Annotated in this window: 49 protein-coding genes, 1 tRNA gene and 1 pseudogene; 18 read left to right on the top strand and 33 right to left on the bottom strand. The window is 47.3% G+C overall.

What is annotated here, in order from left to right:
• Positions 1-238: 238 nt before the first annotated feature.
• The 3 genes from MZO40_RS15135 to MZO40_RS15125 all read right to left on the bottom strand — a co-directional run bounded on the left by MZO40_RS15135 (position 239) and on the right by MZO40_RS15125 (position 3,873).
• A complete protein-coding gene (locus MZO40_RS15135) occupies positions 239-1,393 on the bottom strand; it encodes an MFS transporter (RefSeq protein ID WP_162936985.1) in 1,155 nt (384 codons plus the stop codon).
• Positions 1,393-1,824: a MarR family winged helix-turn-helix transcriptional regulator gene (locus MZO40_RS15130; RefSeq protein ID WP_050339061.1), complete on the bottom strand. Its 432-nt coding sequence runs from the start codon at positions 1,822-1,824 to the stop codon at positions 1,393-1,395. The genes MZO40_RS15135 and MZO40_RS15130 overlap by 1 nt, the downstream gene beginning before the upstream one ends.
• Before the next feature lie 1,167 nt (positions 1,825-2,991).
• Positions 2,992-3,873, bottom strand: a complete 882-nt coding sequence (locus tag MZO40_RS15125) for a sulfite exporter TauE/SafE family protein (protein ID WP_003637954.1) — start codon at positions 3,871-3,873, stop codon at positions 2,992-2,994.
• A 262-nt stretch (positions 3,874-4,135) separates the two neighbouring features.
• On the opposite strand from MZO40_RS15125, the gene MZO40_RS15120 reads away from it, so the two are divergent.
• Together MZO40_RS15120 and MZO40_RS15115 are read left to right on the top strand one after the other, a co-directional pair.
• Entirely contained in the window at positions 4,136-4,579 is a 444-nt protein-coding gene (locus MZO40_RS15120) for a MarR family winged helix-turn-helix transcriptional regulator (protein ID WP_105961964.1), read from the top strand.
• Positions 4,580-4,846: 267 nt separating this feature from the next.
• The gene (locus MZO40_RS15115) at positions 4,847-6,178 is read left to right on the top strand and encodes an APC family permease (RefSeq protein ID WP_088769936.1); all 1,332 of its coding nucleotides are present in this window, start codon (positions 4,847-4,849) and stop codon (positions 6,176-6,178) included.
• A gap of 232 nt (positions 6,179-6,410) precedes the next feature.
• Here MZO40_RS15115 and MZO40_RS15110 read toward each other — a convergent pair whose 3' ends face one another.
• From MZO40_RS15110 to MZO40_RS15095, 4 genes are read right to left on the bottom strand one after another with little or no spacing between them, the layout of a single operon-like run.
• On the bottom strand, positions 6,411-7,064 hold the full coding sequence (locus MZO40_RS15110) for an amino acid ABC transporter permease (protein ID WP_003637951.1): 654 nt from the start codon (positions 7,062-7,064) through the stop codon (positions 6,411-6,413).
• A 16-nt stretch (positions 7,065-7,080) separates the two neighbouring features.
• Positions 7,081-7,722, bottom strand: coding sequence for an amino acid ABC transporter permease (locus MZO40_RS15105; RefSeq protein WP_003637950.1), 642 nt, complete (start codon positions 7,720-7,722; stop codon positions 7,081-7,083).
• Complete coding sequence (locus tag MZO40_RS15100) at positions 7,722-8,558, bottom strand: transporter substrate-binding domain-containing protein (protein ID WP_050339068.1); 837 nt, start codon at positions 8,556-8,558, stop codon at positions 7,722-7,724. Before MZO40_RS15100 ends, MZO40_RS15105 begins: the two co-directional genes overlap by 1 nt.
• 20 nt (positions 8,559-8,578) lie before the next feature.
• A complete protein-coding gene (locus tag MZO40_RS15095) occupies positions 8,579-9,319 on the bottom strand; it encodes an amino acid ABC transporter ATP-binding protein (protein ID WP_105961963.1) in 741 nt (246 codons plus the stop codon).
• A gap of 511 nt (positions 9,320-9,830) precedes the next feature.
• Here MZO40_RS15095 and MZO40_RS15090 point away from each other — a divergent pair.
• Positions 9,831-10,082, top strand: coding sequence for a hypothetical protein (locus tag MZO40_RS15090; RefSeq protein WP_088769937.1), 252 nt, complete (start codon positions 9,831-9,833; stop codon positions 10,080-10,082).
• Positions 10,083-10,326: 244 nt separating this feature from the next.
• Here MZO40_RS15090 and MZO40_RS15085 read toward each other — a convergent pair whose 3' ends face one another.
• Positions 10,327-11,319: a D-2-hydroxyacid dehydrogenase gene (locus MZO40_RS15085; RefSeq protein WP_105961962.1), complete on the bottom strand. Its 993-nt coding sequence runs from the start codon at positions 11,317-11,319 to the stop codon at positions 10,327-10,329.
• Positions 11,320-11,321: 2 nt separating this feature from the next.
• Positions 11,322-12,515 (bottom strand): aminotransferase class I/II-fold pyridoxal phosphate-dependent enzyme, encoded by a 1,194-nt coding sequence (locus MZO40_RS15080; protein WP_082230269.1) that lies wholly within the window; start codon positions 12,513-12,515, stop codon positions 11,322-11,324.
• A 46-nt stretch (positions 12,516-12,561) separates the two neighbouring features.
• On the opposite strand from MZO40_RS15080, the gene MZO40_RS15075 reads away from it, so the two are divergent.
• Positions 12,562-12,792, top strand: a complete 231-nt coding sequence (locus MZO40_RS15075; protein WP_252133385.1) for a hypothetical protein — start codon at positions 12,562-12,564, stop codon at positions 12,790-12,792.
• Between the two features lie 113 nt (positions 12,793-12,905).
• A complete protein-coding gene (locus MZO40_RS15070) occupies positions 12,906-13,550 on the top strand; it encodes an HAD family hydrolase (protein ID WP_225083542.1) in 645 nt (214 codons plus the stop codon).
• A 923-nt stretch (positions 13,551-14,473) separates the two neighbouring features.
• On the opposite strand, the gene MZO40_RS15065 is transcribed toward MZO40_RS15070, so the two are convergent.
• The 4 genes from MZO40_RS15065 to MZO40_RS15050 form a co-directional block, all read right to left on the bottom strand.
• Positions 14,474-15,292 (bottom strand): DUF6681 family protein, encoded by an 819-nt coding sequence (locus tag MZO40_RS15065; protein ID WP_088769941.1) that lies wholly within the window; start codon positions 15,290-15,292, stop codon positions 14,474-14,476.
• Between the two features lie 3 nt (positions 15,293-15,295).
• Positions 15,296-15,817: a hypothetical protein gene (locus tag MZO40_RS15060; RefSeq protein ID WP_056952504.1), complete on the bottom strand. Its 522-nt coding sequence runs from the start codon at positions 15,815-15,817 to the stop codon at positions 15,296-15,298.
• Positions 15,818-15,957: 140 nt separating this feature from the next.
• Entirely contained in the window at positions 15,958-16,401 is a 444-nt protein-coding gene (locus tag MZO40_RS15055; protein ID WP_003637937.1) for a Fur family transcriptional regulator, read from the bottom strand.
• Positions 16,402-16,510: 109 nt separating this feature from the next.
• Positions 16,511-17,092 (bottom strand): guanylate kinase, encoded by a 582-nt coding sequence (locus tag MZO40_RS15050; RefSeq protein WP_050339075.1) that lies wholly within the window; start codon positions 17,090-17,092, stop codon positions 16,511-16,513.
• Positions 17,093-17,241: 149 nt separating this feature from the next.
• Here MZO40_RS15050 and MZO40_RS15045 point away from each other — a divergent pair, with 149 nt between their 5' ends.
• Complete coding sequence (locus MZO40_RS15045; RefSeq protein WP_003637935.1) at positions 17,242-17,391, top strand: hypothetical protein; 150 nt, start codon at positions 17,242-17,244, stop codon at positions 17,389-17,391.
• An 82-nt stretch (positions 17,392-17,473) separates the two neighbouring features.
• Here MZO40_RS15045 and MZO40_RS15040 read toward each other — a convergent pair whose 3' ends face one another.
• The 3 genes from MZO40_RS15040 to MZO40_RS15030 all read right to left on the bottom strand — a co-directional run bounded on the left by MZO40_RS15040 (position 17,474) and on the right by MZO40_RS15030 (position 19,577).
• Complete coding sequence (locus tag MZO40_RS15040; protein WP_021336720.1) at positions 17,474-17,890, bottom strand: bis(5'-nucleosyl)-tetraphosphatase; 417 nt, start codon at positions 17,888-17,890, stop codon at positions 17,474-17,476.
• Between the two features lie 53 nt (positions 17,891-17,943).
• A complete protein-coding gene (locus tag MZO40_RS15035) occupies positions 17,944-18,753 on the bottom strand; it encodes a pyridoxamine kinase (protein WP_225366783.1) in 810 nt (269 codons plus the stop codon).
• 353 nt (positions 18,754-19,106) lie between these two features.
• The gene (locus tag MZO40_RS15030; protein ID WP_105961960.1) at positions 19,107-19,577 is read right to left on the bottom strand and encodes an AP2 domain-containing protein; all 471 of its coding nucleotides are present in this window, start codon (positions 19,575-19,577) and stop codon (positions 19,107-19,109) included.
• A gap of 346 nt (positions 19,578-19,923) precedes the next feature.
• Here MZO40_RS15030 and MZO40_RS15025 point away from each other — a divergent pair, with 346 nt between their 5' ends.
• Complete coding sequence (locus tag MZO40_RS15025; protein ID WP_105961959.1) at positions 19,924-21,327, top strand: amino acid permease; 1,404 nt, start codon at positions 19,924-19,926, stop codon at positions 21,325-21,327.
• A gap of 214 nt (positions 21,328-21,541) precedes the next feature.
• Entirely contained in the window at positions 21,542-21,844 is a 303-nt protein-coding gene (locus MZO40_RS15020; RefSeq protein ID WP_021336718.1) for a hypothetical protein, read from the top strand.
• A gap of 193 nt (positions 21,845-22,037) precedes the next feature.
• On the opposite strand, the gene MZO40_RS15015 is transcribed toward MZO40_RS15020, so the two are convergent.
• Positions 22,038-22,445: an OsmC family protein gene (locus MZO40_RS15015; RefSeq protein ID WP_050339082.1), complete on the bottom strand. Its 408-nt coding sequence runs from the start codon at positions 22,443-22,445 to the stop codon at positions 22,038-22,040.
• Between the two features lie 133 nt (positions 22,446-22,578).
• Between MZO40_RS15015 and MZO40_RS15010 the strand changes: the two genes are divergently transcribed.
• On the top strand, positions 22,579-25,017 hold the full coding sequence (locus MZO40_RS15010; protein WP_105961958.1) for a Xaa-Pro dipeptidyl-peptidase: 2,439 nt from the start codon (positions 22,579-22,581) through the stop codon (positions 25,015-25,017).
• 308 nt (positions 25,018-25,325) lie between these two features.
• Here the strand turns inward: MZO40_RS15010 and MZO40_RS15005 are convergent, their stop codons facing one another.
• Positions 25,326-27,308 (bottom strand): acyltransferase family protein, encoded by a 1,983-nt coding sequence (locus tag MZO40_RS15005; RefSeq protein ID WP_252133384.1) that lies wholly within the window; start codon positions 27,306-27,308, stop codon positions 25,326-25,328.
• A 421-nt stretch (positions 27,309-27,729) separates the two neighbouring features.
• Positions 27,730-28,719 carry a biotin--[acetyl-CoA-carboxylase] ligase gene (locus tag MZO40_RS15000; protein WP_105961956.1) on the bottom strand — a complete coding sequence of 330 codons (990 nt, stop codon included), beginning with the start codon at positions 28,717-28,719 and terminating at the stop codon, positions 27,730-27,732.
• Between the two features lie 638 nt (positions 28,720-29,357).
• On the opposite strand from MZO40_RS15000, the gene MZO40_RS14995 reads away from it, so the two are divergent.
• A complete protein-coding gene (locus MZO40_RS14995; RefSeq protein ID WP_050339085.1) occupies positions 29,358-30,266 on the top strand; it encodes a proline-specific peptidase family protein in 909 nt (302 codons plus the stop codon).
• Positions 30,267-30,346: 80 nt separating this feature from the next.
• Here MZO40_RS14995 and MZO40_RS14990 read toward each other — a convergent pair whose 3' ends face one another.
• From MZO40_RS14990 to MZO40_RS14975, 4 genes are all read right to left on the bottom strand, one after another.
• Complete coding sequence (locus MZO40_RS14990) at positions 30,347-32,107, bottom strand: thiamine pyrophosphate-binding protein (RefSeq protein WP_105921927.1); 1,761 nt, start codon at positions 32,105-32,107, stop codon at positions 30,347-30,349.
• 383 nt (positions 32,108-32,490) lie between these two features.
• Positions 32,491-33,339 (bottom strand): FAD synthetase family protein, encoded by an 849-nt coding sequence (locus tag MZO40_RS14985; RefSeq protein WP_122217786.1) that lies wholly within the window; start codon positions 33,337-33,339, stop codon positions 32,491-32,493.
• Positions 33,340-33,462: 123 nt separating this feature from the next.
• Positions 33,463-35,202: a pyruvate oxidase gene (gene spxB, locus MZO40_RS14980; RefSeq protein ID WP_105961953.1), complete on the bottom strand. Its 1,740-nt coding sequence runs from the start codon at positions 35,200-35,202 to the stop codon at positions 33,463-33,465.
• A 1,669-nt stretch (positions 35,203-36,871) separates the two neighbouring features.
• Positions 36,872-38,179, bottom strand: a complete 1,308-nt coding sequence (locus MZO40_RS14975; RefSeq protein WP_050339088.1) for an NCS2 family permease — start codon at positions 38,177-38,179, stop codon at positions 36,872-36,874.
• Between the two features lie 289 nt (positions 38,180-38,468).
• Here MZO40_RS14975 and MZO40_RS14970 point away from each other — a divergent pair, with 289 nt between their 5' ends.
• Positions 38,469-38,630, top strand: coding sequence for a hypothetical protein (locus MZO40_RS14970; RefSeq protein ID WP_003637920.1), 162 nt, complete (start codon positions 38,469-38,471; stop codon positions 38,628-38,630).
• A 262-nt stretch (positions 38,631-38,892) separates the two neighbouring features.
• Here MZO40_RS14970 and MZO40_RS14965 read toward each other — a convergent pair whose 3' ends face one another.
• On the bottom strand, positions 38,893-39,366 hold the full coding sequence (locus MZO40_RS14965; RefSeq protein ID WP_050339291.1) for a MarR family winged helix-turn-helix transcriptional regulator: 474 nt from the start codon (positions 39,364-39,366) through the stop codon (positions 38,893-38,895).
• Between the two features lie 168 nt (positions 39,367-39,534).
• Here MZO40_RS14965 and MZO40_RS14960 point away from each other — a divergent pair, with 168 nt between their 5' ends.
• From MZO40_RS14960 to MZO40_RS14935, 6 genes are all read left to right on the top strand, one after another.
• Positions 39,535-40,344 (top strand): phosphorylcholine transferase LicD, encoded by an 810-nt coding sequence (locus MZO40_RS14960; protein ID WP_105961952.1) that lies wholly within the window; start codon positions 39,535-39,537, stop codon positions 40,342-40,344.
• A 1,257-nt stretch (positions 40,345-41,601) separates the two neighbouring features.
• Positions 41,602-43,131, top strand: a complete 1,530-nt coding sequence (locus tag MZO40_RS14955) for an HD domain-containing protein (protein WP_050339090.1) — start codon at positions 41,602-41,604, stop codon at positions 43,129-43,131.
• 1 nt (position 43,132) lies between these two features.
• Positions 43,133-45,289, top strand: a complete 2,157-nt coding sequence (locus MZO40_RS14950; RefSeq protein WP_050339091.1) for an RNA degradosome polyphosphate kinase — start codon at positions 43,133-43,135, stop codon at positions 45,287-45,289.
• 2 nt (positions 45,290-45,291) lie between these two features.
• Positions 45,292-46,245, top strand: a complete 954-nt coding sequence (gene ppx / locus MZO40_RS14945; RefSeq protein WP_003637915.1) for an exopolyphosphatase — start codon at positions 45,292-45,294, stop codon at positions 46,243-46,245.
• A 177-nt stretch (positions 46,246-46,422) separates the two neighbouring features.
• Positions 46,423-47,820, top strand: coding sequence for a DHA2 family efflux MFS transporter permease subunit (locus MZO40_RS14940; RefSeq protein ID WP_101873961.1), 1,398 nt, complete (start codon positions 46,423-46,425; stop codon positions 47,818-47,820).
• A 280-nt stretch (positions 47,821-48,100) separates the two neighbouring features.
• The gene (locus MZO40_RS14935; protein ID WP_105921932.1) at positions 48,101-48,613 is read left to right on the top strand and encodes a VanZ family protein; all 513 of its coding nucleotides are present in this window, start codon (positions 48,101-48,103) and stop codon (positions 48,611-48,613) included.
• Between the two features lie 140 nt (positions 48,614-48,753).
• Here the strand turns inward: MZO40_RS14935 and MZO40_RS14930 are convergent, their stop codons facing one another.
• From MZO40_RS14930 to MZO40_RS14915, 4 genes are all read right to left on the bottom strand, one after another.
• Positions 48,754-48,975, bottom strand: coding sequence for a hypothetical protein (locus MZO40_RS14930; protein WP_003637912.1), 222 nt, complete (start codon positions 48,973-48,975; stop codon positions 48,754-48,756).
• A 285-nt stretch (positions 48,976-49,260) separates the two neighbouring features.
• Positions 49,261-49,683 carry a Spx/MgsR family RNA polymerase-binding regulatory protein gene (locus MZO40_RS14925; protein ID WP_003637911.1) on the bottom strand — a complete coding sequence of 141 codons (423 nt, stop codon included), beginning with the start codon at positions 49,681-49,683 and terminating at the stop codon, positions 49,261-49,263.
• 230 nt (positions 49,684-49,913) lie between these two features.
• Positions 49,914-49,985: transfer RNA gene (locus MZO40_RS14920), tRNA-Asn, on the bottom strand.
• A gap of 96 nt (positions 49,986-50,081) precedes the next feature.
• Entirely contained in the window at positions 50,082-50,864 is a 783-nt protein-coding gene (locus tag MZO40_RS14915; RefSeq protein WP_105961951.1) for a hypothetical protein, read from the bottom strand.
• Between the two features lie 305 nt (positions 50,865-51,169).
• On the opposite strand from MZO40_RS14915, the gene glpK reads away from it, so the two are divergent.
• Positions 51,170-52,666 (top strand): glycerol kinase GlpK, encoded by a 1,497-nt coding sequence (glpK, locus tag MZO40_RS14910; RefSeq protein ID WP_003637909.1) that lies wholly within the window; start codon positions 51,170-51,172, stop codon positions 52,664-52,666.
• Positions 52,667-52,762: 96 nt separating this feature from the next.
• Here the strand turns inward: glpK and MZO40_RS14905 are convergent, their stop codons facing one another.
• The 5 genes and pseudogenes from MZO40_RS14905 to MZO40_RS14885 all read right to left on the bottom strand — a co-directional run.
• Positions 52,763-53,959 carry an MFS transporter gene (locus MZO40_RS14905; protein ID WP_105961950.1) on the bottom strand — a complete coding sequence of 399 codons (1,197 nt, stop codon included), beginning with the start codon at positions 53,957-53,959 and terminating at the stop codon, positions 52,763-52,765.
• Positions 53,960-54,412: 453 nt separating this feature from the next.
• Positions 54,413-55,165, bottom strand: a complete 753-nt coding sequence (locus tag MZO40_RS14900) for a nitroreductase family protein (RefSeq protein ID WP_105921934.1) — start codon at positions 55,163-55,165, stop codon at positions 54,413-54,415.
• Positions 55,166-55,366 (bottom strand): hypothetical protein, encoded by a 201-nt coding sequence (locus tag MZO40_RS14895; RefSeq protein WP_225367263.1) that lies wholly within the window; start codon positions 55,364-55,366, stop codon positions 55,166-55,168.
• A 489-nt stretch (positions 55,367-55,855) separates the two neighbouring features.
• Positions 55,856-56,164, bottom strand: a complete 309-nt coding sequence (locus MZO40_RS14890; protein ID WP_003637905.1) for a hypothetical protein — start codon at positions 56,162-56,164, stop codon at positions 55,856-55,858.
• 440 nt (positions 56,165-56,604) lie between these two features.
• Positions 56,605-56,702: pseudogene (locus tag MZO40_RS14885) on the bottom strand (IS5/IS1182 family transposase); the annotation flags it as partial.

Raw genomic sequence — 56,702 nt, 5'->3', positions numbered from 1 at the left:
AAAACTTTATTTATCGAATTCAAATTGAATTCAAAATCAAAATCGAAAAAAAGAACCCAATTCGTAAATGAATTGGATTCTAAATATAACTTCATCAACACCGGTTGACAGAGACCCCCTTTTTGTCATATTCAGCTTGCTCAAACGATTAGCGGACGTCCATCGTTTGAGTATTCATCAAGTTTCAATTCACATCTTCGTACCATTTTAACTCAAGGCATTTTAATTTACCGCCGTTTTAAGCCAACCCCCGCCGGCTCACAAGATAGACGATCACAATTAGCGGCAACGTCACCATCATGACCGGGTAGAACCAGGTCATCGACAGTACACTGGAAATCAGCCCACCAAAAATCGGTCCCAGTGACATCCCTAAGTCGACGCCAATGTAAAACGTACTGTTGGCCAAACCATGGTCGGCTTCTGGTACCAGCGTTAGCGCCTTGGCCTGACAGATTGAAAACATCAAGCCATAGCCGGCCGCTAAACCGGCCGCGCCCAACAAAAGCATCGCCCAGTTGGTCATATCCGTTAGGCCAATTAAGCCCAGCAGATTAAAAATCAGGCACAACCAGATGAACCGTTTAAATGGCACCCGGTCAAACCAGTCACGTAAGATCAGCCGCAAGACGAGTAAAATCACCGCGTAAACTGGGAAGAAGATCCCAGCGGCCACGTGAAAATGACGCGCGGCCACGTAGCTAACGATATAGGTCTGCGTTGCGAAGTATGGTAAAGAAAATAAGAGCAAAATCAGCGCAACTGGAATCACGCGCGGCTGGACGATGCGAAAGTGCCGTTGCTGTGCATCCGCCTTGGGCACCGCCACCGGTTCACCGTGGTCACCCACAAATTGAATCATGATCACCAGTAGTAAGCTACAACCGGCTGCTAGCCAGAAGACACTTTGATAACTGTAATGCTGATACAAAAACACACTGATTGCGGGCCCACAAGCCATGCCGAGGGCGTTTGCTAATCCATAAATCCCCATCCCTGAACCAATCCGGTCGGGTGGCAGTAGACTAGCCATCCAGGTCGCCATGCAGACGGAACAGAGGGTATAACCCAGACCATTCACGATTCGCAGTAGCATAATCAGGGTAACATTTGTCGTCAAACTGTAACCGAGACTAGCTAATAGTAACAGACAGCCCCCAATAAAGGTCAACCGGTACTTCGACACCCGGTCAGTCAGATTACCTGCCAGGGGCCGCAAAACTAAGGATGTGAGGTTGGTCAACCCAGCAATCACCCCCGCTAGCACCGAACTCGCCCCGATACCATGGGCAAATCCGGCAATCACCGGGTTGATCAACATCGGGCTCATTAGGAAGAAAAAACTCGCTACTAGGACTAACTTCACATCTGGCGTGTATAAACGCGTCTTCATCAATTCTCATCGCTCTCTAAATTTTGATTGACCTGTCGTAACAAATCTAAGAATAACTGTTGTTGCTGCTCATCGAGGTGCGCAAACATCTGCGCGCTCGTTTGCCAACCGTGTTGCCGTAACTGGGCGCGTTTGGCACGGCCGCTCGCCGTCACCACCACCTGCTTGGCCCGTGCGTCCGTGGGACTGACCACTAATTGGACGTAGCCGCGCGCCTGTAGCCGTTGGACAATCAAACGAGCCGTCTGGTGTGTGATACCCTGGCGCGTCTTAAACGCCGTCACCGTCTGCTTAGGATGATCGGTAAAAAAGACGAGCGCATCCGCCTGCTCAGTCGTTAATCCGACCGTTCTTAAATGTTGATTACGGCGGCGCGTAATCTGCCTGGCCAGCACTAGGACTTGCCTAGCCACCATTTCATCATGATTCATCCCATCACCATCCCTATCTTTTATACAGCTAGCTGTGTATAATGTCAAGATTACACGTGCTGTTAAACTGATAGGGTCAGAGGACTGTAAAACGTTACATCCCCATTATGTCAGCTGCGTTGGTCAGGTTCTATGATTAAATCATGCCAAGTATGGGGCTTACTGTTCGTCTGCCGGTGATCGTCCTAATCCGACTTCCGGGGCTGGCTGACAATTGCTGGAACGTAAGCCGACATCGATTTGAACTCACGCAGAAAATCACTGCGCAATTTCAAATACGAGTCTTATTCTAAGCCGGAAGAAGACCACTTCCAGCTAAGAATAATTTGGCTACTGAGCATTGTCAGCCAGCCCCTACAGTCGGGAAGCCGCTCGAATGGCGGATGAACAGCCACCTAACTAGGCACAATTGAGCACTGAACACTAGGTGACTGGCCCTTCAGTCAAACTTTTATTCGGTGTCGTTGATGCTTTATGACATTTGGGCACCCAGAAGATTACCTGAATATTCTTCATTCATCTCAATACCAATAATTTCAGCGGCACTAGTCTTGCAACTAGTCTGTAAAATTGCCTTCATTTAGAATTCAAAGCTTTACTATTTCAGATGATTATACAAGATTCTATCTGGCAAGTTCAGTGATGTTGACTGCCAAAATCCTAAAGCACGAGTAAGGAAGCTTATCTATCATCAGAAACCAGTCTGACAGTTGAACGTGAAAATGACCTTATGCCAAGGAACCAACGACTAACTAACGAAAAGTTGGGTCCGCACACATCTGCCTTTCGAATACCATCCCGGCTGGAAGGTATTCTGGGCAAGGCCCAGTGGTGAAATTTCACTTAGCAAGCGTCTTGTGCTTGGTTGGTGAAAGACCAGTATTTAAGACGTGGGTTTCCGGCTTAAATCTGTGTCCACCACGTTCCGGCCATTGCACAGAATGCCTGGAAGACGGAGTAGGACGCAGCATATAGCAGGTTTACGCTAACTCGCACTGTTTCCAGCGATCCTCAGCTGGCTGCTTTTGAACTTGATAATTGGTATGATTTGATCATTTTTATGCTAAACAATAATCAGCACAACGCGTAACCGAATCACATCATCAGCCCACAAAAAAAGTTGTTAGCTCATGGAACGCTTAACAACTTCGCTGCTATGATTCAAATTTAGGATAGCGCATTTTTCTGCCGTTGTGCCGTCTGCCAGAGTGAAAAGGCCGTCCAACAACTGACGAGCACGATTAGCCAACTGAGGGCTGTTAAAGAAAGTGACTTAACGAGCGTCGCCGCAACGACTACACCCAGAATGCCGCCTAAGATAATTCCAAACAACCCGCGGTAATCGACACGGTCATGCCGAATGAAATTAACTGACGAAATCGGCATTAATAATGCACAGGACAACATCATGATTGGAAAAGCCGCAATCGGTGTCAAACCTAAGAAGTACACCATGACCATGCAAGGTGCGTACAGACCGACTCCCGCTGACATTAACAGGCCTAAAATAAAGTTACCCACGATTCCGGCAATCAACTTCCAGCCCACCAGGCCAGTTGCTTGATTGGCGACCCCTAATAAACTAATCAAACCTAGTAGTTTGGCCGCCATTAACAACGCCGTCACAATCAAAGCGCCAGCCATGATCAATTGGACCCACCGTTGATTGAGCTTCGTCATAACTTCACTACCTACTAATGCTCCGATTGTCGCGGCCAGCACCAAACTGATCAGTGTGACCGGGTCGACGGTGACCGCCGTCACAAAGAAAAAGGCCTCAAAGGCGGTCGGAATCGCATGCATCGTATTTAAGGTTCCCGGCAATTGGCGTTCATCTTTTAAATAGTGACTGGCTTGAAAAATCGCCGTTGAGACCACAAAACTGCCGATCCCCAACGTATCCAAAAAATCAGTCACCGCGCCAATCACCATTCCAAAACCAAAGGAATGGTCAAAAATAGCAGCGCCTTGGCGTTTTGCACCGGCTAACAGTAAGCCAAATAACCCGATGCTGAAAATCGCCAACACTATCACAATTGCAATGACCATCAATCTAACCCCACTCTCTTACTTACTCGTAGCATTATACTGTATTTCACCCGTCGAACCAATTATTTTTATCGCAGTCGAGTCTGAAATGAATACACTAAGATTCGGCAAACGGTTACAATAACAATCCGCGACTAGCTTGCAGGACCCTGCAGCCCATATGTTATCGATTATATGCTATAATCCAGGCAATTAGATTGCATACAATCTGTTTTCAAGTTTTCTTATTCAACCAAAATTACAATAGAAAGGTGGTCATAATATGAACACAGCCCCCATTCGACCGCTTGACGAGCACATCTGCTTTTCGGCCTATACGACGGTTCATGCGATTCAACGTTTATACCAGCCAACCTTGGCCGAACATCATCTCACGTACCCGCAGTACCTAGTCTTAGTGGCACTCTATGCTGATCCGCCCAAGGCCGTTCCCGTCAAAAAACTGAGCGCCCAGCTCGACTTGAGTACGGGCACCCTTACGCCAATTTTAAAACGGATGACTAAGGCCGGTTTGATTGCACGTCAACGCAATCCACACGATGACCGTAGCGTGCTCATTACCTTAACGGAAGCCGGGGTCACGACGCGCAAAGTCTTGAACACCCTGCCTAACATTTTAACGGAACGCGGCGGACTGGACAAAGCTGAATGGCAACAGCTCCAGATGTTGATGAATAAGCTGATGCGTAACTTGACCGACCAATAAAACAGATAATATCTGTATATAAATAAGTTGCTGCATAAACCACTTATGGCACAATCAGCCTTGTCACCGCCACTCTGAATCTTCTGTAGCTCCAGGAAACCGACTAGATGGTTTTATCGAACTTTCCTATTACTAAATCGTTATTAGTTCGGATTTTGACGTTATCAGGCCCATGAAAGGGCGATATTTCGTTGTCAGCGTCGGTAATCTCTGGTATGCTAATTGCAATCATTTATAATTTGACTGCTCCAAGGAGGAATTCAGGTCATGCAGGAAACAAAACAAGAAACGACCTTGAACCGTTCACTCGGTTTTTGGTCGGCACTTTCACTCGTCGTGGGTACAGTTATTGGCTCAGGAATCTTCTTCAAACAGTCATCCGTTCTGGACAGCGCTGGTTCACCCAGTGCGGCGCTACTTGCTTGGCTGCTCGGTGGACTGATCACGTTGACGGCCGGCCTGACGATTGCCGAGGTTGGCGCGCAAATGCCGCACACTGGTGGCCTCTACGTCTACATGGAACAAATCTATGGCAAGCTCTGGGGCTTCCTTTCTGGCTGGATGCAGATTGCAGTCTACGGTCCCGCCATCATTGCCTCGATTGGCGCTTATCTAGGGATTCTGTTAGTCGGTTTCTTTAATTTGAGTTCTGGCTGGCAGGCGCCTCTTTCAATCGGTGTTATCGTTTTGATTGGGATTTTGAATATGTTCGAAAACCGCTGGGGCGCGGCCTTTCAAATTGCCACGACACTGGGTAAACTATTACCGATTGCGGCAATTATCATTTTCGGGCTGTTCTTCGGTAATCAAAACGCCTTTGGACAGTCCCTACATACGATCAGCCAATCAACCGGTAGTTTTGGGGTGGCGGTCCTCGCAACGTTATTCGCCTACGATGGTTGGATTCTAGTTGCCAACCTTGGCGGCGAGATCAAAAATCCCCAAAAGTTATTGCCCCAAGCCATTATTTTGGGCATCTCACTGGTGTTAATTGCCTACACCCTTGTAAGTTACGGTATCTTGCATTTTGTTCCAGCCGCCACAATCCACAAACTAGGGCAACAAACGACTTTGTACTTTGCTCAGGCGGCGTTTGGTACGATTGGTGGCCGGTTACTGAACATCGGGATCATTATTTCGATGGTCGGTTGCTTGAACGGAAAAATCATGACGTTCCCCCGTATTGTATATGCGATGGCGCACCAGAACCAGCTTCCATTCGCCAAGCAACTCAGCTTTTTGCACAAGAAGTCGCATGAACCAATTGTGGCCACCATTGCCATCTTAGTGTACGCCAGCATCATGATTCTGTTCTTTAATCCCGACCGGCTGTCAGACCTGTGCATCTTCACAGTGTACTGCTTCTACGTCGCGACGTTTGTGGGCGTCTTTCTCCTTCGCAAACGCAATCCAGCATCCGCGCGGCCATTCTCAACACCAGGATTTCCAGTAACACCGCTGATTGCCATCTTAGGCGCCCTGTTCGTGATTATTAGTGAGATTGGCTCTGACCTCTCCGGCGTGCTAATTTCACTAGTCATCGTCGCAATTGGCGTTCCGATTTATTATTGGAAACGGCGGCAGAATGCCACACGCTGATTGCGAGAAAACTTTAGTCTAAATTCAAATTAGAATAAGGCAGGATTGTAAAAACGAGCACTGACAGAATTAAATGTTCTGGCAGTGCTCGTTTTTCGTGACTATTTTGATTTATGGCGTTTTAATATTCGTCAGCAAATCATCGACCTAATTTGACCTCCAGAGCTTGCTGTTTCTGGCCTATAAAAACCGCACAAAAAAATCGCCCCACAACGGAACGATTTTTAACACCCTATGCCAACTTCTTGTCCAGCACCCGTGATAAGACGGAGAGTGCGTAACAGATGATGAAGTACATGACTGCGATCATCAAGAACATTGGTAAGATGTAGGCTGAATTTTGCCCGTAAATAATTTGTGCGTGGTTCAGTAATTCTGGTAACACGATGATGGTGGCCAGTGACGTATCCTTGATCAAGGAAATGAATTGGCTCACGATCGTTGGAATCGTCTTCTTGATGGCTTGTGGGAAGACGATATGCCACAACGCCTGTACGTAGCTCATCCCGTTGGCGCGGGCGCCTTCCATTTGGCCATAGTCCACCGCGAGGATCCCAGAACGAATGATTTCAGCTAACATGGCTGATTCGAAAATCGTCATCGCTAAGATTGCTGCGAAGATAATGCCGGGTTTGAAGCCCAGATGTGGCAGGCCAAAATAAGTAAAGAAGATGATCAAAATTAATGGTAAGTTCCGGATGATGTCGACGATAAAGCCGACCACCGCTGACAAGTACTTGATTTTAACGTAGCGGAGCACCCCTAAGACCGAGCCGATAATAAAACTGGCAATGATGGAAACGACGGACACTTCCACCGTGACCCAGAGTCCTTCGAGCAAGAACCGGATATTTATCCACGAATAAGCTTGAATAAAGTTTTGCATGAAACGTCGCCCCCTTCTAGTTAGCTAACTTCTTCTCGAGATGCCGCATGTAATAACTGAGCGGTAGCGTAATCACCAGGTAGAAGCACCCAACGACCACGTAACTGTTGATCGTATCTAGTGATAACGACGCAATCGAGTTCGCTTGATACATCAAATCAAACCCAGCCACGAAGGCTAACACTGACGAGTTCTTCACCAAGTTGATGAATTGGTTACCCAATGGTGGGATGATGATTTTGAAGGCTTGTGGCAACACGATTTTGCTCATTGCTTGCCAGTAGGTCATCCCATTGGCACGGGCCCCTTCCATCTGACCGGGGTCCACGGATTGAATCCCAGCCCGGACCGTTTCGGCGATGAAGGACGACGTATAAATCGTCAGCCCAATCGTCCCAGCGGTAAAACCGTCGATTTTGGCGACGTACATCGGAATAATCACGTAGAAGAACATCGCGATGACTAGCAATGGAATGTTCCGGAAAACTTCAATGTAGACCCGGCCGATGATGCGCATCGTGCGACTAGGCAAGACTTCGAAGATCGCGAACATCGTCCCGATAATCGTACTAAATATCAAAGCGATCACACTGGATAACAACGTATATCCGAGACCTTGAATCAGCTCTGACCAATAATGCGTTAGAATGTATCCCATTAGCGTGACGCCTCCTTATAGTCGAAGCCGGCCACGTTCCCAAACCACTTCTTCAAGATGCGGTTATACGTCCCGTCCGCTTCAATTTCTTTTAATGCTTTATTTAATTCCTTTTTCAATGGCGTTTGCCCTTTGTTAACGGCAATCCCGTAAGGTTCCTTCGTAAAGGTCCCGCCGACGACTTCGTAACCTGGGTTTTGAGCAGCCATCCCGTAAAGGATCCCGTTATCAGTCGTCAAGGCAACCCCTTGGCCTGATTTCAAGGCCGTCATTGCTTGTGCGTAGTCTGACAACTCTAGCACCTTGGCCTTAGGCGCCACTTTTTTGATGTTTTCAACGGAGTTTGCCCCCGTAACACCTAGAACCTTCGTGCCAGTTTTATTCAAATCTTTGACCGATTTAATCGAACTGCCCTTCTTCACCAGCAACGATTGCCCGGCATCAAAGTAGGAATCGGTAAAATCAACTTGTTTTTCCCGTTCAGGGGTGATGGTCATCGTGGCGATGATGGCATCGATATTCCCGTTTTTCAACAGCGGAATCCGCGTTTGACTCGTCACTTGCACAAACTTGGCCGTGGCGTCTTTACCCAACACCCGTTTTGTGAGGGCTCTAGCGATATCAGCGTCAAACCCCTTGATGGTGTTGTCCTTAACGTCCATCAACCCAAATAACTTCGTATCAGCTTTAACACCCCAAGTGATGGTCTTGCTAGCCTTATCATTAGTCAAAACGTCTTGTTTCGATAACGACTGCCGTGAACCGCAAGCGGTTAAGACCACCACTAGCACGGCGAGCATGCTGAGTGCGCCAATTAGTCGTTTTAGCTTCTTCATTCGTGGTCCTCCCCTACAAATTAGTGTGTAATAATTTTACTCAAGAATTGACGGGCCCGTTCATTGGTTGGTTGACCATCAAAGAATTTTTCCTTCGCATCGTCTTCCAGGATTTCGCCGTCAGCCATGAAAATAACCCGGTCCGCAACTTCACGGGCAAAGCCCATTTCATGCGTCACGACTAACATGGTCATACTGGAGTCTTCCGCGACACTCTTCATTACGTTCAACACATCATCAATCATTTCTGGGTCCAGCGCAGAGGTTGGTTCATCAAATAACAGGCACTTCGGCTTCATCGCGAGCGAACGCGCAATCGCGATTCGTTGTGACTGGCCCCCAGATAATTGACTTGGAAAACTGTTGGCTTTGTCAGCCAAGCCGACGCTATCTAGTAAGTCCATCGCCAGCTTTTTATTTTCCACTTCTGGCCGTTTTAAGACTAACCGCGGTGCAATCATAATATTTTCGAGCACCGTTTTATTGGCATATAGATTAAAGTGTTGGAAGACCATGCCGACATTTTTACGAATCTTGTTCATATCCGTCTTGCGGTCCGCCAAATCAAACCCATTGACTAACAACTGACCTGACTGGACTCGTTCCAAACCATTGACGGTTCGAATCAAGGTACTCTTGCCTGAGCCAGAAGGTCCGATCAAAACAACTTTTTCACCTTCATTAATCGTTAAATTGATATTTTTGAGGGCGTGAAAATCACCATAATACTTTTCGACGTCGTGAAATTCGATCATTGACATTGCAGTCACCTTCGCTTTCTCTATCAGCCTATTGACTGACGGTCTAGAATTATTGCATTAATTTATAAAGTTAAGAAATCCTTATTCTTCGTTAATGCTATTTAAATAGTTTAATACATAATTAGTAATTTTGTCAAAAAGGAGTCAAATATTGTTCGATATCAATAAAATAGTGAGAAAGTCATCCGCTGTTTTCAGTTAAATTAACTGAATCCATTTAGATATCTTGAACAATCTAGTCATAAGTTCGCCTATAATTCGTGTTTTATCAGCATTTTTCAGCCTTGTAATAAGAATTTATCAATACACTTAATAAAAATTTTATTATTCCGACCCGCTCATTAGGTCAATCATACCACTACCGCAGCCAACCAATGCTTCTCAGGCATAAATTTCATGATTTGACCGGTTAACAAACGACCTTAACGCTTCGTTAATCCTTTCGATAAGCTTTCTTTACTAATCCCTGCTAGACTCATTTCAATGACAATCATCGATAGGAGCTGATTAAATGTTAATTGACCAAGCCACCAACATGACCAATATTATCGCCGCTCAAATCATCAAGGTGTTTTATCCATTTGTCATCGCCAAAACGGAGACTGGCGAATACTTGAGCCTCAATTTATCGACCAACGAACAACGGGACCCACTCTTCTGGGATGAACTGCGCAGCATCTTACAAGCAAAACTCTGGGTGCCAATCGGTCGCCACTATCACCAGTTGCTCGACAACGGCTGGTTAGCGGTCGGCATCAGTTGACGATTAGTTGACGTTTAGCTGACCCTTCACCTGACATGGCTCTGGCAGGTATCCGACTGATTTCATCCGTTCAATTTGCACCCAAACTTAGCCCCATATAATTGAATCACACTTAAATTTAAATAGTCGCTTCAAGAATTTACCATTAAATTCCCGAAGCGACTATTTTTCAATCAATTAACACCATTATCAGCGTCTTACTCAACCGTCGCCGTGCCCACACCGCGTCTGGTTTCAAGTTTAGTTAAAAGGCATGTTCACTCGTGCCACCGTTCAGAATCGTCACGACGTCATCCAAACTAATCTCGACCATGTTTTTGACCGCCAGATTCGTGTAGAAGCCGACATGTGGCGTAATGATCACGTTCGGCATCTGCATGAGTTGCGCCACGTTGGTATCTTGCAATACTTCGCCCTGATGGTCTTGGTTGAACAACTCATTTTCACCTTCGACCGTATCCAGCGCACAGCCCGCGATTTCGCCTGCTTTTAAGGCTGCGACCAGGTCAGCCGTCACAATGACTGGCCCCCGTGAGGCGTTAATAATGTAGGCATCCGACTTCATGACTTTTAACGCCGCTGCGTCAATTAAACCTTGCGACGTTGGATTGAGGTCCACATGCAAGTCGACCACATCCGACTGCCGTAACAAGTCTTCCTTAGTATCGACGTAGGTCAAAACGTCGGTTAACTCAGGATGCCGTACGACATCGTAGGCAATCACCTTAGCGCCGAGACCGTGGAACAAGCGGGCTGCCGTCCCACCGATTCGACCAGCGCCAATAATGCCAACGGTTAACGACCGGATTTCACGTGCTTGCAACCCCGCCCACTGGAAGTTCTGTTGGCCGATACGTTGGTCAAACAGTTCCAAGTTCCGAATCAAACGCATCGTTTGTGCCACCGACATTTCAGCAACTGAATTCGGCGAATAAGCCGGTACGTTGGTGACCACTAACCCGGCAGCCTTGGCAGCGGGAATATCGATCGTATCGACCCCGGCCGTCCGACTGGTCAATTGTTTCAACCCAGCCGCAGCCAAATCCTGATACAAACTAGCATCGCCGCCAATTGGACTCCGTTGTTGAATGACGAGGCCATCGTAACCCTTGACCAAGCCTGCAGTATCCGGGTGGAATTCTAAGTCATTGGTATCGACCTGAATTTGGTGTGCTACAGCCCACGCTTGAATGGCATCCTGTTCGTCATCGCGAACACTATACATTAAAATTTTCATGATTACTTGGCCTCCTGTGCTTTGCTGGCAACGTATTGACTGATTCGTTCAACGGCCGTCTTCAAATCGGCCATGGATGCGGCATAACTGATGCGAACGTAGCCTTCACCACCAGGGCCAAATGAACTTCCGGGAATCAATGCGACGCGCGCCTCATGAGCTAATTCACGACAGAATGCCATACTGTCTTGTGGCAACCCGGCCGGAATCTTACTGAATAGGTAGAATGCCCCTTCTGGTTTGGCAGATTTGAAGCCCAGTTGATTTAACGCGTCGTACAAGTAATCGCGACGGGCCTGGTATTCGCGCTTCATTTGTTGCGCGTCATCGAGGCCATTTTTGAGTGCTTCCGTCGCGGCAGCTTGGGCATTGGTGGTCGTCGAAGTCACCGTGAATTGATGAATCTTTCCCAGTTGGGTCGTAATTGCCTTAGGCGCACACATGATGCCAATCCGCCAGCCGGTCATCGCGTGTGACTTTGAGACCCCGTTTAGTAAAATCGTCTGCTCTGGTAAGTAAGATGCAATCGATTCATGCCGCTCCCCATAGGTCAGTTCACTGTAGATTTCATCTGATAAAACGAAGATTGGTTGGTCCGCTAAGACAGCCGCCAACGCCTTCAAATCATCATGCCGATACGTCACACCAGTGGGGTTCGATGGGAAGTTCAAGACGACGGCTTTGGTCTTAGGATGGTCGTTGAGCGTCTGTTGTAATTGTTCTGGCGAGAGCACGAAGCCGTTCTTGGACGTATCCATAAATACCGGCGTGGCGCCCGCCAACTTCACGATGGCAATGTACAATGGGAAGATGGGCGTCGGAATCAAGACTTCATCGCCAGGATTCAAAATTGAACTTAACGCCGTGTAAATGCCGCCAGTCGCCCCCGCGGTAATAATCACTTCGCTTGCTGGGTCATAATGCACATCGTATTTTTTCGCTAAGAAGTCGGCTGCCGCAGTTCGTAACGCCATCGTCCCATTCGAAGGCGCATAGTGACTTTCATCGTTTTCGATACTCTTAATCGCGGCCTGCTTAACGTGTTCCGGTGTATTGAAATCTGGTTCACCGAGTGTTAAACGAACGATGCCGGGGATCGACGCGATCTCGGCGTTGAAGGCTAAAATATCAGACGGCTGAATCGCCGCGATTTCATGATTCATTTGTTGGACGAGTGTTTCTGCATTAATTGACATAGGGGTTCCTCCCGAATTTTAGTTAAGTTTAGTTGGTGGAAGCGGCTTGGATCAGAGCGAAAAAAGCGCACCCTCTGAAAATTCAAAGGGTGCGCGACAACGCAAATACAGAATTATTAGCCACCCTTGGAATTTTCAAACATCCATGGGCGCCGTTAAATCACAAAATACTTTTGGCAACCGCATCGATGCAAACATCGGATTCGTGTTTGCACCTAAGCAGCGGGCACAAACACTAGCGAAAATACCAAAAGTAAAAGCTAGTTCTAGATTTTAATGAATTTAACGGTAATGACATATCATTAGCTCCTCATCAATTGTTAATCTAACTATAATGGTTGTTGTCAGCACTGTCAAGGGTCAATTTGGTATACTGAGAGTAAATCCACTTTGGAAGGAACGATTATTATGACTTACCAGGCACTGATGTTTGATATTGACGGGACGTTAACGAATAGTCAACCAGCCTACACGACGGTGATGCGGGAAGTTTTGGCAACTTATGGCAAACCGTTCAGCGATGCGCAGGCCCAAAAGACTTTTCCGATGGCCGCTGAACAAGCCATGGCCGAGCTCGGTATTGCTGCCAGTGAATTCGACCATTTTCAGGCACAGTATGAAGATGTGATGGCGAGTCATTACGATGAAATCGACCTTTATCCAGGCATCACGACCTTATTCGAACGGCTACCTGCTGACTTGCGCCTCGGTATCGTGACCTCACAACGTCGCAATGAACTTGAAAGCGGCATGCGCAATTATCCGTTCATGATGCGGATGACCGTGACCATCAGTGCCGACGATACTGAACGGCGGAAACCCGACCCACAGCCATTGTTGACGGCACTCGGCATGGTCAACGTTGCGCCAGAAAACGCCCTCTTCATCGGCGATTCGCTGAGTGACGAACAAACGGCCCACGCTGCCAACGTTGACTTTGGTTTAGCTTCCTGGGGGATGGACCCGAATGCGGAACACGTGCATGTGGCGCACCGGTTTGAACAACCATTGGATATTTTGGAACTCTTTAAGTAATCGACGGTCAGTTAAAAATTCGTTATCCTGCTTAACTAAGACGAAACCGGTAGTTATCTGAATTCAGATAGCTACCGGTTTTTGCGCGCTTTTGAATACTTGTGATTTACTGCTTACATTGAAACGTGCTAAATGCCACAGTCAGCTCCGCTTAACCCTGTTCCGCTAATCATCCCAAAACCGGATGACCAGCCCGAGTTCTACCTAGATAGCCGAAACGTGGTTCTAAAGGCAGTTTGGGCCGCTTAACACTAAAAGGGCCATCATCCAAGCCCAGGATGATAGCCCTTTTACCTACCGCTCTCTATCTTTACAGTCGAAACGTGCTAAAAGCCACAGTCAGCTCCGCTTAACCCTGTTCCGCTAATCATCCAAAAACCGGATGACCAGCCGTTCTACCTAGATGGCCGAAACGTGGTTCTAAAGGCAGTTTGGGCCGCTTAACACTAAACGGGCCATCATCCAAACCCGGGATGATAGCCCTTTTACCTACCGCTCTCTATCTTTACAGTCGAAACGTGCTAAAAGCCACAGTCAGTTCCGCTTAACCCTGTTCCGCTAATCATCCCAAAACCGGATGACCAGCCGTTCTACCTAGATAGCCGAAACGTGGTTCTAAAGGCAGTTTGCTCCGCTTAACACTAAACGGGCCATCATCCAAGCCCAGGATGATAGCCCTTTTACCTACCGCTCTCTATCTTTACAGTCGAAACGTGCTAAAAGCCACAGCCAGCTCCGCTTAACCCTGTTCCGCTAATCATCCCAAAACCGGATGACCAGCCGTTCTACCTAGATAGCCGAAACGTGGTTCTAAAGGCAGTTTGCTCCGCTTAACACTAAACGGGCCATCATCCAAGCCCAGGATGATAGCCCGTTTACCGTTAATGCTCACAAACTAACCGCCTTTAGAACCACTCTTACTCTTACCCTTGCCTATCCTCATACGCCACCTGCGCCGTGACCTGGTAATCACCTGGCTGCTCAATGGCTGAGGTCCGACCTGCGATTTTGCTCATGCCGCCCGTGATCACTGTTGAAGCAAGATACAGCTTGTAGTCCTCATGGGCATCGTGGACATCCGTCAAGCCGACCTTCGTAATATGCCCGACCGGTGACTGGTCCATCTGGTTGATACCCGCATAGATGACCAAGCGATGGTTTTCCAATTTCAATTGTGAAAATGGAATCTGAATCCCCTGCCCAATCGCATATACCGGTTCGCCGGTTGCTTGGGCCTGCTGGATGACCGCATCATCACTCATGCCACCGTAATCCAACCGCACGATATTAGCCGCTTGCAACTGATCGACGATTTGATGCACATTTTCCTGTTCGGTATGCGACGTTTTGACCGTGGCCGGCAATAATTCCTGACCATCAAAAATCCCATTGGCCGGAATGTAGGGTTGTTGCTGGTTATTTTGCGCTTGCTGTTCAGCGGCCAACGCTTCCTTTGGTTTACCGCCTAACAATTTTTCAATTTTCGGTGATAAATCATACTTGGCTGTCTTATTAGTAAAGTAATAAATCACGTTTAACGTAATAAAGTAAATCAACGCCAAGAAGACTAACATGTAGAGGATACCGCGTAACCACGCACCGTTTTGCATCAAGCGGATGGCGACGTAGCCCAAATACAGGTTACCAGCGATACCAATGCCAATATAAATTTGATTTTTAATCTTAACATTGACGTTGACGTACCCCAACGCATGATTAATCATATCTAAAATACTAAACATTCACTATTCGCTCCCGTCGTCAGTAGTAGTCGTCGCTGACTGTGTGGTCGTCGAGCTGGACGTCGTCGTTGCACTTGATGAGGTCGTCGATGAACTATCATCATCGTCATCATCCGTCGTCGTGGCGGCACTGCTGCTACTGCTTGAAGCATCGTCGTCATCCGTCGTACTAGAACTTGTATCCGTCGTCGAACTCGACGTACTGCTGGTCTTGTCCGCGCTACTGCTGTTATCGTTGTCATCTGTATTGCTACTACTACTGCTACTTGAGTTGTTATCTTCATCATCCGTGGATGAATCCGAACTCGATTTGTCTTTGGATTTACTTTCATCGGAGCTATCATCAGCGGCCTTCTTCTTCGCACTGCTTGAAGTCGCTGACGAGCTTTTGACGACACTGCTGCTGGCCTTGGCACCATTCACAGTATGGGTGGTTTTATTAACGACCACGTTGGTTGCGCCGAGCGCTAAAACGATCGACACGATTGCAAATGGTGAAATAAATGGTGGTGTTCGATAAGCCATCGATGTCATTCCCTTCTGAGGCTTTCCTGTTATTCTTTCTAATCTATAATTAAACCATGCTCACGGGTAGAATGCACTAATTCCAACCCAAATTAATAAACTCTTTACCGCCAGCCGCCATAAAAAAAGCCGACCTTTCGTCAGCTATTCAACGCTTGTTTTTTCGTACAGTCCGCACACAACCCATAAATCTCGATTCGATGCCCGGTAATCGTGCAACCAGGCAGTTGCGCTTCGTATTCATCCAGCGGACAAGCCTCGAGTTCCGTGACCTTGCCACAGTTCGAGCACACAAAATGATGATGGTGCTGGTGCTTGAAGTCACACTGATACTTCACGAGCGTCTGGTTCGCCTGGGCTTTCAATTCGAGTAGGCCCAACGTTTCAAATTCCTTGATATTTCGATAAATGGTATTGTGGCTCATCCCTGAAAATAGCGTACGCATATGCTCATCGACTTCCGAGATGGCGACGTAATGGTCCTGATAGGTGACCAGATAATCTAAAAGTGCTTGCCGCTGCTTGGTAATCTTGAGTTGATTACGGCGTAAAATCGCGACGGCTTGTTCAATTGGTGTTTCCATTGCTTGTTGCCTCCTACCGACCAGGACTCGACTAAATCATAATCATTACTATTTAGTTTAGCATAGTCACCGGTAAAAGTGAATCTTGTTGCCCGGTGAATCCAACGAGCTAGTCCTTAGAAACGGCATTCGGCGCACCATACTCTGCCACTAGTTGGTCCAGTTGACGTTGTGTGGCCTGCCACTCATCATTGACCAACACGTGTGCGTGCCCGACTAACCCGGCTGGCAACGCTTGGTCCCGTAAATATTCCTCACTGGCGACCCGTTTTTGGATCCGGCTTGGTTGGTCACCACGCTTAGTCAACCGCTCAATCAGTGCTTCTTGGTCCGCAACTTCCAGGTAAATCACGACGGCTTGCTCACCTAACTCACGGGCATAAGTAATCGCGCCCGCGGTATCCAAGACGATACTAATTAATGGCGAGCGTTCCCAGGCGGCCGCTAAGCCTTCCCGTGAAGACCCGTATTGATTGCCACTGTATGTGACGTGTTCGAGGTAATGTTTGGTTGCAAAACTAGCCGGCGTTTCAAAGTAATAATCACGGCCACTCACTTCGCCTTCTCGCGGTGCCCGGGTGGTATGAGTGATAACTTGCGGAATCTGATACTGCGACCACAAGTAATGGCTGACCGTTGTCTTGCCACTCCCAGTCGGGCCAGTAATCACAAAGATGCGTTGCTTTGTCAAAGTAAATTAACCTCCATTTTTAGTCCATGTAAAGCTTTTCATTTGCGTTAGCTCGGTAAACCGAGTATAGTAACGAGATTGTAAGGTTCAAATAGATGATTCACGCATCTCGTAGCAAACCAACAATTTTCAGAAGGGAGTTTTGTCATATGCAATTTCAAAAAACGAATAGCTGGTTCAGCATTGTTTTAGATACGCAACGCCAAATGTTTGTTGCAACTGACAAACTTCATCCAGAATTGTTCGCTGAAGGCGTAACAATCGAAGATGCAGTTGCAAACTTAAAAACTCAGGCCTAAGCCACATCTAAAAAAAGTTGTTTAAAAATTACTGGTACCGTTTATGCGACGGCACCAGTAATTTTTTTACGCTCGTTCAGGCTTACAGGTGTTGTTCAATGTACGCATTCGCCTGGTCCAGCATTTTTTTCAAGTTATCGTAAGTCAGTCGTTCGCGGGCTGCGGCATAGTCAAACCAGCCAATCGCACTGATTTCAGCTTTTTGCCGCGTCACCACCACGCCACTCGGCACTTCACTGACAAATAGGGTCACTTGCTTCAAATTGCCGTTTGGTAAATCGTACTCCGTGTACGCTTTAAAATTCGTATCCAACGTCGCGTCAATCTGCGTCTCCTCACGAATTTCGCGTTTGGCTGTTTCCGCTAAAGTCTCGTTGCCTTCAACGTGCCCCTTAGGGAACCCCCAGAAATCACTGGTTGCGCTCTGCAATAATAAATAAGCGGGATGACCGTCTTTTTGCTGATAGACGACCGCGCCACTTGCTACTTCTGTACTCATGAAGTCGCACCTTCCTAATTATGAATTACGTCTTAGTATAACATGTTCCAGGCTCAATGAACGCTCAAAATTGCACGAAGCAGTTGGCCCAAGGCAATCCCTTGACGCTCATCTGTTCGTTGCTGCGCAATCGTTTCGGCGACTGCAAGATGCAACCACTGATTGGCCCGCTTCAAGGCAGCCGCTAAGTCGACGCCCTGCCCTAACAGTCCCGCAATCACCGCTGCGAGCGTGTCGCCGGTGCCATTATAGTGACCGGGTAACCGTGGCTGACCATAGAATTGAACCGTGCCGTGATCATCTAGCCACGCACAGCCGATCTCTTTACCCCGCTGGACATCCGTAATAACCGCATGTGCCCCGGGCTTTAGTTGCTGTTGTAGCGCTGGCAAGATGGCCGTTAAATCGGGATTTTCTTGATACGGCATCCCCGTCAACAACGCCGCTTCAGTCGTATTTGGTAAAATGACATCCGCGTGTTTGATCAAATCACGCATCGCGTCGACATACTGCTGATCAAAGCCCTGATACAGTTTGCCTAAGTCGCCTAAAACTGGGTCGACCACTAATAAGTCTAACGGTTGTTGGGCCAAATACTGCGTCACTAATTGACACAGTGGTACCGAGCCTAGATAGCCAATCAACGCCTGGTCAATCTTCAGTTCAGCCTGCGTCCAATGTTGAAAAACCCGTGGCAACCAATCTGCTAAGTCGACCACGGCTGGTGTCCCGTAACCACTTGTATGCGTTGATAATAAACTAGTCGGTAATGCCGCGACCTCGTATTGCATCGCCGTTAACACCGGTAAAGCCGCACTCAGCGAGATTCCCCCAACTGCTGATAAATCCTCGACAACTAACATCGTTGACACGGACGTCGCCTCCTTCTGATAAGTTGTTTAGTGCTTATTCTATCAGAACTCAACCACCCTGTAACCCGCCTGCACCGAATTGATTGGATTTCAAAGCAACCATGGGGTGAAACGCTCATCTTTGAAATTGCTCAGTGATTTTCTGCGTGAGTTCAAATCGATGTCGGCTGCGTTCCAGCGTTGTCAGCCGGCCCCGGAAGTCGGAGTATGACGAACAAACACTGACGCAACTCACCAATACGTCTACTTTTAATGATTCTGCATTTGACCAAACACGAAAAAGAGGCCCTTCCTCCGCGCCCCTCATTAGTCGGATGTTCTCCAGAACTGTACAAGCTAGTTATTTACTCCTGATGTAACAAATATTGTTGTTCAATTGCGTGCCGGGCCCGCACGGCATCTTCAAAATGGTCAAAGTGCTTGTTGAGGACATAGTGGCCCTTAAAGTAAAAGTGTGCGACCCACGAATGCGACTGCTTGTCGTAGCTCACGCCAACCACGCCACTCGTATTGCGCTTGGACTTCTTGAGTGAGCTCACATCCGTGTGATGGTCATGAATCTTCAAATTCCGTGGATCACCCATCCGTGACACGACTTCCGGATTATTGAAGATATTGCGCCGACTCTGTTCAGCTGCCAAGCAGCCACAACTCCGCGTCTTGCCGTGGCGCAAAACGTAAGAATCTACGACACAAGTGCGCCCACACGAACACTGACAAAACCATAAGGCATTGCCATTTTTCGCCCGTCCTGCCCGATACATCGCTGTTAACCGCCCAAAGTGTTGCCCGGTAATATCGATTGCCGCTGCCATTTTAATCCCACCATTCTTGAAATAAACGCTATTGATAACAATATTATAAGCTTTAGCGTATCGATTTAACAGTTTAACGTATTAACTTCGCTTAGATTTTGATAATTACTGGTCTTAACTGTATTTAGACAGTGTTTATCAACTAGCAACTATCCGTCATCGGCTAATTTTTCGCCATCATAACTTGGCCGTTCTGCAAAACCAGCGGAGCCTTCCTTAATTATTAAGAATAAAAAGTGTTAGTTCTAATTGACTTTTAATAATCAACCACGGTATCATATGAGCATGGCAAATTGTCGATAATGACAATCAACTGTTACAAATAACCAAAAAGGTGGTCCATGTTATGGGGATTTTCCAGCGCATCTTCCAAAAAGAAGATTTAGAGCGCTATTTACAAAAAGACAGTCATTTTGAACGCACCCTCTCAGCAGTCGACTTGATTGCGCTGGGTATCGGTGCCGTTATCGGGACTGGTATCTTTATTCTACCCGGGACAGTCGCCGCAACTAAGGCCGGTCCCGGCATCATTTTATCCTTCGTCCTAGCCGCCATCGTCTGTGCGGTGGCCGCAATGTGCTACGCCGAATTCGCTTCGGTGCTGCCGATTGCCGGTTCGGCTTACTCATACGGCAACATCGTCTACGGCGAAATGATTGGTTGGATCATCGGCTGGGCCCTCGTCCTAGAATACGTGCTCGCCGTCGCCACAGTGGCAGTCGGTTGGGCAGCATATTTCAATTCGTTCATTGCTGGCTTCGGACTCAAGTTGCCGAAAGCCATTACTGGTTCGTTTGACCCGGCTCACGGCACTTACATTAACGTCGTCGCAATTTTAATTGTTTGTTTGATTGCTTGGATCATTGACACCGGCTTAAAGACTTCGATTCGTTTGAACAATATTATCGTGGTCGTCAAACTCGCCATTATCGTGTTATTCCTATTGGTCGGTTCATTCTACGTCAAACCAAGCAACTGGACGCCGTTTGCACCATTTGGCGGCATGGGGATTCTAAAAGGAGCGGCGGTCGTCTTCTTCGCCTACCTGGGCTTTGACGCCGTTTCGTCATCCGCTGCCGAGGTCAAAAATGCCAAACGCAATATGCCGATTGGGATTATTGGAACGTTGGTGATTTGTACCGTTTTCTACATCTTAGTTTCAGGCGTGTTGACTGGGATGGTTTCGTACAAGCAACTCAACGTGGACGATGCCGTTGCCTTCGCATTGCAACTCGTTCATCAGAACTTTGTTGCCGGCATCATCTCGATTGGCGCCCTCGCCGGGATGTTCACCATGATGGTCACGATGATTTACAGTAGTTCACGACTACTCTATTCCATCGGCCGGGACGGCTTATTGCCCCAGTTTTTAGGTAAAATTGACAAACATCACGCGCCTAAAAACGCCATGTTGACTGTGACAATCGTCATTTCGATTCTCGGTGGTTTGATTCCACTCGACCAACTCGCTAACCTGGTTAACATCGGGACACTGATTGCGTTTGCGTTCGTTTCATTCGGTATCTTATTGCTCCGGCGCAATCCAAAGCTCAACCAGATCAAAGGATTCCGGGTGCCATTTTATCCGGTCTTACCAATTATCTCGGGGTTACTGTGTCTGTTCATGATGACCCAACTTTCAGCCGAAACTTGGCTCGCATCACTAGCCTGGTTCGTGCTCGGTCTACTCATCTACTTCGGTTACGGTATCCGTCATAGTCGTATGAATAAGGCGGACGACGAAACTTAAAGCATTGTGGCTCATCGAATTTCAACATACCGGAAACAGACCCAGCCAATGTAAAAACTGTCAGCCATTGATACTGACAAGATTAAACCGCTCGTTACAAGTCATCCCTGACTTTGAAACGAGCGGTTTTGCGTCTGCAGGCAATTTCAGCGTATCAATGACAACGGTTGCATTTTAAGGTATGATAGCGTTAATGATAAAGGAGCGTGATTCGATGTTGACACCTAAACTTATTCACGAGAATCTCCACGAACACCATACCCAGGTCCTACAGCTATTTAAACAGAATCCCTGGTTGATTCCAGTTACGACGGCGCTGCACATTGTCCCAGTTGCGATTGGCGTTCACGGCTTTTGGAAGTCGCGAGCACTAAGCAAACAGCTCAAAATCGAGCGTGAGAAGACCAAGCAGCTCGCCTTACAACAAGTTGACAAGGTTCAAACGACGATGGCGGACCACCATTGCCAAATGCCAGCCTTACACCACTTGATGATGAAGTTGCATTCACAGCACTAAGCTGAACATGGCTTGCACTGCGACCAATTCGGGTTGCGGCACAAGCCATGTTTTGTTTGATTGCTATTTTATTGTGACGATTGTGTGATTTTGACTAAGTACGTTGCTTTTACTAAGGTGTTGGTTGGACTGAATGTTGCTATTACTAATGTGCAGTTCTGACTAATAGATCGCTTTAACTCACGTCCTGCGCTTACTCGGCCAAATGGATGGTCACGTTAGCGGATGCCCCCACTAGTTTGGCGACTGGGCAACGGGTCTCCGCGATTTCGATCCAATGGTTGGCGGTCGCCGCATCCACCTCTGGAATCGTCACCGCTGCGTCCAAGAAGAATTGGTAGCCAAAACGGTCACGGGACATTTTGATCGTCGTCACGACTTTACTCTGGTGCGCTTGTCCGTGTTCTTTTTCGATGGCCTCTAAGGTCGCATTCAGACAAGTGCTCAACGCTAAACCAATCAGTTGTTCCGGATTAGTGCCGGCGACCGGTTTGAGTGGACTCGAAACTGATACTTGTAACCCGTCTGGCACATAGGCCTGCCCTTGGATGCCGTCTTCGTTCACTGCCTGGGTTTGATATAGAATTGGAAACTCTGCCATGTTGATCCCTCCATTAGATAATTCACTTTGCATTCAACCTACCACAACCTGACAAACTTGTCAGTAAGAAACCTTGGTTCTGACATAATTAGCGGTATAATATTGCTAATAATACTTAATGAGGAATTTACTTATGAAAAATAATCAATTTGCAATTGTGCCCACCGATTCGGAAGCAGCAATTGCCGAACTCAAAAAAATACACTTTATTACCCCTGAAATGACGGCGCTCACAACTGTGCCTGCCGTTTATCAAGCCTTGTTGGCGAAGAGCTTACCAGAAGTTCACACGGCTAGCGGCCTCAAACATAAATTCAACAATATCATGGCCACCAGTCAGCAGACCCTGACAGAATGGTTAGCTGACGCGACCATCGTCAATAATCAAGTTTTTTATAACGTCGGCCTGCAATTGCTCGGTTTTTTGCCGGGCCAAGACTTTGACTTAGCTGACCCATTGCTGGCAATGCGTGACATTCATTTACCAATGGTTGGTGACACCGCTTTTGACCGTGAATCACTTTATTACGCCTGGTATTTATTACTCAATACACGTGGCAACCATGGCCAAACATTAATTGAATCTTTAACGACCCGCGGTTACTTTGTGCCGTTCTATCAATTACCGAACGAACAAAAGCCCTTGTTTTTCAATGGTAAAGCCCAAGCCGTTTTTGATACCAATACCTTGATTCGTGAAGTGGTCTACGTTGAAGCACCACTCGATACGGACCACGACGGCCAGCGTGATTTACTCAAAGTCGAGATCTTACGCCCGGCCGAAACCGCCACTGGTCTAAAAGTGCCGGTACTTTACACGGCTAGTCCTTACAACCAAGGGATCAACGACCACGCTGGCGAAGCTCAAATGCACAACGTCGACGTGCCGTTAACCGCTAAGGAACCGGATGACAATACGTATGCCGATGTTGAATATCAACCTGAACACACATCACTACCCGCACCACGAACGCCTGAAAGCACGACTACGACCGCTGAAGAGACCTTTAGTCGTGAGAAGTCCTACACCCTCAACGACTACTTCTTAGCCCGCGGATTTGCCGTCGTGTATGCGGCTGGAATCGGATCAATTGATTCCGACGGCTTGGCCCCGACTGGTGACGTGGATGAAACCACCTCGACCGTGGCGATTATCGAATGGTTGACTGGCAAACGCCAAGCCTTCACCAATCGCGATGGTGACGTGGCGATTACCGCTTGGTGGTGCAATGGCAACGTCGCGATGACTGGCCGTTCATACCTCGGCACGCTCGCCACTGCGGCTGCCACTACCGGTGTTGAAGGCCTTAAGACGATTATTTCAGAAGCCGCCATTTCCAGCTGGTACGACTACTACCGCGATAACGGGCTCGTCGTTGCCCCCGATACTTTCCAAGGTGAAGATACCGATGTGTTAGCCGCCGAAGTCTTTTCTCGGAGCTTAAAAGCCGGTGACGCGCATCAAATCCAGGCCAAGTTTGACCAAAAACTTGCCGAACTGACTCGTGACCAGGACCGCGCGACTGGAAGCTACAACCGCTTCTGGGACGAACGGAACTATCTCAAAAATGTCGGCAATATCAAGGCAGACATCGTGATGGTCCACGGACTGAACGACTGGAACGTCAAACCGCGTAACGTGGCGAACCTCTGGGATAAACTCCAGCAGGTCCCCGTCACTAAAAAATTAATTCTGCATCAGGGCCAACATATTTATATCAATAATTTACAGTCACTTGATTTCACCGATATGATGAATTTATGGTTGAGTCATAAATTATATGATTTGGATAACCACGCCGATGCACTCCTGCCAAACGTCCTCGTTCAGGACAACACGGCCGCGCAGACTTGGCATGGCTACGACAACTGGTGGCAAGATACGACCGACGCACTTGACTTTAAGGTGCAATATAAGGAGCTGGTGCCCGCTGACCACACCGTCGACCAACGGGCTGCCCACTTTACAGATAAGTTGCCGGACAAGCTCTTTGACCACTACAAACATCATCTGGATGCTTGGCAACGTGACTTGTTGCAAGAAGATAAGTTGAATCCGCTCTATGACCACCGGTTGCTCTTCAAATCTTGGCAAGCCGAGGATGACCAGTTGCTAGTTGGCGTGCCACACATCGAAGGGTCCGTCGCTGTTAATCAAAACTTCGGGATGCTGAGCTTTATGCTGATCGACTTTGGCGCAGCACGGCGCTTGACCGTCAGCCCGCAAGTCTTGGAAGCGAAAGCACTGGACTTAGGCTACCACTGGCGCGAAGACGATTTGAAAGACTTCAAGCTAGCTGGCGAGACGCCTTTCAAGATGATTACGAAGGGTCACCTCAATCTACAAAACCGCCATCAACCATGGCATGCCGAGGCCATCCAACCCAACGTCTTCTATGATTTCGCGGTCGACCTTCAACCCCTGTTCCACCACCTACTCAAGGGTCACCAACTGGGGCTGGTCATTTACGCGACCGACATGAAGATGACGATTCGTGGTAACCAGGATCTCCAGTACTCACTGAATTTAAATGATATTCGTTTGCATGTGCCACTTAAGAAAACCCACTAATTAATGAAACGTCCCTTTCAGAATACGCACGGTATTCTGAAAGGGACGTTTTTCATGGCGCAAATTAACTAGCACAATGCGTCATCTGATTTTTCGATACGCTACGCCGCAAAATTGAGAGGTTCTGGAGCGATTACAGTCCCTGCAGTAGCAATAAATCTGCCACAGAAGAACTCATGACTTCAATTACATCGACAGCTATTTTGTTACCGAAAATAGAATATCTAGGCAAGTTGCCTATCAACTTCAAAAATTGTTACACCATTAAAAAAATCCAGCCCCCATCATGGTAGGCTGGATTTCTCAAACTAGTTATTATTAACTTCCGCAATCCGATTAGCAATCAAGTTCGTAAGCTGAACGTTACCAGTGTTATTTGGGTGAACGTTGTCAGCGGCAAACCAATCGCTGTGATTCAAAGCCCGCGCATGCCAATCAATGACGTGAACGTTTGGATGCTTCTTGGCCGTCTTTTCGATTTGTGCGTTAACCGCATTCTGCCAGCTTTGCGTTGGTACGTGCGCGGTGACCCAGAAGATCTGCCGGTCCTTACCAATCAGCTTAACGACCTGTTCGGCTTGATCGTTAGTAACCGTCCCATTCGTCCCGATGTTCAGCAAGACGTTGTGGGCAAGTTGACCTTGCGACTTCAATGAATTGACGATGCTAGGAACTTCCGTGACCTGGCGTCCGACCCGACCTTGAACAACGGTCCCAGGAATCACGTCCTGTAAGTCAGAGGAAACATCCAGGAGCACTGAATCCCCAATCGCTGTCAAATCAGTATCCGCCATTGCTAAAACGACTTGTGGCTTCAAACTGTATTCTTTTTCAACTTGCTTCTGCTTCGACGATAACTTGGCTTCAGCCTGCTTGGTTTCCATCTTCTCGGTGGCAACCTTCTTATGTGAAGCGGCCGCAGCCTGAGCTGCCTTTTGCCGTTTCAAAGCCGCTGCGTTCTTCTTATCCGCAGCCTTAGAATTAGCAGCAATCGTCTTCTGCAACTCAGTCTTCTTGTTAGCTTCAGCCTTGCTTGGTTGTTGGACGAAGCCAACTGCAGTAATCACGAACAAGGCGGTCGTCACAACTGTGATGGCGGTCGTCACGCGGTTGAACTTTGGCTTCCGGATAAAGTCGCGAAGATCAACTAACAAGCGACTGTAATCGTAGTGACGCATTGGGTTTTCGATAAAGCGATAACTCAATTCGGTCACGATCAAAATCAAAGCAACTTCAATCAAACTATTCAGCAACAAGTGATCGCCGATGTTTTTGACCTTGGTTTCGTAAAAAATCATCACTGGGAATTGATACAAGTAAATCCCATAACTCCGTTGACCAACGTACTTGAATAGCGGATTGGTCAGCACGCGGTTCAAGTGACTGGCCGGATGCGCAACCGTCGCCACTAAAATCGTGGATAAAATCGTGAAAATCAACATCCCGCCACGATACGTAAAGTCAGATTGACCAGACATCTGGAAAAACATCCAAATAATTGCAATTAACGAAGCCCCACCGACGATGTCTAAGGTCACCCGATTGATGTTCGCAATGTCAGCTGACAACTCACGTGAAGGCCAGATAAAGGCTAATCCGGAACCTAATAGGATGGCGAACATCCGCGTATCAGTACCGTAGTAAACCCGGTTCGTGTTCGCTGGGTCATACAACAGCGCCATCGTAATGGCTGAAATACCAGCTGCAATCATCATGAACCAAAAGACCCGGGAGCGTTTCTTGAAAATCACCATTAATACACCAATAATTAATGGCCAGAATAAATAATATTGTCCTTCGATCGATAGTGACCACAGGTGGGTAAATGGTGATTCGCCATTAAAACGATCAAAGTAACTTTGTCCGTGATTGATTTCAAACCAATTGTAGACGTAGACCAAGTTCGTCAGGACCGTCGCCCGAATATTCGTCAGTAACGACCGCTGAAACAAGGTAATATACGCCGTGGTCCCCAACAACATCGTGACAAACGCCGGATATAGCCGCCGCATCCGATGACCTAAAAAGCGCCAGATTCGAACATGGCCACGACTTAAAATATCTTGTAATAAAATATCAGTGATCAAGTAACCAGAAACAACGAAGAAGATGGGCACCCCTAAGTAGCCACCTTGCAACAATGCTGGCATTAAATGGTAAATAATCACCCCTAGCACTGCCAGTGTCCGAATGCCATCAAAACCCGTTATGTAGCGCCGTGGATTCATTCGGTGTCGGTTCATCCGACTCATTGTTCGGCTCATATTTACGCTCCGCAAATTTTCGTTCATATTTCGATTACCCCTTGAATTGTTTCTCAATGATTAACTTACCCAACTAGCGTCCCGGTACCTTTACTATAATATGTAAACGCCCGCAATGACCAGCATTAATTAAAATTCATTAATTATTTTTATTAACCACTTTATTTATTATGCTGGTTAAATGTATATAATCCCCAACTTAATTACACTATAACTAAAATTGACGTCAGTCCTTTACTTCATCCTTTGTCATTCCCATACTATCAACAATTTAAGGTTGGTACGTCTGACCGAGTACTGAATTTAACGGTAGTTAACCGTCTTGTCATAATCAGTCACTAACTACTACTATACAACAGTATGAAGCCGTAAAACATTGAATACAAAAATATTTTTAAATATTCTCCGCATTCGTTTGATCAATTTATTAATTAGTTTTACAAACCCGCTAACCGCGATAACCACCAGTCTGCAGGTTGACCTTGGTAATCTCGCCGGAAGTAAAGTGGCGGACCTGACCGCTAGTTAATTGCACCACTAGCGCCCCGCGGTCATCGATGTCGAGCACACGGCCCTGGTACGTTTGTTGCCCACTGGCTAACGTCACCGATTGACCAATCACCATCGACAGTCGGCGGTATTCAGCCATGAAATCACCACGCTGATAGGTCGGATAACTGGTAAAGAAACGATGTAGTAACACTTGAATGACCTGATTACGAGTGACATCCGTAGTGCCCGTGGTCACCGCCCCCGCCTTCGTCACTAGCTCATCCGGAAAAGCCGCAGTGGTTAGATTGATACCGATACCGATGACTACTGCATCCATTTGCCCGGTTTCTAAATCAGTCGTGCCCTCCGACAAAATACCGACAACTTTGTGTTGATTGACCAGCACATCATTGACCCACTTCAACGCAACCGGTACCTTGAACAATTGTTGCAAGGTCTGTGCGACAACGACAGCGGTGCTCGTCGTCAACAGCCCCGCATCAAAGGACGCTTGGTCGTTGATTGGCAAGCCGATACTCAGATAAATGCCGGTCTGACCCGGTGAATAAAATGACCGTCCAGACCGTCCGTACCCCGCCGTCTGCGTATCCGCAATGACGACGGTCGGAACAGTCACGACGCCTTGACTAATCAACCGTTTGACGTCTCGATTGGTCGAATCAACCGTTGAACGAACGATCAACTTAAATGGTGGCAGGTCGCGCAGGCCCTGTTCGATGACGGGCGCACTCAACTGATTAGACATCAGATACCGATAACCACGGTAATGCCGGCTTTCAATCTGATGTCCACTGAGCTGCAGTCGCTGAATGCATTTCCAGACTGCAGGTCGACTGATGGCGAGTTGCTGCGCGAGCCATTCACCGGAGCAATAGTCCGGGGCGGCTTGAATCAACAAGCGTAAAATGGTCTCTTGATTTGACATGTTGATCGCACTCATTTCTAATTAGTTAACCCATTATTTCATATCGGTTAACCAACTGCAATTGGTTCCTAAAAATGTAATATTACATTTTCCTACAATCATCAGTTTCCTTATTATCGCTGAAAATGTAACCGCTTGTCAAATCAATTGTACACAATTTTTGTGACGATTGCCGTGCAGTTACGGATTGTTGCGGGTATAAAAAATTTAATCAGCAACCTGCACTAGCCCACCGATTCCGGCTAGTCTACTTGCGAACGATTCAGCATTGATGTTGACTTGAGGGCCACGTCAACAATTCGACCTAAACGCTTTCTTTCGAGCACTTGAGTTCAAAATTGAATCCGTTTTCTTCTATTATATAACCTGCATTATGCTGGTTATAACTCTCAGTAATATTTACCCCTACTAGCGTCCCCGTTTACCCAACAGCAAGTTATCAGAAATGATCACTGGTCAACATCGCCGACTCAGCGAGACTCCCGAATTAACACCAACTCACAATTGCACTTCGTCACCACCAACGTAGCCGCTCCCACTTTCTACTGTCGGCCTAAATCCAACCGTCAACCGTTTTTGACCCTACTGACTTAACAGTGGTAAGATAACAATTAATATATAGGAAATTGGGTGATCATTTGAAGCAAGGAACAACAATCATCACGTTAGATAATGGCTACCATTTATGGACGAACACGCAGGGACAAGGCGATATTCAATTACTCTGCCTCCACGGTGGCCCTGGTGGCAATCACGAATACTGGGAAAACTTCGGTGAAGAGCTCTCAGACTTGGGCGTTCAAGTCTCGATGTACGACCAACTGGGCTCATGGTACTCCGACCAACCCGACTACTCCGATCCAGAAATCGCTAAGAAATACCTCACCTACGACTATTTCTTGGATGAAGTTGAAGAAGTCCGGCAAAAATTAGGTCTCGACAATTTCTACTTGATTGGGCAATCATGGGGTGGCGCACTCACGATGATGTACGCGTTGAAATATGGCCAACACTTAAAGGGTGCGATTATTTCAAGCATGGTCGACAACATCGAAGAATACGTCGTCAACGTCAACAAGTGTCGTGAAGAAGCCCTACCTGCTGATGCTGTCGCCTACATGAAGCAAAAAGAAGCGGAAGGCAACTGGGACGATCCACAATACCAGAAATACGTCGACGTTTTGAACGCCGGCTACGTTGATCGTAAGCAACCCGCTTCCATTCGGCACTTGATCAATACGACCGCGACCCCGGTCTACAACGCCTTTCAAGGTGACAATGAATTCGTCATCACCGGTAAATTAAAGGAATGGGATATTCGCGACCAGATTCACAACATCAAGGTGCCAACGCTATTGACCTTTGGTGAACACGAAACGATGCCACTTGCTTCAGCACGGCGGATGGCCCGTGACATTCCAAATTCACGGCTCGTCACCACGCCAAATGGTGGTCATCACCACATGATCGACAACGCGCCAGTCTACTTTGACCATTTGAAGCAGTTCATCCGCGACGTTGAAGATGGTAGTTTTAATCAGAAATAATTAATTTTATCACCACGATAAAAAGCCACGAACATTTTTAAATGCTCGTGGCTTTTGCCATCCTCGGCTTGTCCTCACGTTTACAGGTTATCGCCCTGCGCCCGTAGTAACGCGCCTAATGACGGTTGTTGCTCAATATCAATGTGGTTGGCCTTGGCGTATTCGTCGACCGCTTCTTGACCGTATAACTGTGGGTCCAGTGGCATATAAGCCGTGCCAATTGGGTCGTCGTTCTTGATAACGGCATTGACCACGATTGGTTTGCGATTGCCCTTAGCCTGCAGTTGTTTGATCTGGTCAAAGACGTCCTCGACTTCCTGATTATTTTGAACGGTGAAGCCGATACCACCTAAGCCGTCCGCGACCTTGGCCCAATCCGCATCGGTCAAATCAACGCCATACAAATGCTGCTTCGTGTCGACTTGTTCCCGATAGATAAAGCCGAACCGTTGATTACTGAAGATGACGTTGATGACCGGCAAACCGTAACGAGCTTCCGTAATAATATCTGGTGCGACCATTGCAAAACCACCGTCACCGGAGAAACTCCAAGCTTGACTATCAGGCACACTCAATGCACCAGCCATCCCTGCTGGTAGGCCAAAGCCCATCGTGGCAAATAGACCGGATAACGCAAACCGCTGCTCGTGGTCCATTGGCAAGCCCCGGACTGCCCATTCCGAGACGTTCCCGGTATCAACACCGTACGTATCCCGCGGACCGACCATCGTGGCGACCTTTTGCATGACTGCTTCAGGGGCCAGGCCATCGGATTCATCCGCAGCCCGTTGCTTGAGCCAGTCATCCCAGTTGCGCTTGTTTTGCCGATTGGTCGTCAACCAAGCCGTTTCGGGCAAGCTTTCGCCAGTGTCGATCATCGCTTGCAGATACGCCTTCGCGTCACTGATGACCGCGTAGTCGATTGGGACCATCTTACCAATATCAAACGAATTATTATTGACCTGAATAATCTTGATACCCTTAGGCCAGAAGCTCGCAAATGGAAATTCTGAACCGAGGAATAAAATCAGGTCAGCGTGTTGTAACGCTTCAAAGCCGGATTTGGAACCGAGCCGTCCGAACGTCCCAATCGCATTCGGATGATTCGTCGGAATAACCCCCGTTGCTGGGACCGTATTCATCACCGGCAGATTGAACTGTTCACTAAACTTGACCAGTTCCGCTTTCGCGCCCAACAGACCACGACCGGCGTAAACTAGCGGGTGTTTAGCCGCTTTCAAGAGCTTCATCGTTGCGGTAATGGCTTGCGGATCAACCCGTTGTTCAAATGTATCAGAGACCGTGTTCGGCGTTGAAACGGGTTCATAATCGATTTCTTCTGCTGAGAGATTTTCAGGAATAATAACCACAGCTGGGCCCTTTTGACGATAGGCTTCACGAATCGCCTGGTTGATGACGTATGGTAACTGAGCAGCCGTCGTGACCGTCCGATTGTATACTGCCACGTCACTAAACATCGGCGTTTCGTCCATTTCTTGGAAATAGTTCGTATTCATGGTCGCCTGTGGGACCTGACCAACTAATGCCAGGACGGGCACGTGATCCATCTTGGCGTCATACAGACCGTTGAATAGATGCGTGGCACCAGGACCAGCTGAGCCAAACGAGACCCCGATTTTGCCAGTAAACTTCGCATCCGCAGACGCAGCTAATGCGCCAACCTCTTCATGCCGCACTTGAATATAGTCAATGTGTGCCTTTTCAAGGTACAGGCCTTCCACCGTATGGTTGATCGAACCGCCGGGAATCCCGTAGATATGGTCAACGTTCCATGCTTCTAGCACCTTTACTAGCGCCTGTCCTGCAATCATCTTTGTCATTTTATCCCATCCCTTCAACATTTAAGCCAACTGATTTCATTGGTTTAATTTTCTTAACAAACGTATTATAAATCGCTTCCAAGTGGAAACGCAATTAATACGCTTACTTTTTGTAAGTAAATTTTTAAAGCTAAAAAAACTGGTTGGCAGTTTTGTGTGCACGACCAGTTTCTATCTAGAATGAGTTATTGTTCAATAAAGTGATTACAACGCCTATAAGCGCAGGGCAGATTTACGAGTGCGCCCCCGCAGCCACTAATTTGAATCGGTTCATCGTCAGTCTCTGCCGCGGCCGTTTAGTCATCAGGAGGACCATTTAAACGCTGTTCAGTAAAGTCTCTCTATCATAACAGCCAACCCCGCGTCGGTCTAGAAAGACACGTTTAGAGGAGCGACTGCTGACAAGCAGCCAGAGCTGGTGTCGTCATAGCAGCGACTTGTTGGCGCCACTGTAAGCTCACCGTCAAGTCAGTCATGACCGCTGGTAATTGATACGGCGAAATGATCTGGCCGTTTGGAGCGGTCGTTGAGACACGAATGACGACCTGTTGCCGGTGGTGGTCACCGACCAACCAACAGCGGTAATCCCCGCCACCTGGCAACTGTTGCTTGACGTTTTTAAATATCAATTCACGCGTCTGCGGGTTCAACGTCGCGGTCGTCTCGTAGTCATAGCCTAATAATTGATTGGCTTGTTCGAGTTGTCCCCGCGCAATCAAGCCCCGAATCCGAGTGGAACTGACTTTTAATCGTTGATTGGCTAAGCGGTCGACCGTGACCGTTTCAAAAGACCCCGCACCCAGTCGAGCCAGGTCCGTCATGCCGTTCACACCGCCCTGACCAAACGTGTAATCGAAGCCTGCAACGACCACTTGAGCATTCAGCCCAACCAAATACTGGTCGACAAAATCTGCCGGTGCTAATCCAGCAAACTGGCGATTGAAATCAGTCACGTATAGCCGGTCGACTTTTAGCGCTGCCATGTGCTTGATTTTTTGGTCGAGCGTATTCAGATAACGAAATGGTGACTGCGGCTGAAACAACTGTGAAGCGTGTCGGTTGAAGGTCATCACAGCTAGGGGCAAGTGCCGCTGAAGCGCAATTTTGCGCGCCGTTTGAATCACACGCTGATGTCCCTGATGCACGCCGTCAAAAAATCCTAACGCTAAAACTAGTGGCGGTTGCGCGGTCAAGTGTTGTACTTGTTGCTGATCGAGCTTGATTACCTGCATGCGTGTGTTCCTCCTCAAGGATGGCTTCAGTGTGGTCTCATCCGTTCAACGGTGACCCGTTTGATGCTATGTACCAAAAGAGCCGCGAAAGTCGCGTGCTCCTTTGTTTGTTCAATAACCGAATTAGTTCGTTTGTGCTTGTTTCAAGAAATAGCTGAATGGCTTCAAGTCTTGAGCATCGTACTTCTTGACGAATTCAGCAATCTTATCCTTATCTTGCCATGAATCGTCCAAGTACATGTGTTCCGTCGTAAATGGCATTGCGTGTGTTAACTTAACGTCAATTACGACTGGCTTGTCGGTCTTCTTGGCATCTTCAAGGGCTTGCTTGAATTCAGCCTTAGTCCGAACCGTGTAACCCACGGCACCATAGCCTTCACCGACTTTTGCCCAGTCAGTATCTGGCAAATCAACACCAGATAGTGGTTGATGGCTGTCGTCAGTTTGTTCAGCTTCGATAAAGCCTAACGTTTCGTTACTGAAGACCACGTTGATGACGTGTAAGTTGTACTTGACTTGAGCCAAGATTTCTTCTGATAACATCGCGAAAGCACCGTCACCACTCAAACTGTAGACATCACGGTCTGGATAGTTAACTTTGGCAGCTAAAGCAGCTGGTACCCCAAAGCCCATGGTTGCGTAGATCCCAGAAGTCGCCCACTTTTGGTCACCATGCATCCGAATCAAACGTTCGAAGTTAATGTTGACGTTACCAACATCAACGGCCCAAACGGCTTTGTCACTGGCTTCTTCATTTAAAACATCAAAGATTGGTTCTGCCCGGACTGGTGACTCGGTGCTGTCCTTCAAACCGTCCAACCAGTTATCCCAGTTTTGCTTGTCAGCAACCGCTGCGTTGTAGAATGCGGAGGCTTCCCGAGCTTCACCAGCGGCGTTGATGGCAGCTAATGACTTCTTAGCGTCCGCTTCGATGGCAACATCGGTGTGGTGACGCTTACCAAACTTTTCGCTATCGATATCGATTTGAATAACTTTAGCTTTCTTGTTAAACAGGAAGATACTGAATGGCACGTTGTTCCCAACCCAGAGAATCAAGTCGGTACTGAAACCAATTTCGGCCCCTGGCTTTGGTGCGACCCGACCAGTTGAACCTAAGTAAGCTGGATAGTCATCTTCAATAATGCCCTTAGCCAAAACGGAAGAAACTAGTGGCATCTTGAATTTTTCAGAAGCAGCCTTCAATTCTTCGGCCGCATCCTTGGCACCAATCCCAAAGTAAATCATTGGTGACTTGGCGTCCTTGATCAACTTAACTGCATCAGCCACTGATTCAGCCGTTGGTGCTGGGTAGTTGACCGTGTGCAAGTTAGCATTGGTTTCGAAGTTGTCTTCGATTTCAGCCCAACCTAAGTCCTTAGGAATTGTTAAAACAGCGACACCGTTGTGGGCGTATGCTTGACGAATCGCTTCATCAGTCAACATTGGTAAACTTTCAGCCGTCATTGCCGTCCGGTTCCAAACCGCAACGTCGTCAAAGATTGGTTCTTCATTCATTGCTTGGAAGAAGTCCATGTTCATCCGCTTAGTTGGGACTTGTGCGACGATGGCTAACATTGGAATGCCATCTTCCTTAGCATCGTACAACCCATTCAGTAAGTGGACAGCACCAGGGCCAGCGGATCCAAAGCAGACACCGATTTTACCTGTCAGTTTATAATCAGCGGAAGCGGCGATCGCACCAGCTTCTTCGTGACGTACTTGAATGTACTTCAACGTTTCACGTTGATTATAGATGGCATTCATCGTTGAATCGAATGAACCACCGGGCAAACCATAAATATGTTTAACGCCCCACTTCTGAATTACTCGTAATACGGCATCTGAACCACTAATTTTAGCCATTAGTAATGTCCTCCTCATGTATATATAAATTAATTATCAACTTAACGACTTTATTGTAATCACGAATCCCACAAATGTAAACGCTTTTATCAATAGATTTTATCTATCATTGTGAATTTTGCTAAACCTTCTATCGGTTTACAAGCGTTCACATCAAGGGTTCAGGCGTTTTTTTGAATTTTAGATAAATTCGCCCATTTTTTTGAATTTTTTTGATTCATCCGTTGAAATCTATCTATGATTCATGCTAGCGCCAATGATTTCGCTTACATTTATTTCAGTAACAATCCGTTTAAATTGCTATCGCTAATTCCTGATTGCATGACTGTAGTATAGTCGCCTCTTGCGTCCGTTAACTTGACGACCATCAAGTTTTAGGCAAGTTTTACGCGTTGTGCTAGGTAATTTGTCAGCCAGAATTGTCATGAATCATGGTTAAATCATGACAATTTCTAAGTTCAAGTGCTGCCAGCTGAGACCCGCTGGAAAAAGTGCGACTTAGCGTAAACTTGCTGTTGTGGAGACGTCCTACACCGGCTTACAGGCATTTCTGACAACGCTGGAACGTGGTGGACACAGATTTAAGCCGACGACCCACGTCTTAAATACTGGTCTTTCACTAACCAAGCACAAAACGCTTGCTAAGTGAAATTTCACCACTTAGCATTGTCAGAAACACCTTCCAGCCGGGATGGTATTCGAAAGGCAGACATGTGCGGACCCAACTTTTGATGGCATGGTCGTTGGTTCTTAGTAGACAGTCATTTTGACATTCAACGATCCGAATGGTTTCTAACGATTGCTCAGCTTTCTAAACCATAATTTAATAATTCGGACACACAGTTTCACTGAAATTATCAGAATTTCCTCTAGTCAACTGAGATAGCAAAGTCTCGAATTCTAAACGAAGGTCATTTTATCTACAAATTTCAACACTAGTTAACATTGAAATTTGTAATCTTGCGATGGGCGAATAATATTCAGATAATCTTCTCAGTAATTAATTGCTATCAGTCACCATTCGTACCGAATAAGCCTCAGCCTGAAGGACCAGTTACTTAATATTCAGTGGTCAATTGTACCCAGATAGGTGGCCGTTCATCTGCCATTCGAGTGGGTTCCCGACTGGAGGGGCTGGCTGACAATGCTCAAGGGCGAAGTTCTTCTTGTCCGGGTGGTCTTCCCGGGCTAGAAGAAGACTCGTATTTGAAATTGCGCAGTGGGGTTCTGCGTGAGTTCAAATCGATGTCCGCCCTGTTCCAGCGTTGTCAGCCAGCCCCGGAGGTCGGACTAAGGCGCGCATCGGCTGACGAACAGGACGCCAACTTGTCATGATTTAACCATCTTTAAGGCTAAAGAATAACTAGCACAACGCGCAAGTTTTGATTTTTTGCGCTTAACTACTTTGATTTTTCAGGTCGCATGTTACTTCATGATTACATGCATGCCATTGTGTTAACCTACTGTTCATCGGCTAATTTACATCCTCGTCCATCAAAAGACTGGTACACATATGTCTGTTTTATCATAGGTTACGCTAAATGATCACCATAGTTGCACGCAAAAAAATTGGCCGCCCTCCCCAATTGGGAATGACTGCCAATTTAACGAAACCCGCATCACACAAGTTTCAATAATATTCAAATCAATGATGAAGCATTGTCCATCATCAGACGTTTAGAATCCATAAGAAGATAATAAAGACGAAGAAGAGCACGTACATTAATGGGTGAACTTCCTTAGCATGCTTAGTGGCCACCATCGTAATGACATACGCGATAAAGCCCAAGGCGATCCCGTCAGAAATACTGTAAGTCAGTGGCATCCCAATCACAGTCAAGAATGCAGGGACGGCAATTTCAAAGCGTTCCCAATTGATTTGCTTCAAGGATTGCGCCATCAAGACCCCAACGATAATTAAAGCGGGTGCCGTAACTTGGTCCGTGACCACGTTTAATAGTGGTGAGAAGAACAGTCCAAAGATGAATAAGGCACCGGTAACCACGGCACTCATTCCTGAGCGGCCACCCACGGCGATCCCAGCGGAGGATTCAACGTACGCTGAAGTTGGTGAAGTCCCAAGCACTGAACCGACTAACATGGAAGTCGAATCGGCCATCAAGGCTTTACCGACCCGCGGCATCTTGTTGTTTTTCATAAAACCAGCTTGTTCGGCTAAACCGACCAGCGTGCCGGCCGTATCGAAGAACGTGACTAATAAGAAAGTCAAAACGACAATGATTAATTGTAACGAATTAATGTCACCAATGTGCGCCAGTGCGACCCCAAAAGTTGGTTTTAATGAAGGGGCGCCTGAAACGATCGTCGATGGCATTTTAATTAAGCCAGTGACTAAGCCCAAGATTGACGTCAGCACCATCCCAATGAAAATCCCACCGGGCACTTTGCGACTCATCAGAATCAACGTAACAATCAGGCCAAAAATAGTCAACCAAGTCGTCCCAACGGTCAGTGAACCTAAGCCGACCACCGTGGACTTGTTCGCCACGATCAAACCACCACCGTGTAACCCGATGAAGGCGATAAAAAAACCAATCCCAGCAGAAATTGCCAGCTTCATATCACGGGGAATCGCATCAATAATCATTTCCCGTAACTTAAAAATCGTAATGATAATGAAGATAACAGCGGCAATGAAGACGCCGGCAAGTGCGGTCTGCCATTTGACACCCATCCCGATAACCACCGAATACGTAAAGAAGGCGTTGACCCCTAAGCCGGGCGCGATGGCGATGGGATACTTCGCCACTAACCCCATCAGTAAACACCCTAACGCTGAAGCCAAGGCCGTGGCGGTGAAGACCGCCCCTTTATCCATCCCGGATGCACCCAGGACACTTGGGTTAACAAATAGGATATAAGCCATTGAGACAAAAGTCGTCAATCCGGCCAAGACTTCCGTCCGCATTGACGTTTTCAATTCTGAAAAATTAAAATATGCCGCAATTTTATTCATGATTCCCTCCAGTTATTCGCCTTAAATGATAATTGCACATTTGTAAACGTTCGTGTTTACTCGTTCTTTTAACGTGTTTAATCGTATCATTATGTCCAATTAAATGCAATAACCGAACGGTAAATAATTATCATTCGAATTAAATGCGATTTTCAATTCATTAAAGCTTGCGTTAAAATAAAGTTAATTAAAGCGTGTTCATTGTTTTAATGTCGGCTTTAGCCATCAGACCGAACCGCCATTATGCCATGTAACCACTTATCAAAATTTGATTTAAGAGGTGATTTGAATGGCTGGTTCCAAATTCACCGCAGTCTTCTTTTTGGTACTGTATGCAGTCTTACTCTACCTGGTCTTCACCATGCAAAACATGCTCGCCATGTATTTGATGGCCATCGGGATGTTCCTGGAAGCTTGCGAAGGCGTGTACCATAACTTTTTTAAACACTAAGTTAGCCGCAACGACCATTGGCTAGATCCACATTAGTCGTTGCAACTTTCATGAGTCTCGCTGCAGTCTCATGAGCACGATTCCGGGTTCAAACGGATCGTCCCCACAGCGAATACGTCCTGCTCACTTTAAATAGCAGTCCAAACACAATAGGCGCGACAAGAATTCAGTTATAAATTCCTGTCGCGCCTATGTTTTTCCTACTTACTATGATAACTTGCAGACGACTACTCACCTCAGTACCATTTAGATTCAGTAGAACCTAGTGAAGGACGGGGTGTGACTGCGGTTCGCCCAAGTCAGTAACCTGTTGACTAAACGTCTCCATCATCTGGAGGACTTGGTCGATTTGCGGTGCCCCTAACTGATTGACCCAGTGATCAAAATGTTGCGTAATTGCTTGGTCGACGACCCGTTCAACTTGTTGCCCACGTTCCGTTAAATGCAGATACAGCCGACGCCGGTCACGTGGATCCGGTACTTGGAATACATAATGTTGCATCAATAGCGACTTGACTTGCCGTGAAATCGCACTGCGCGTCACTTGCCGCTGAATGGCAATATCGTTGAGCGTCACGTCTTCAGTGGTCGCAATCCGCCGTAAAATCAAAAATTGTTCAAACGACAGCTTATTTTGACTTAATGGCCAAGCCACCAAGTCCATCATAATTTTAGTTGTATTTTGGTATGCCTCAAAATAATCATTTAGCAATTTGCTTAATTCATCATTATTCATCGCGATCACCATCACTTCATTACTTTTGTTCGAATATATCACGCCTTTAACTATTTTGCATGTAATTACCCGCATTTCACATTGTTAAGCATCCTCCCTAACAATTTTCAGTGACTAAGTGTATGATTGAAGTATGATAAACCGCTTACGGAAACGGAGACGAAAACTATGCCTTTGACACCTTTACATCGCGTCGAATTACGCCTCATGCAAGTCGTCATTGATATTTGTGACGCTGAAAACATCGACTACTTTTTGATTGGCGGGTCGCTACTGGGTGCCATCCGCCATCACGGCTTCATCCCGTGGGACGATGACATCGACATTGGCATGCGACGTCGCGACTACCAGCGCTTTATCGCCGTCGCCAATCGTCACCTGGACCCGAACCAGTATTTTCTCCAAACGGGCGCCTCGGATCCAGATTACGCCCTCAGTTATATGAAGTTACTGGACGTCAACACTTATATCGAAGAAAAGAATAACGTCAATAACGCGTTCAAAGGCGTGTTCGTTGATATTTTTCCATTCGACAAGATTCCTGATGACGAGGCCTTACGCCGCTCACAGATGCTTCATTATAAGTTAACGGATGCCGCGATTTTGCTCAAACTCAACTATAATTTTGTCAAAACACCGCTACGCAACATCTTAAGCAAACACACGCCTGAACAGCTTGCCGAAGTCAACCGGCACAAGCAGGAACGCGAAGAATACATGCGCTTGTATGAACAATCCGACTCACGGACCTACAAAAACTTAGCGTCACAGTATGATTACGATAAAGAAATCATGTCCTATCGTGAATTAACTGAATTGACGACCGTGCCGTTCGAGACACTTCAAGTTCACGTGCCCAAAGCTTATGATGCCGTGCTAACGCGGATGTACGGCGACTATATGCAATTACCACCAGCCGATAAACGAGTTGAAAAACATCTGAACAAACTAATTATCGATAATCACGAGATTTTATAACTGTCGCTAGCGTGGTTCAGGGTACTCGTTACTGCTGAACCACGCCCTTTTTAGTTACTGGCGCGTGGGTCAGATTTCTGTTCGTCAGCCGGTGCGCGCCTTATTCTGACCTCCGGGGCCGGCTGACAATTGCTGGAACGTAGCCGACGTCGATTTGAACTCACGCAGGCAGTCACTGCGCAATTTCAAATACGAGTCTTATTCTAAGCCGGAAGAAAAACACTTCCGACTAAGAATAATTTGGCTACTGAGCATTGTCCGCCAGCCCCTCCAGTCGGGAAACCGCTCGAATGGCGGATGAACGACCACCTATCTGGGTACAATTGACCACTGAATGTTTAGTGGCCGTCCTTCAGATGAACTTTGAATTATATCGCTGCTGATTTACGTCATTTGTATACCGGTAAAATCACCTAAAAATAATTGCTTACCCCAATGAAAAATGGCCTTACAATTAGACGATAATAGTGCCAATTGCCTTCAAATCAGGCCTTCAGCCGCTCAGTCAACTATGAAGATTTTGCAAATGTTCAATATTATTGACGATTTCTAGAATTAAAATACGAGTAAAGCAACCTCAAAATTACTGAAAACCAGTCTTAAAGTTGATTGCCAAAACAACTGTTTACTAAGAATCAATGCCCAGTCCATTAAAAAGTTGCGTCCGCCCATGTCTGCCTTTCGAATACCATCCCGGCTGGAAGGCATTCTGGGCAAGGCCAAGTGCTTATCAGAGTGTGAGGTTCAGACGGGTTGGGACTGAGGATTAGCCTAGCTAGAGCGTTAAGCGGCGAACTTCCGCTTGGCGTTCTGGCGTAGCTAACCGGAAGTCCCAGTCTGACCCGAGCACGTTTCGCCCATATCGCAGCCAGCGTGAAAGACCAGTATTTAAGACGTGGGTTGTCGGCTTAAATCTGCGTCCACCACGTTCCGGCCATTGCCCAGAATGCCTGGAAGCCGGCCTAGGACGCGCCTACCACTGCAGGTTTACTTTAATTTGCCCTTATTTCCAGCGGGCTTGAGCTGACGGTTTTGACCCTACAAACTAACGAACTTTAATCATACCCGGTCCATTTGCACCAACACCGCTCAAGACAAGTTGATGTAATCTTAATTTTCGAATATAACCTAGAAGCGCTAGCTAACGCTGGTACTAGTAAAATACTAATTTAACTAACCTCAACCTGTGTTAAACTAAAAATAATTACATGACTTTAACCTAATCGGGGTCAGGAATTCATTAAATGGGGGATCGCCATGGCAGCAAAATTATTTGGAATTATGATGATCAACGTTCAAAGTATTGAATTGTCGATTGTCAATTTAAGAACACTCCGCCAAGTCGAACGGGTTCGTTCCGACGTTTCACTTGGGGAAGATATTTACGATCAGCATACGATCGACTATGATTCAGTGGAACAGGCCGCACAAGCGTTGAGTGGCTTCGTGCAGATTATGAACGATTACGGGGTTAAGGACTACCATTTATGGGGATCGTGGTCTTTATCATCCGCCAATAACGCTGACTATATTCAAGACCAGTTACTCGTGCGCACAGGCCTCAAAATCGATTGGCTCTCCAGTAGTCAGGAAACTTATCTGCGCTCCGTCGCGATTGCCGTCCACTTTCCACGTTTCAAGGAAATGATTACGAAACCGACTTACCTCCTCGGAATCAATTCCGGGAGTGTCGGTATTTCACATTACGACCAGAGTAACTTTATTTATTCACGCAGTCTGCGCTTGGGACCCGTTCGGATTGCGGAAGTGCTGGAAAACTTGCAATCGAGTGTGCCTAATTATGTCGAAGTACTCGATGATTATATTTCTAGTCAAATCATTGATTTCGGGCGCTTCCTGCCTGGGCATCGCGACCAACCTAGTAACGTCGTGATGTTAGGTGTGGCACCCTTTGCGACCCTCTTTCGGCAACAACAATCCAAAGCCGGGGTTGAAGAACTCAGTAAGGCTGATTTTCAAGCACTCTACGATGACGTCATCAACGCCTCGGATCAGTATTTAATGGATAAATACGAAGTCGACGAGGAAGATGTCCGCCTGATCGTGCCGGAACTACTCTTGATCAACGAACTACTTCAGCTCACGAATGCCGAAAAGATTTGGCTGGGTAACGTCACGGTCCTCGATGGCCTGATTATCCAAGAAGCCATTAAGCTGGGCTATAAGAAGTATAACTTCAACGACCAAATCGTCACTGCGGCCAAGAATATTGCCGACCGCTACAATGTCGAACCGAAGCATCGCGACCTGGTCACGAAGTTCTCATTACACCTATTCGACCAATTAAAGCCGCTACACCACCTTGGCAAACGCGATCGGTTACTGCTGCAAGTTGCCGCTATCGTCCATGACGTGGGGAGTTATGTCGATCCACATCAACATTACCTACATTCAGACTACATCTTACAAGCAACTGAATTAATGGGCCTGACCGATACTGAAAAACGGATTGTCGCACTGATTTCACGTTATCACAGTGCACAGACCCCTTCGAAAGATATTCGGCACTTTGCCAACTTGCAAGTCGAACAGCGGTTGTTAGTCTCGAAGCTGTCAGCGATTTTACGGATTGCGGACGCACTCGATGATGGTCGCAAACAAAAAGTCGACAAGATCTCCGTTTCGATTCGTAATCCACGCGTCATCATCACCTGCTTTGCCCACGACGACCTTTTCTTAGAGAATTGGGTCTTCGCTCAAAAAGCAGCCTTTTTCAAAGAAGTCTTTGGTTTAACACCAGTCATCAAACAACGGGGGGTTCGTTAAAATGAATTATCACAAAGAAAGTTATTATACCAACCGTGAACTTAGCTGGCTTGATTTTAATTATCGCGTCTTGGATGAAGCCCGCGATAAGGACAATCCGCTCCTCGAACGGGTGCGCTTCTTAGGCATCACACAGAGCAACCTCGACGAGTTCTTCACGGTGCGGGTCGCGTCATTACGCAAATTAATGTCGGTCAATTATACTAAGCCGGACCCGGCTGGATTGACCGCCGCTGATCAAGTCGCGGCCATTAACGACAAGGCGCATGAAATGGTCAAACGGCAATATAACACCTTGAATCGTTCTCTGTTGCCGTTACTAGAACAACATGACATTCACCTGTTGACGATGGCAGACTTAAATGAAGAACAACACACGTTTGTCAAAAATTATTTTGATGATGAACTCTACCCGGCGTTGACCCCGATGGCGGATGATTCTTCACGGCCCTTCCCATTCATTGGCAATAACACCTTAAATATTGCGCTACGGATTTATAAAAATGGTGATAAAAAGGACCGCAAATTTGCGACCGTCCAAGTCCCAGACGTCTTTCCACGGGTCGTTGTCTTACCTGGCAAACCCAATCAGTTTATTTTGATTGAAGAAATCATCAAGGCGTTTGTCGGTTCCCTATTTATCAACTATACGGTCAAGGAGACGAGCTGCTACCGGGTCATGCGGGATCTGGACTTAGACGTTGCTGAGGAAGATACGTCTGACCTGTTAAAAGAAGTCCAGAAACAACTGAAGATGCGTGAACGTGGTAAAGTCATGCGGCTGGAAGTTGAAAAAAGCATGAGCAAGCATCAACGGACTCGTTTGGCCAAAGCGCTTGGCATTAGTGAAAGTACCCTGTACGTCATCAACGGGCCACTCAATTTGACCTTCTTATCCAAGCTTGTGAAGGCAGTCCAGGGTCATGACGACTTGAACTACCCGAAATATCGTGCGTACTATCCGGCGAAATACCGTGAACGTTCGATTTTTGACCTCATCAAGGATCATGACATCTTGATGCAATATCCATATGATGATTTCAAACCCGTGGTCGATTTCATCCGCGAAGCTGCCGAAGATAACGATGTATTGGCCATTAAGATGACCTTGTACCGGGTCTCGGCGGACTCACCAATCATCAAGTACCTCGGACAAGCGGCGCAGAATGGCAAACAAGTCACGGTACTGGTCGAAGTCAAGGCCCGGTTTGATGAAGAAAACAACGTGCACTGGGCTAAAAAGCTTGAAGAAATGGGCTGTCACGTCATCTACGGTTTGATTGGCCTCAAGACCCACTGCAAGTTGGCGTTAGTCGTACGTCGTGAAAACGAAGGTATCAAGCGCTACATGCACATGGGAACTGGTAATTATAACGACGTCACCGCCCACTTTTATACCGATATGGGGCTGTTCACCGCGGATACTGACATGGGCATCGATGCCTCCAACATTTTCAACATGTTGTCCGGCTATTCGGAGCCTCCGTACTTCCACAAGCTGCACATCTCACCAGATGGCATTCGCGACTTCATCAACGAAAAACTTGACGATGAAATCGCGATTGCCAAGGCGGGACGGCCAGCTGTCGTTAAGATGAAGATGAACTCACTATCTGACCCGCAAATTATTAGCAAACTCTATGAAGCTTCCCATGCGGGCGTTAAAATTCAGCTGATCATTCGGGGCATCTGTTGCTTACGGACCGGTATCAAAGGTGTCTCAGATAATATTGAAGTTCACTCGATTATCGGTCGGCTGCTAGAACACAGTCGAATCTACTATTTCAGTAATGACGGCGAACCGCAGATTTACCTATCGAGTGCGGACATGATGACACGGAACTTGAATCGGCGGGTGGAATTGCTCTTTCCACTGTTGCAACCCGAAATCAGTCACCGTGCGATGAACATTTTTGCGACGATGTGGGCCGATACCGTTAAGACCCGGATTTTACAACCAGACAATACGTACACGCGCGTTGATGGCCGGGGCCTAGAAGTGCTCGATTCACAAGCGACGTTTATTCAGGAAGCTGAACAAGCCGTCAAGGAGGACCACGGTGAAGCGACACCGACAAGTAACGCCCACCAGTTTATTCCAATGATGAGCCCTAAAAACGAACCAGACGCTTCAGATCTAGATAGAGAGGATGATTAGCAATGGAAAATTTCGCGGTCATTGACTTAGGTTCTAACTCGTGTCGAATGACGATTACGCAGATTCAAGAAGATGGCAGTTACACCGTGACGCACCGCTTAAAGGAGATGGTGCGTCTATCCGCTAACGAAAACGCGACGGACAAACCGACCTTACAACCAGATGCCATCGACCGCACCATTGCGGCCCTCAAATCCTTTGCGGCCGTCTACGAAACTTTGCCCAACTTAACGATTAAAGCAGTCGCTACGGCTGCGACCCGTAAAGCTAGTAATCAAAAGAAATTCCTCAAGCGGGTCAAAAGTGAAGTCGGATTGGATATTGAAGTGATTCCGGGCACTACTGAGGCTTACTACGACTATCTCGGCGTTGTGAACACCCTGCCCACGACTAACTGTGTGATGGTCGATACTGGCGGTGGTAGCTGCGAACTCGTCTTGATCACCAATGGCCAGGCCAAGGAATTGATCAGCCTCCCGATTGGCGCGGTGAGCCTGTCTGAAAAATTTGGCCTCAATGACCAAGTCAGCGCGAGTCAGTTATTCCAAACGATGACCTTTGTTGATAAAATTTTTAATAGCGTCTGGTGGTTACGCAACGGCTTGAACTTGCCACTCGTCTGCTTAGGCGGCAGTAACCGGACGTTAGCGAAAATCAATCGGCGCCAATGTAATATTTTGAATTTTGAGGATATTCATGGCTACCGACTGCGCGATAACGCGATTTACGACACGTTTAATACCGTCATCGCACAAGATGCGGCTGGTCGGGCTGCGATTCCGGGACTCGCCAAGGACCGGGCCGACATTATCGTCGGTGGTATGGTGCCCGCCATCAGTCTGATGCGTTTCTTAGACTCTGACCGGATGATTTTCTCTCAAAATGGGCTGCGTGAAGGAATCCTATTCGAACATTTAACCAACTTGGCTGAACAAAACGCAAAAGTTAGTGAGTAAGTTTTACTGACAATCTAAAAAAGATTATGCTAAGCTTAAAGCATCATTAAAGCAATCAATTATGACACAAGGTCATCTTTAAATGCTTGTATATCTTTGCCACGGAACCTCCGTTGACCAAGAAAAGCATCGTTTCACATCAGAAACGAGCTGGCCTTGATCACTGGAGGTTTTTATATGTCATCAAATTCAACTCAAATCACGACGCGGACCAAGGCCGCCATCTTTGGCGCAGCGAGTCTCGCCTTTTGCGGTATTCTAGTCGAAACGTCGATGAACGTGACGTTCCCGACACTCATGCGCCAGTTCAACACGTCACTCGAAACCGTGCAGTGGGTCACCACGGCTTACTTGTTAGCGGTCGCCGCGACGATGGTGATCACCGCCTTTATCCAAGCGCGTTTTCACTGGCAAACGATTATCAACATTGGCGGTAGCGCCTTTGTCCTCGGTGGTTTGTTGTGTGCCCTGGCACCCTCACTATGGGTCTTGCTGCTAGGCCGGATTATTCAAGCAATTGGGACTGGCTTTGCACTGCCACTGGTCTTCGCACAAATCATGACCCAAATTCCGTTTGAATCCCAAGGCCGTTTCACTGGGACGGCGGGCATGCTAATTGCCCTGGCCCCTTCACTCGGCCCCACGTATGGCGGCTTAGTCACCCAACTCGCTTCTTGGCGCTTGATTTTTGGCATTACCCTACCATTTGGTCTGATTGCGTGGTTGGTCACTGCACAAGCCATCCAACAGCCGCACGCCCCACAACGATTAGCCTTTCCTGGCCGCCAATTTATCCTCATCGTCGTTGCCCTGATTGGCCTGCTGTTTGGCGTCAACAACTTCAGCAGCCACGGTCTCAGTCTAATTTATGTCGGCTTGCCACTTCTCCTAGCGATTGTCGCTTTGATTGGCTTTATCATGATTGCTGCTCGAGCGTCACATCCGCTGATCAACCTGACCGTTTTCAAACAAGGCGACTTCACACGCGCACTGCTGATTTACTTTTTGATTCAGTTCATTCAGATTGGGATGACCTTCCTCCTGCCGAACTTCGCCCAATTAGTCTTAGGTAAAAACGCCCTGATTTCAGGCCTCATGCTGCTGGCGGGTAGTCTCTGCGCCGCCATCATCTCGCCATTTGCTGGTAAATTGATGGACCGGCGAGGCGCACGGTTGCCGTTTTTCATTGGGAGTGGTTTCATCGTGCTCGCGACGTTAGGCTTGGCCTTAACCGCTCGTCACCTGTCAATCGCGTTGATTGTCGGCGGCTTCGTGATTTTCCAGATTGGATTCGCCTGCCTCTTCAACAACGCCTTGACTTATGGCTTACAACAACTGCCACCGCACTTGATTGGCGATGGTAACGCGCTGTTCAACACCTTGCAACAATACGCCGGGTCACTGGGAACTACCATCATGGCCGTCCTGATGACATTTGGTGCCACCGTCCTCCCACACGCCGCCAGCCAGCTTCAAACCACGGTCGGAACTCAAATCGCACTCTGGTTTAGCCTGGTTGTCATCGTACTAGTGGCTGGACTCGCGCTGACTGTTAAACGCAATAAGCGGGCCTGATTAGGAACAGTCGCCGGATTGCCATCGGGTTGCGTGTTTATTCATCAACTGTGCTGGCTCCGATTCATCCGCTACTCGATTGTTTGTCAACGTTAAGCCAACGCTGACAAACAGATGATTCATCCATTTGCATCAACGTTGATTTGCTTAGGTTTTGTTTAAATCCATAAAAGGTTCTTTAAGGCTGCTACTGAAACCACTTCATTCCGGATACTTCCGCTAAGATAAGGGTAAGCAGATGACGAATTTCGTCACCTAAATCAGAAAGGAAGTGGTTGGCATGCGCTGGGAACCTTTCATGTTTATCTTATTACTGACAACGATCAGTTGCTTAGTCATCTTAGTTGCGACCCGTAACGCGAAGCAGCGTGGTTGGCGACTACTCGGACTCGCTTACTTATTCGGGCTGAGCGTGATTTTATTCACCCCACTGTCCGTTGATGGTCATTCACTGTACGTCATGCCAGCGGGCTTTGGTCAGGTCAACTTGACGCGGCTGTACTTCCATGGCGTTGGCTTTCTCGAAAACATCTTATTGACCATCCCATTAGGCTGGGGGCTCAAACGGCGATTCCAGCGACGCTCATTGATTAGCATCGGCATGACCGGCCTATTGATTAGCGCCGGCATCGAGAGCTTACAATACTTCATGTCGCAGCACTGGCTCATCAATCGCAGTAGTGATATTAACGACGTTGTTGCCAATACGCTGGGCATTCTAATCGGTGCCGTCATCGCGATGATCGTGCACGCGGTCAGTCTGCGCAAGGGCCGGTTGGCAACGAATCAGTAAAAATGGCCACTAACTAAATCGGCATACAAAAAAGTCGCGATACGTCTTTTCACAAGTACGTGTCGCGACTTTTTTGATGCTGTGCTCAGGGGTCAAGGACCAAGCTTTACTGGTGTTACCCGCTAATACAGCTTGATCACTTAAGCTTTAGAATTGTCCTGACCGGCGTGGCGGGCTTGTTGGTCCTGATGCCAACTAGTCGGGCTCCAGAGCTGCCCTTCCATTGATCCGCGTAAGCTTTCGATTTCAGCTTGCTGGTCATCTAACACTTTGATGACACTATCGATGACGACTTGATTATCCGCCGTGCGCAGGTCTGTTAATGCTTGAATCGCCCAAGCAGTTTGGTCTTGTTCACTCATGTTGATGCGCTCCATTCCTATTCATTCTTTTTACATTGTACACAATTCACCATTCCTTACCAAATCATTTGCCTTTTGAATCCTGATTTTGGTCGAACGGCAACTAGTTAAGCCTCACCCTGTGTCAGCGGCTCCAATCGCTGATATACCAGGAACGGCGGCATTTGATGCGGTTCAATGTCACTCGCAATTGCAACTCAGGCAGGCATTGAGGTTAGTCTTCTTAGCCGAGTTGATGGCAAACAAAAAACGCCGCTACGAGTTGTAACGACGTTATGATGAAAGTTAGCCAACTGCTTGTTGGTCGTCATCATAGAGTTTTTGTTGAATTTCGCGTAATTCAGACTTACGCACTGAGCGAGGCAAAAATGCCCGAATATCTTCTTCGTTATACCCAATTTGGAGTCGCCGGCCATCATAGATAATCGGCCGCTTGAGTAGCTGTGGTTTTTCAACTAATAGGTCTAGTAACTGATTAAAACCTAAGTCCGCCAAATCAATGTGCAATGCTTTAAAAGCCTTAGAACGCGTTGAAACGATGTCCTCGAAGCCATTTTCAGTGAGCCGGAGGATTTGTTTCAATTCATCGCGATCCAGAGGATTAGCAATAATGTCGCGTTCATTAAATGGAATGTTGTTTTCAACTAACCATGCGCGCGCACTACGACTGGACTTGCTGGACGTTGAATAATATAAGTTTACTGTCACGATGAATTCCTCCTAAGTTTCAGTAAGGGCCATTACACCACTTACTTTTATATAGTAAGTATACGAGCTTAGTCAAGAATAGTCAAGGTTTGTCAGAACTTTTTTAATTAAGACTTTCTAAAGCTACGGAGCAGCCGATTAACCACCATTTTCCGGTAGTGGTTAGTAATGATGTCGACAAAAGCGGTATCTCTGAAGATACCGCTACAACCATTCATGACATTGAGCAACTGCCCGGGCTGGGATCGAACCAGCGACCTCTTGATTAACAGTCAATTATTCTACCGCTGAACTACCGGGCAATGTCTATGTCGTTATTTATACACGCTTTTTTGATAAAACACAAGCATTTATTAAAATAATTCACACTAATTTCACATATTGATTTTATTTAATGGTCAAATGGAATACAAACCAAGCCACGACATGACGGTAAAGTCCTTATCGGCGACTAGCTTGGCAATCGTGCGGCGAATCTCTAATTCACTCAGGGTCGTTCTTAAATCAAAATAATAATCGCCCTGCTGGTTTTGCATCGTCAATTGCCACTGGCCCAGGTCTGCCCACTGCTCCGTATCTGGCAACGCAGCTTGGTGTTTGAATAGCACGTGAAAAGTTGGTTTCCAGGTATCTTGGTCATCACCGGTCACCTGAATCAAGCGGCAAACTTCGCGGTGGCAGCGCAATGCGGCGCGGGCACCAATCACGATTCCTAAGACAATTAAGCCAGCACCCAAGCCTAGACTAGTCAGTAAGATTCGCGTCAATAGCGGTGTGGCTTGTAATTGAGAACTCAAGACGATTGCGGCACTCATCAGTAACCAGATGGCGAGCACCCAGCCATTCAGCCAATTCAGAGCGACGTCCCGCGCATGCCGATAAGCGGCTAGGCGGTACTGGGCATCATCATTGACCACCCGTTGCTCCGGTGTCACTGGGGAATAGACCACTGCCAAATCATCGTGAAAGACGTGGGTCGCGAACGGTTTGAAGACGGTGGTCATCAGGTCTAAGGTCGTCTTTGGCAAGTATTCAGCGACCACGTGCTTCGCAGTTGGCGTCGCTTCGAATTGGTACGTACATCCATGAATGGCGGTGAGTTGATAGCCAGCGTCTGCTTGATGATTGAGCCAGGCGACTTCCGCGGCCGAGCCTTTTAAATAAAATCGGTGTTTTTGCATGGTGGGAATCCTCCATTTCTCAATGATATGACTCCCCATTATAATCAGATTGGTCTATTTTTCAAACATTCCTTAATCTTCGTTCAATACCGTTACTAACACTTGTACAATCGACTTATTAATCTATTGGCGATGGTAGCCCTTACGCCATCAATCCGGATTGGTATGGGTGCAGCCGTCAAAAATCCAGCCAGGTTGGCACTCCTGCCGGCTTTATTAAGTTTTTGATATTTATTCACAAATTTTCTTAAGCGTGCTAGACTCAAACTTGATGTTATCGATTTCAACAACTTGGAGGAACAACTATGTCTGCGCAATATATTATGGCCATCGATGAGGGGACCACCAGTACCCGGGCCATTATTTTCAATCACGCCGGTCAAAAGGTCGCCGAGGCCCAGCGTGAATTTCCACAATACTTTCCCCAACCTGGCTGGGTCGAACACAATGCGACTGAAATCTGGAACGCCGTCTCATCAACGATTGCGGACGTACTTATCTCAGCTGACCTGAAACCCAATCAAATTAAAGCCATTGGCATCACGAATCAACGTGAAACGACGGTCGTTTGGGACAAACAAACTGGACTCCCGATTCACAACGCGATCGTCTGGCAGTCACGGCAAACCGCTCCGCTGGCTGAACAACTCATCGCCGACGGATACGGGGACCTGATTCATCGCCACACGGGTCTGGTGACCGACGCCTACTTCTCGGCCACTAAAATTCGGTGGATTTTAGACCATGTTCCGGGTGCCCAACGACGTGCGGAAAAGGGCGAACTGCTCTTTGGGACAATCGATACTTGGTTGGTCTGGAAACTCACTGGGGGGACGACGCACGTCACCGACTACACGAATGCGAGTCGGACGATGCTATTCAACATTCACGACCTTCAATGGGATCAGACGATTCTAGATCTGTTGCGAATTCCAACTGCGATGTTGCCAACGGTGCGCTCTAACTCTGAAATTTACGGCACAACCAAGGATTACTTGCTGTATGGCAGCCAAATTCCAATCAGTGGGATGGCCGGTGACCAGCAAGCCGCCTTATTTGGTCAAATGGCGTTTGAACCCGGCATGGTCAAGAATACATACGGCACTGGCGCCTTCACCGTGATGAATCTCGGCCAACAACCGCAACTTTCCGACCACAATCTCCTAACCACGATTGCATACGGTCTCAACGGCGAAGTCAATTACGCCCTGGAAGGCTCGATTTTTGTTGCTGGTTCCGCGATTCAGTGGCTCCGCGATGGCATGCAACTGATTGAAACGGCCCCTGAATCTGAAACGCTAGCCCGTCAAGCCACTAGTCACGACGAAGTGTATGTCGTCCCCGCCTTCACTGGTTTAGGCGCGCCGTACTGGGATTCTGAGACTCGTGGCGCCGTCTTTGGTTTGACCCGCGGCACGACCCGGGCTGATTTTGTCAAAGCAACGCTCCAATCGCTGGCCTATCAATCCCGCGACGTCATCGACACGATGAAACACGACGCCCACATCACCATGCCAACACTGATGGTCGATGGCGGTGCGACCCGTAATGACTGGTTGATGCAATTTCAGGCGGACATCTCGAACGTCGAAATCATTCGGGCCGCTGACCTAGAAACAACCGCGCTCGGGGCCGCCTTTTTAGCGGGGCTCGCAGTCGGCTATTGGCAAGACTTAGCTGAAATCAAAGCCATTCACCAAGCCGGCCACGTTTTCAAGCCCCAGATGTCTGAAGAACAACGCACGACCCTCTATCAGGGCTGGCAAACAGCCGTGAAAGCGGCGCAATTATTTAAACACTAACCAAAAATCGGCGTCCCAACATCAATTGCAATCACTGATGTTGGAACGCCGATTTTCATTTGACCACAGCCCCCATATGTATACCGGCCAAATTAATTATAATTGCAAGTCATCCACCCGCCTGAAGGACCGGCTGAGCGCGAATAATAGGAACACCACGGCGTCGAATACGCCGAATAAGAAGAGAAAGAGTCGTAAATCGAAGCGGTCGGCTAGGTAAGCAAAGGCGATTGAGCCTAACGGGAGCGTGATGGAGACCAGGGTATAAAAGCTGGTCATGACCTTACCAAGTTGATCTGCGGCCACACTGGCTTGAATCATTGGCGTTTCATACACTTGGGTCAAGCCTAGGAAAATAAAGCTTCCTAAATAGACCACCGCAAACGCCCAAAATTGATTGAATGTGACGACCGTCAAGAACATGAATATCGTGCAACCTAGATTGCCAATCAGATATGCAACGCGAACCGACAATCGTTTTAAACTCCGGTATAACAACGTCATCCCCACTAACGTCCCAACTGCGGACATTGATTCCAAAATTCCATAATAGATTGAACCACCAAAATGCCGGCCAAATAATACCACGTACGTGTTCAACCCACCGAAAAAGAAGTTCAAAACGGCACTGGAAAACGTCAATAAGCCCAATAATCGATTTTTCGAAATGATCTTGAAGCCGACCAGTACTTGTTGAAAGTAAGGTTCAGACGTTTCGGCAGTTTGGTGGTGCGGCTCGTGCACCTTGATTCGATTAAACGTCAGGACCGTCACGACGAAGGTGACTGCATCCGCAATGAGGATTCCAAGTACTGACAACAACCCAATCAAGAACCCCGACAACGCGTTAAACACATAGTCGGTCCCCTTGTAAGCAATCGACATGTATTCCTGTGCCTGGACCAGTTCATCCTTTTTGACAATCAATGGCACCAAGGCGTCTTGAATGGGATAGGCTAAGGAGCCGAACAACGCCGCGATGAAGACCAAAATGACGTAGACGCCCGCTAACTTAACGTGCGCCAGCAACGCCACAATCAATAATACGACGACCACTAATTGTGAGAACTCAACGGCCACCAGCAATCGACGCTTGGAATGCCTGTCGATCGTACTCCCAAATAAAAACAATAGAATGCCTGGCAACACAATGGCTGCGTTCATGATGCCAATCCACAAGGCACTATCGGTTAGTTTGAGAATAAACCAGTTCATCGCAATCATGTAAATACTATCGCCGGCATTACCGATGGCCCGCCCAAAGACCAGCTTACTAAAATTTGGATTGATCAATCGTCATTCCCCCTCTCAAAAATGATTATATTTGCCGGATACTGCCAATTGACTATTGCACCAATAGCGTTTGCTCACAACGGACAGTTATGCCGGTTGAAACTGGTTCGCGTCTGAAACGCTAAAACAAGCATCAGTTTGAATTGGCAGAATCACGCTTGCTTTAAATTATAATACAATGAGAGTTTTTTGAATAACTAATTTTATTTTAACTTAAAAACTTATTCGTCGATGTTATTAGTTGTCACAAGATCATCGAAGTCATTCATCATCAGCCTGGAAAGCTTCGCCAATAAACGCCATCGTCTCTGCCGCTTCCTCTCAGTGCTCATACAGCATGCCAAAAAGCCACGCCATCGATTCAACTTCGATGACGTGGCTTTCAAACGCTTAATTTATAGTCTATTCAATACTGATTCATATCGCTTAGTCGCAACAAGTTGCCCCCGTTAACTAGTGATCTAGTTCCGGCAAGAACCCCTGTCGACGCGCAATATTCAAGAATTCCCGACGTTTGGCCGCTGAATGGGTCGCTTCGGCCGTCATGTGGGCTAAATGTTCGGTCCGAGCATGACTGCTACGATGTTGGTAATACTGATTCAACACGCCATCAAAACGAGTCAACTCTTCTTGATACGTGGTCGGTTCTGCATATTGATCCTTAAACAATACTGCTGAAAGACCTAGCCGGGGCTTCACTTCTGGCACGTCAGCCGGATGTCCCAGCTGCAAGCCAAATACTGGCAGGGTCAAGTCGGGCAGCTTCAACGCGTCAATGACCGCTTGCGTATCATTGTTGATTGACCCCAGCACGACCGTCCCTAGTCCAAGACTTTCGGCCACCATCACCATCGCCGCGGTCATCAGCGTGGCATCTTCAATACTGCCGACGAACCGATCAAACTCACTGAGCGCTTGGCGCGTAGTTGCGCCCGGTGCCAACTGAACGTTACGGTGCTGGTCTGCTAATACCACGAATAGTCGGCCATGTTCGCCGACCGTTGGCATCGTGGTAATCTCAGCTAATTGCTGCCGCAATGCTGGTTTGGTAATTTCAATCAAGCTATACGCTTGTAAATACTGACTGGTCGGCATCCGTTGTGCCATCGTGATAATTTCGGCTAACTGGTCATCACTGACGGGTTCATCCGTGAACAGCCGCCGAGTCCGGTGGTCTTGTAAGGTTTCAATCACACTTTTTGCCACTTAATATCGCTCCTGTTCTTGCTGAAGTTCTTGGGCCCAACTGGTTAATTGGGGTAAAACGTCTAAATTCAAATTAAAAACGATGCGCTGACAAACTTGGTCAAGTTGGACACTCCGAAACAACGGATAACGTGTCCGTCCCTGGTCTTGAACTATCATGACACTGAGCGTTGTCAACTCGTCTAACGCCGTTTCTAACAACGTCATTTCACTCTTCGGGAAGTACTCGCGCCGCGTTCTGGCGCATCTAGGGAACACCCCGCCAAATGCTCGATTTCTGGTCGTGTTAATAATAAGCTTTCCGAATGCTCACTGATTAGCCGTGTCAAAATTTGAACGGTCAACCGTGATTCAAAGCCGTTGCGAAACCGAAAACGCGTCTGAAAATGATTCTGAATAAATTGTAATAATGATTCGGTCACGGCTCACCCTCCTATGCACGCTTAACGATAATACCACGGATTTTTTGATTTGTAAGTTATTTTCCCCGCCCAACGGCACCCAAAAAAGTCGTCACAAGCATAACGCTGTCTGCTTGTGGCGACTCTCCTTAGGTTCTGATTTAAATTAGCATCGAGTTGTTGAATGTCCTGTAACGCAGCGTTTGAAGCGACTCATTCAACACGCTGTCACCCATCATAATGCCCTTAAATTGCTACCAGTAATGCACTGAACGATGGTGTGTTTCGTTTAACCAATATGGTTTTCTTTCAAAATCATATCGACTTCTTCTTGCATTTCCGGTGTCTTCGTCCATTCTTCCCAATGATCCATACTCTCATCCGGGATTGTAAAGGTTTCGTTAATGTACTGCTCATATTTCACCACGTGGGTCGAATGTGGAATATTCAACTGCAAGATTCGGACCTGCTTAATAAATCCCCGTTCAGCAGCTAGTTCGGCACGACCATTCATCAACATATTGCCAATTTCCATGTAAGTTGTCCCGTCATTACGGGTAATCTCTTGAATCAAATCTAACACTTCATGATTTTTCAACTGTCATCCCTCACTTCAAACTTTAGTATAGCGAGGGCCAGCGACGGTGTCAAAGCCCACTTACTTAGTGGATTCTTGTTCGTCAACCGATGCGCGTCCTAGTCCGCCTTCCGGGGCTGGCTGACAACGCTGGAACAGGGCGGACATCGATTTGAACTCACGCAGAAACCCACTGCGCAATTTCAAATGCGAGTCTTCTTCTAGCCCGGGAATACCACCCGGACAAGAAGAACTTCGCCCTTGAGCATTGTCCGGCGGGCCGGCCAGTCGGGAAGCCGCTCGAATGGCGGATGAACGGCCACCTATCTTGGTGCAATTGACCATTGAATATTAGGAGACCGGCCCTTCAGGCAAACTTTCAATCGGTGTCAATCATGTTTTCTGGCATTTGAGTACTGAGAAGATTAACAGAATATAATTCACTAGGGTCCGTCTGAAAACTACTTAAGTAAGATGCAAATTGAGGCAATGTAGACCGTAGCCAGATAAACATGAGCGAGCTTATCATAACGCGTTGCAATCCTACGAAAGTTCTTCA

The sequence above is a fragment of the Lactiplantibacillus sp. B652 genome (assembly GCF_023806745.1).
Classification (GTDB): domain Bacteria; phylum Bacillota; class Bacilli; order Lactobacillales; family Lactobacillaceae; genus Lactiplantibacillus; species Lactiplantibacillus pentosus.
The sequence above is the reverse complement of the archived record's forward strand: the minus strand, read 5'-3'. Positions and strand labels throughout refer to the sequence as shown.

Bases quoted from the DNA above. Each gene is read 5' to 3' on its own strand.
- MZO40_RS14955 (WP_050339090.1), top strand. From the start codon at position 41,602: ATGGCAGCAAAATTATTTGGAATTATGATGATCAACGTTCAAAGTATT.
- MZO40_RS15130 (WP_050339061.1), bottom strand. From the start codon at position 1,824: ATGAATCATGATGAAATGGTGGCTAGGCAAGTCCTAGTGCTGGCCAGG.
- MZO40_RS15065 (WP_088769941.1), bottom strand. From the start codon at position 15,292: ATGTTTAGTATTTTAGATATGATTAATCATGCGTTGGGGTACGTCAAC.
- MZO40_RS15045 (WP_003637935.1), top strand. From the start codon at position 17,242: ATGCAATTTCAAAAAACGAATAGCTGGTTCAGCATTGTTTTAGATACG.
- MZO40_RS15015 (WP_050339082.1), bottom strand. From the start codon at position 22,445: ATGGCAGAGTTTCCAATTCTATATCAAACCCAGGCAGTGAACGAAGAC.
- MZO40_RS15025 (WP_105961959.1), top strand. From the start codon at position 19,924: ATGGGGATTTTCCAGCGCATCTTCCAAAAAGAAGATTTAGAGCGCTAT.
- MZO40_RS14975 (WP_050339088.1), bottom strand. From the start codon at position 38,179: ATGAATAAAATTGCGGCATATTTTAATTTTTCAGAATTGAAAACGTCA.
- MZO40_RS15030 (WP_105961960.1), bottom strand. From the start codon at position 19,577: ATGGCAGCGGCAATCGATATTACCGGGCAACACTTTGGGCGGTTAACA.
- MZO40_RS15085 (WP_105961962.1), bottom strand. From the start codon at position 11,319: ATGAAAATTTTAATGTATAGTGTTCGCGATGACGAACAGGATGCCATT.
- MZO40_RS15035 (WP_225366783.1), bottom strand. From the start codon at position 18,753: ATGTTAGTTGTCGAGGATTTATCAGCAGTTGGGGGAATCTCGCTGAGT.
- MZO40_RS15005 (WP_252133384.1), bottom strand. From the start codon at position 27,308: ATGAACGAAAATTTGCGGAGCGTAAATATGAGCCGAACAATGAGTCGG.
- MZO40_RS15060 (WP_056952504.1), bottom strand. From the start codon at position 15,817: ATGGCTTATCGAACACCACCATTTATTTCACCATTTGCAATCGTGTCG.
- MZO40_RS14935 (WP_105921932.1), top strand. From the start codon at position 48,101: ATGCGCTGGGAACCTTTCATGTTTATCTTATTACTGACAACGATCAGT.
- MZO40_RS15000 (WP_105961956.1), bottom strand. From the start codon at position 28,719: ATGTCAAATCAAGAGACCATTTTACGCTTGTTGATTCAAGCCGCCCCG.
- MZO40_RS14915 (WP_105961951.1), bottom strand. From the start codon at position 50,864: ATGCAAAAACACCGATTTTATTTAAAAGGCTCGGCCGCGGAAGTCGCC.
- MZO40_RS14965 (WP_050339291.1), bottom strand. From the start codon at position 39,366: ATGAATAATGATGAATTAAGCAAATTGCTAAATGATTATTTTGAGGCA.
- MZO40_RS15080 (WP_082230269.1), bottom strand. From the start codon at position 12,515: ATGTCAATTAATGCAGAAACACTCGTCCAACAAATGAATCATGAAATC.
- MZO40_RS15135 (WP_162936985.1), bottom strand. From the start codon at position 1,393: ATGAAGACGCGTTTATACACGCCAGATGTGAAGTTAGTCCTAGTAGCG.
- MZO40_RS15020 (WP_021336718.1), top strand. From the start codon at position 21,542: ATGTTGACACCTAAACTTATTCACGAGAATCTCCACGAACACCATACC.
- ppx (WP_003637915.1), top strand. From the start codon at position 45,292: ATGGAAAATTTCGCGGTCATTGACTTAGGTTCTAACTCGTGTCGAATG.
- MZO40_RS15095 (WP_105961963.1), bottom strand. From the start codon at position 9,319: ATGTCAATGATCGAATTTCACGACGTCGAAAAGTATTATGGTGATTTT.
- MZO40_RS14990 (WP_105921927.1), bottom strand. From the start codon at position 32,107: ATGACAAAGATGATTGCAGGACAGGCGCTAGTAAAGGTGCTAGAAGCA.
- MZO40_RS15040 (WP_021336720.1), bottom strand. From the start codon at position 17,890: ATGAGTACAGAAGTAGCAAGTGGCGCGGTCGTCTATCAGCAAAAAGAC.
- spxB (WP_105961953.1), bottom strand. From the start codon at position 35,202: ATGGCTAAAATTAGTGGTTCAGATGCCGTATTACGAGTAATTCAGAAG.
- MZO40_RS15010 (WP_105961958.1), top strand. From the start codon at position 22,579: ATGAAAAATAATCAATTTGCAATTGTGCCCACCGATTCGGAAGCAGCA.
- MZO40_RS15115 (WP_088769936.1), top strand. From the start codon at position 4,847: ATGCAGGAAACAAAACAAGAAACGACCTTGAACCGTTCACTCGGTTTT.
- MZO40_RS15105 (WP_003637950.1), bottom strand. From the start codon at position 7,722: ATGGGATACATTCTAACGCATTATTGGTCAGAGCTGATTCAAGGTCTC.
- MZO40_RS15120 (WP_105961964.1), top strand. From the start codon at position 4,136: ATGAACACAGCCCCCATTCGACCGCTTGACGAGCACATCTGCTTTTCG.
- MZO40_RS14960 (WP_105961952.1), top strand. From the start codon at position 39,535: ATGCCTTTGACACCTTTACATCGCGTCGAATTACGCCTCATGCAAGTC.
- MZO40_RS14940 (WP_101873961.1), top strand. From the start codon at position 46,423: ATGTCATCAAATTCAACTCAAATCACGACGCGGACCAAGGCCGCCATC.
- MZO40_RS14950 (WP_050339091.1), top strand. From the start codon at position 43,133: ATGAATTATCACAAAGAAAGTTATTATACCAACCGTGAACTTAGCTGG.
- MZO40_RS14985 (WP_122217786.1), bottom strand. From the start codon at position 33,339: ATGCAGGTAATCAAGCTCGATCAGCAACAAGTACAACACTTGACCGCG.
- MZO40_RS15055 (WP_003637937.1), bottom strand. From the start codon at position 16,401: ATGGAAACACCAATTGAACAAGCCGTCGCGATTTTACGCCGTAATCAA.
- MZO40_RS14930 (WP_003637912.1), bottom strand. From the start codon at position 48,975: ATGAGTGAACAAGACCAAACTGCTTGGGCGATTCAAGCATTAACAGAC.
- MZO40_RS14970 (WP_003637920.1), top strand. From the start codon at position 38,469: ATGGCTGGTTCCAAATTCACCGCAGTCTTCTTTTTGGTACTGTATGCA.
- MZO40_RS15090 (WP_088769937.1), top strand. From the start codon at position 9,831: ATGTTAATTGACCAAGCCACCAACATGACCAATATTATCGCCGCTCAA.
- glpK (WP_003637909.1), top strand. From the start codon at position 51,170: ATGTCTGCGCAATATATTATGGCCATCGATGAGGGGACCACCAGTACC.
- MZO40_RS15110 (WP_003637951.1), bottom strand. From the start codon at position 7,064: ATGCAAAACTTTATTCAAGCTTATTCGTGGATAAATATCCGGTTCTTG.
- MZO40_RS15125 (WP_003637954.1), bottom strand. From the start codon at position 3,873: ATGGTCATTGCAATTGTGATAGTGTTGGCGATTTTCAGCATCGGGTTA.
- MZO40_RS15100 (WP_050339068.1), bottom strand. From the start codon at position 8,558: ATGAAGAAGCTAAAACGACTAATTGGCGCACTCAGCATGCTCGCCGTG.